The 57,671-nt window shown below is 58.9% G+C and carries 54 protein-coding genes (1 of these 54 running past the window's edge); 24 read left to right on the forward strand and 30 right to left on the reverse strand.

The genetic code is table 11. The features are described from left to right. Positions 1 to 77: 77 nt before the first annotated feature. From RSF91_RS09440 to RSF91_RS09450, 3 genes are all read left to right on the forward strand, one after another. The gene (locus tag RSF91_RS09440) at positions 78 to 566 is read left to right on the forward strand and encodes a peroxiredoxin (protein ID WP_099738190.1); all 489 of its coding nucleotides are present in this window, start codon (positions 78 to 80) and stop codon (positions 564 to 566) included. A gap of 239 nt (positions 567 to 805) precedes the next feature. Beyond that, positions 806 to 2,500, forward strand: a complete 1,695-nt coding sequence (locus RSF91_RS09445; protein ID WP_332568178.1) for a PhoH family protein — start codon at positions 806 to 808, stop codon at positions 2,498 to 2,500. Beyond that, positions 2,501 to 2,905 carry a hypothetical protein gene (locus tag RSF91_RS09450; protein WP_332568179.1) on the forward strand — a complete coding sequence of 135 codons (405 nt, stop codon included), beginning with the start codon at positions 2,501 to 2,503 and terminating at the stop codon, positions 2,903 to 2,905. A gap of 159 nt (positions 2,906 to 3,064) precedes the next feature. Here RSF91_RS09450 and dnaB read toward each other — a convergent pair whose 3' ends face one another. The 5 genes from dnaB to rpsF form a co-directional block, all read right to left on the reverse strand. Continuing rightward, positions 3,065 to 4,501, reverse strand: a complete 1,437-nt coding sequence (gene dnaB / locus RSF91_RS09455; RefSeq protein ID WP_332568180.1) for a replicative DNA helicase — start codon at positions 4,499 to 4,501, stop codon at positions 3,065 to 3,067. Positions 4,502 to 4,650: 149 nt separating this feature from the next. After that, entirely contained in the window at positions 4,651 to 5,103 is a 453-nt protein-coding gene (rplI, locus tag RSF91_RS09460) for a 50S ribosomal protein L9 (protein ID WP_169108300.1), read from the reverse strand. Positions 5,104 to 5,114: 11 nt separating this feature from the next. Then, complete coding sequence (rpsR, locus tag RSF91_RS09465; protein WP_099738195.1) at positions 5,115 to 5,396, reverse strand: 30S ribosomal protein S18; 282 nt, start codon at positions 5,394 to 5,396, stop codon at positions 5,115 to 5,117. An 18-nt stretch (positions 5,397 to 5,414) separates the two neighbouring features. Next, positions 5,415 to 5,705 carry a primosomal replication protein N gene (priB, locus tag RSF91_RS09470; protein ID WP_332568181.1) on the reverse strand — a complete coding sequence of 97 codons (291 nt, stop codon included), beginning with the start codon at positions 5,703 to 5,705 and terminating at the stop codon, positions 5,415 to 5,417. Positions 5,706 to 5,725: 20 nt separating this feature from the next. Then, the gene (gene rpsF, locus RSF91_RS09475; protein WP_332568182.1) at positions 5,726 to 6,088 is read right to left on the reverse strand and encodes a 30S ribosomal protein S6; all 363 of its coding nucleotides are present in this window, start codon (positions 6,086 to 6,088) and stop codon (positions 5,726 to 5,728) included. A 354-nt stretch (positions 6,089 to 6,442) separates the two neighbouring features. On the opposite strand from rpsF, the gene grpE reads away from it, so the two are divergent. The 3 genes from grpE to dnaJ all read left to right on the forward strand — a co-directional run bounded on the left by grpE (position 6,443) and on the right by dnaJ (position 10,278). After that, the gene (gene grpE, locus RSF91_RS09480; RefSeq protein WP_332568183.1) at positions 6,443 to 6,988 is read left to right on the forward strand and encodes a nucleotide exchange factor GrpE; all 546 of its coding nucleotides are present in this window, start codon (positions 6,443 to 6,445) and stop codon (positions 6,986 to 6,988) included. 113 nt (positions 6,989 to 7,101) lie between these two features. Next, positions 7,102 to 9,036 carry a molecular chaperone DnaK gene (dnaK, locus tag RSF91_RS09485; RefSeq protein ID WP_332568184.1) on the forward strand — a complete coding sequence of 645 codons (1,935 nt, stop codon included), beginning with the start codon at positions 7,102 to 7,104 and terminating at the stop codon, positions 9,034 to 9,036. A gap of 102 nt (positions 9,037 to 9,138) precedes the next feature. After that, positions 9,139 to 10,278 (forward strand): molecular chaperone DnaJ, encoded by a 1,140-nt coding sequence (dnaJ, locus tag RSF91_RS09490; protein WP_332568185.1) that lies wholly within the window; start codon positions 9,139 to 9,141, stop codon positions 10,276 to 10,278. A gap of 84 nt (positions 10,279 to 10,362) precedes the next feature. Here dnaJ and RSF91_RS09495 read toward each other — a convergent pair whose 3' ends face one another. Next, positions 10,363 to 11,703 carry an SEL1-like repeat protein gene (locus RSF91_RS09495; RefSeq protein ID WP_332568186.1) on the reverse strand — a complete coding sequence of 447 codons (1,341 nt, stop codon included), beginning with the start codon at positions 11,701 to 11,703 and terminating at the stop codon, positions 10,363 to 10,365. 350 nt (positions 11,704 to 12,053) lie between these two features. Between RSF91_RS09495 and RSF91_RS09500 the strand changes: the two genes are divergently transcribed. The 12 genes from RSF91_RS09500 (at position 12,054) to accD (ending at position 27,555) form a co-directional block, all read left to right on the forward strand. Further along, positions 12,054 to 13,022 carry a LysR family transcriptional regulator gene (locus RSF91_RS09500; protein ID WP_332568187.1) on the forward strand — a complete coding sequence of 323 codons (969 nt, stop codon included), beginning with the start codon at positions 12,054 to 12,056 and terminating at the stop codon, positions 13,020 to 13,022. 64 nt (positions 13,023 to 13,086) lie between these two features. Then, complete coding sequence (gene leuC, locus RSF91_RS09505; RefSeq protein ID WP_332568188.1) at positions 13,087 to 14,508, forward strand: 3-isopropylmalate dehydratase large subunit; 1,422 nt, start codon at positions 13,087 to 13,089, stop codon at positions 14,506 to 14,508. Positions 14,509 to 14,632: 124 nt separating this feature from the next. Beyond that, entirely contained in the window at positions 14,633 to 15,289 is a 657-nt protein-coding gene (gene leuD / locus RSF91_RS09510) for a 3-isopropylmalate dehydratase small subunit (protein ID WP_332568189.1), read from the forward strand. A gap of 270 nt (positions 15,290 to 15,559) precedes the next feature. After that, positions 15,560 to 16,633 (forward strand): 3-isopropylmalate dehydrogenase, encoded by a 1,074-nt coding sequence (gene leuB, locus RSF91_RS09515; RefSeq protein WP_332568190.1) that lies wholly within the window; start codon positions 15,560 to 15,562, stop codon positions 16,631 to 16,633. Between the two features lie 113 nt (positions 16,634 to 16,746). After that, a complete protein-coding gene (locus RSF91_RS09520) occupies positions 16,747 to 18,138 on the forward strand; it encodes a hypothetical protein (protein ID WP_332568191.1) in 1,392 nt (463 codons plus the stop codon). A gap of 340 nt (positions 18,139 to 18,478) precedes the next feature. Further along, on the forward strand, positions 18,479 to 19,591 hold the full coding sequence (gene asd / locus RSF91_RS09525) for an aspartate-semialdehyde dehydrogenase (protein WP_332568192.1): 1,113 nt from the start codon (positions 18,479 to 18,481) through the stop codon (positions 19,589 to 19,591). Between the two features lie 369 nt (positions 19,592 to 19,960). Next, the gene (locus RSF91_RS09530; protein WP_332568193.1) at positions 19,961 to 22,804 is read left to right on the forward strand and encodes a FimV/HubP family polar landmark protein; all 2,844 of its coding nucleotides are present in this window, start codon (positions 19,961 to 19,963) and stop codon (positions 22,802 to 22,804) included. A gap of 40 nt (positions 22,805 to 22,844) precedes the next feature. Next, positions 22,845 to 23,696: a tRNA pseudouridine(38-40) synthase TruA gene (gene truA, locus RSF91_RS09535; protein ID WP_332568194.1), complete on the forward strand. Its 852-nt coding sequence runs from the start codon at positions 22,845 to 22,847 to the stop codon at positions 23,694 to 23,696. Next, entirely contained in the window at positions 23,693 to 24,466 is a 774-nt protein-coding gene (locus tag RSF91_RS09540; RefSeq protein ID WP_332568195.1) for a phosphoribosylanthranilate isomerase, read from the forward strand. Before truA ends, RSF91_RS09540 begins: the two co-directional genes overlap by 4 nt. Further along, positions 24,391 to 25,686, forward strand: coding sequence for a tryptophan synthase subunit beta (trpB, locus tag RSF91_RS09545; protein ID WP_332568196.1), 1,296 nt, complete (start codon positions 24,391 to 24,393; stop codon positions 25,684 to 25,686). Before RSF91_RS09540 ends, trpB begins: the two co-directional genes overlap by 76 nt. Next, positions 25,683 to 26,492, forward strand: coding sequence for a tryptophan synthase subunit alpha (gene trpA / locus RSF91_RS09550; protein ID WP_332568197.1), 810 nt, complete (start codon positions 25,683 to 25,685; stop codon positions 26,490 to 26,492). Before trpB ends, trpA begins: the two co-directional genes overlap by 4 nt. Before the next feature lie 187 nt (positions 26,493 to 26,679). After that, positions 26,680 to 27,555: an acetyl-CoA carboxylase, carboxyltransferase subunit beta gene (gene accD, locus RSF91_RS09555; RefSeq protein ID WP_099738211.1), complete on the forward strand. Its 876-nt coding sequence runs from the start codon at positions 26,680 to 26,682 to the stop codon at positions 27,553 to 27,555. A gap of 108 nt (positions 27,556 to 27,663) precedes the next feature. On the opposite strand, the gene RSF91_RS09560 is transcribed toward accD, so the two are convergent. Further along, entirely contained in the window at positions 27,664 to 28,236 is a 573-nt protein-coding gene (locus RSF91_RS09560; protein ID WP_332568198.1) for a YggT family protein, read from the reverse strand. Positions 28,237 to 28,296: 60 nt separating this feature from the next. Here RSF91_RS09560 and RSF91_RS09565 point away from each other — a divergent pair, with 60 nt between their 5' ends. The 6 genes from RSF91_RS09565 (at position 28,297) to RSF91_RS09590 (ending at position 34,846) form a co-directional block, all read left to right on the forward strand. Next, positions 28,297 to 28,947: an LON peptidase substrate-binding domain-containing protein gene (locus RSF91_RS09565; RefSeq protein ID WP_332568199.1), complete on the forward strand. Its 651-nt coding sequence runs from the start codon at positions 28,297 to 28,299 to the stop codon at positions 28,945 to 28,947. Between the two features lie 249 nt (positions 28,948 to 29,196). Next, positions 29,197 to 30,741, forward strand: coding sequence for a lysine--tRNA ligase (lysS, locus tag RSF91_RS09570; protein WP_332568200.1), 1,545 nt, complete (start codon positions 29,197 to 29,199; stop codon positions 30,739 to 30,741). A 338-nt stretch (positions 30,742 to 31,079) separates the two neighbouring features. After that, positions 31,080 to 31,706 (forward strand): class I SAM-dependent methyltransferase, encoded by a 627-nt coding sequence (locus tag RSF91_RS09575; protein ID WP_332568201.1) that lies wholly within the window; start codon positions 31,080 to 31,082, stop codon positions 31,704 to 31,706. 116 nt (positions 31,707 to 31,822) lie between these two features. Then, a complete protein-coding gene (locus RSF91_RS09580) occupies positions 31,823 to 32,851 on the forward strand; it encodes a hypothetical protein (protein ID WP_332568202.1) in 1,029 nt (342 codons plus the stop codon). Positions 32,852 to 32,972: 121 nt separating this feature from the next. Next, on the forward strand, positions 32,973 to 34,025 hold the full coding sequence (locus tag RSF91_RS09585) for a GGDEF domain-containing response regulator (RefSeq protein ID WP_332568203.1): 1,053 nt from the start codon (positions 32,973 to 32,975) through the stop codon (positions 34,023 to 34,025). A 176-nt stretch (positions 34,026 to 34,201) separates the two neighbouring features. Then, entirely contained in the window at positions 34,202 to 34,846 is a 645-nt protein-coding gene (locus RSF91_RS09590; protein ID WP_332568204.1) for a mechanosensitive ion channel family protein, read from the forward strand. Positions 34,847 to 34,906: 60 nt separating this feature from the next. Here the strand turns inward: RSF91_RS09590 and purT are convergent, their stop codons facing one another. From purT to fabF, 23 genes are all read right to left on the reverse strand, one after another. Then, positions 34,907 to 36,124 carry a formate-dependent phosphoribosylglycinamide formyltransferase gene (purT, locus tag RSF91_RS09595; RefSeq protein ID WP_332568205.1) on the reverse strand — a complete coding sequence of 406 codons (1,218 nt, stop codon included), beginning with the start codon at positions 36,122 to 36,124 and terminating at the stop codon, positions 34,907 to 34,909. Positions 36,125 to 36,225: 101 nt separating this feature from the next. Then, positions 36,226 to 36,720 carry a DUF4440 domain-containing protein gene (locus RSF91_RS09600; protein WP_332568206.1) on the reverse strand — a complete coding sequence of 165 codons (495 nt, stop codon included), beginning with the start codon at positions 36,718 to 36,720 and terminating at the stop codon, positions 36,226 to 36,228. A 236-nt stretch (positions 36,721 to 36,956) separates the two neighbouring features. Beyond that, on the reverse strand, positions 36,957 to 37,319 hold the full coding sequence (locus RSF91_RS09605) for a hypothetical protein (protein WP_332568207.1): 363 nt from the start codon (positions 37,317 to 37,319) through the stop codon (positions 36,957 to 36,959). After that, positions 37,306 to 37,980, reverse strand: coding sequence for a TenA family protein (locus RSF91_RS09610; RefSeq protein ID WP_332568208.1), 675 nt, complete (start codon positions 37,978 to 37,980; stop codon positions 37,306 to 37,308). The genes RSF91_RS09605 and RSF91_RS09610 overlap by 14 nt, the downstream gene beginning before the upstream one ends. Positions 37,981 to 38,071: 91 nt before the next feature. Continuing rightward, complete coding sequence (locus tag RSF91_RS09615; protein ID WP_332568209.1) at positions 38,072 to 38,542, reverse strand: hypothetical protein; 471 nt, start codon at positions 38,540 to 38,542, stop codon at positions 38,072 to 38,074. A gap of 54 nt (positions 38,543 to 38,596) precedes the next feature. Then, entirely contained in the window at positions 38,597 to 39,652 is a 1,056-nt protein-coding gene (locus RSF91_RS09620; RefSeq protein WP_332568210.1) for a 6-phosphofructokinase, read from the reverse strand. 232 nt (positions 39,653 to 39,884) lie between these two features. Beyond that, positions 39,885 to 41,264, reverse strand: a complete 1,380-nt coding sequence (locus RSF91_RS09625; RefSeq protein ID WP_332568211.1) for a cytochrome c — start codon at positions 41,262 to 41,264, stop codon at positions 39,885 to 39,887. Positions 41,265 to 41,277: 13 nt separating this feature from the next. Next, a complete protein-coding gene (locus RSF91_RS09630; protein WP_332568212.1) occupies positions 41,278 to 43,047 on the reverse strand; it encodes a GMC family oxidoreductase in 1,770 nt (589 codons plus the stop codon). Positions 43,048 to 43,049: 2 nt separating this feature from the next. Continuing rightward, positions 43,050 to 43,754 carry a gluconate 2-dehydrogenase subunit 3 family protein gene (locus RSF91_RS09635; RefSeq protein ID WP_332568213.1) on the reverse strand — a complete coding sequence of 235 codons (705 nt, stop codon included), beginning with the start codon at positions 43,752 to 43,754 and terminating at the stop codon, positions 43,050 to 43,052. A gap of 401 nt (positions 43,755 to 44,155) precedes the next feature. After that, positions 44,156 to 45,247, reverse strand: coding sequence for a beta-N-acetylhexosaminidase (nagZ, locus tag RSF91_RS09640; protein ID WP_332568214.1), 1,092 nt, complete (start codon positions 45,245 to 45,247; stop codon positions 44,156 to 44,158). 115 nt (positions 45,248 to 45,362) lie between these two features. Beyond that, a complete protein-coding gene (acpS, locus tag RSF91_RS09645; protein WP_332568215.1) occupies positions 45,363 to 45,764 on the reverse strand; it encodes a holo-ACP synthase in 402 nt (133 codons plus the stop codon). A 71-nt stretch (positions 45,765 to 45,835) separates the two neighbouring features. Next, complete coding sequence (locus tag RSF91_RS09650; RefSeq protein WP_332568216.1) at positions 45,836 to 46,603, reverse strand: pyridoxine 5'-phosphate synthase; 768 nt, start codon at positions 46,601 to 46,603, stop codon at positions 45,836 to 45,838. Further along, positions 46,600 to 47,376 carry a DNA repair protein RecO gene (gene recO / locus RSF91_RS09655; RefSeq protein WP_332568217.1) on the reverse strand — a complete coding sequence of 259 codons (777 nt, stop codon included), beginning with the start codon at positions 47,374 to 47,376 and terminating at the stop codon, positions 46,600 to 46,602. Before recO ends, RSF91_RS09650 begins: the two co-directional genes overlap by 4 nt. A 91-nt stretch (positions 47,377 to 47,467) precedes the next feature. Beyond that, complete coding sequence (gene era / locus RSF91_RS09660; protein WP_233210282.1) at positions 47,468 to 48,409, reverse strand: GTPase Era; 942 nt, start codon at positions 48,407 to 48,409, stop codon at positions 47,468 to 47,470. Positions 48,410 to 48,567: 158 nt separating this feature from the next. Next, complete coding sequence (gene rnc / locus RSF91_RS09665; protein WP_332568218.1) at positions 48,568 to 49,251, reverse strand: ribonuclease III; 684 nt, start codon at positions 49,249 to 49,251, stop codon at positions 48,568 to 48,570. A 9-nt stretch (positions 49,252 to 49,260) separates the two neighbouring features. After that, complete coding sequence (locus tag RSF91_RS09670) at positions 49,261 to 49,611, reverse strand: DUF4845 domain-containing protein (RefSeq protein ID WP_099738233.1); 351 nt, start codon at positions 49,609 to 49,611, stop codon at positions 49,261 to 49,263. 83 nt (positions 49,612 to 49,694) lie between these two features. Then, entirely contained in the window at positions 49,695 to 50,672 is a 978-nt protein-coding gene (gene lepB, locus RSF91_RS09675) for a signal peptidase I (protein WP_332568219.1), read from the reverse strand. Further along, complete coding sequence (lepA, locus tag RSF91_RS09680) at positions 50,672 to 52,480, reverse strand: translation elongation factor 4 (RefSeq protein ID WP_332568220.1); 1,809 nt, start codon at positions 52,478 to 52,480, stop codon at positions 50,672 to 50,674. Before lepA ends, lepB begins: the two co-directional genes overlap by 1 nt. A 425-nt stretch (positions 52,481 to 52,905) precedes the next feature. Further along, complete coding sequence (locus RSF91_RS09685; protein WP_332568221.1) at positions 52,906 to 54,405, reverse strand: DegQ family serine endoprotease; 1,500 nt, start codon at positions 54,403 to 54,405, stop codon at positions 52,906 to 52,908. A gap of 258 nt (positions 54,406 to 54,663) precedes the next feature. Beyond that, positions 54,664 to 55,431 carry a sigma-E factor negative regulatory protein gene (locus RSF91_RS09690; RefSeq protein WP_332568222.1) on the reverse strand — a complete coding sequence of 256 codons (768 nt, stop codon included), beginning with the start codon at positions 55,429 to 55,431 and terminating at the stop codon, positions 54,664 to 54,666. Between the two features lie 27 nt (positions 55,432 to 55,458). Then, positions 55,459 to 56,088 carry an RNA polymerase sigma factor RpoE gene (rpoE, locus tag RSF91_RS09695; protein ID WP_099738236.1) on the reverse strand — a complete coding sequence of 210 codons (630 nt, stop codon included), beginning with the start codon at positions 56,086 to 56,088 and terminating at the stop codon, positions 55,459 to 55,461. A gap of 38 nt (positions 56,089 to 56,126) precedes the next feature. Then, the gene (locus RSF91_RS09700; RefSeq protein WP_332568223.1) at positions 56,127 to 56,618 is read right to left on the reverse strand and encodes a hypothetical protein; all 492 of its coding nucleotides are present in this window, start codon (positions 56,616 to 56,618) and stop codon (positions 56,127 to 56,129) included. A 150-nt stretch (positions 56,619 to 56,768) separates the two neighbouring features. Continuing rightward, on the reverse strand, positions 56,769 to 57,671 hold the 3' portion of the coding sequence (gene fabF / locus RSF91_RS09705; RefSeq protein WP_332568224.1) for a beta-ketoacyl-ACP synthase II. Its footprint extends 345 nt past the window's final position; only the last 903 of its 1,248 coding nucleotides appear in the window; the start codon falls outside the window, past its right edge — the gene reads right to left on this strand; it ends in the stop codon at positions 56,769 to 56,771.

Raw genomic sequence — 57,671 nt, forward strand, 5'->3', positions numbered from 1 at the left:
GGTAATTCGCAACAAAAATAACAATATCGACGAACACCCTCGGCATTTCAACGAACACACCCGAGAGATATAAGCGCATGGCGATCGTTGTCAACAAACCCCTTCCAGAATTCGAAGCCAACGCCACCGGCGGCATCAAGGTGTCCAACACCTCGCACAATGGCCAGGTTCTGATTCTGTATTTCTACCCTAAAGACAACACGCCCGGTTGTACCACGGAAGCGATGCAGTTCCGCGACAAGTACAAGGATTTTGTCAAGGCGGGAGCGACTGTGTTTGGCGTGTCGCGCGACAACATGAATTCGCACAACGACTTCAAGGAAAAGCTGGAACTGCCGTTCGAGCTGATCGCTGATACCGAAGAGAAGATGTGCCACATGTTCGGCGTGGTCAAAAACAAGATCATGTACGGCAAGAAGGTCAAGGGCATTGAGCGCTCGACCTTCCTGATTGGCGCCGATGGCCTGCTGGCCCAAGAATGGCGAGGTCTCAAGGTTCCGGGTCACGTGGACGAAGTGCTCAAGGCCGTCAAGAGCCTGAAGGCTCAAGACAAGAAAGTGGCCTGAGCCACCCAGGTACCGCCTTCGCCAGAGACCTGAAGCCCTGCCCGCGTCTACACGCAAAGCATTTCAAAGTCTTTAAACAAGGCAAAACAGGAAATACCGCTTCCAGCCCCGCATAGCCTATGCATAATGGGCCAATGCCTCAGCGCTACACAGTATTACCTGTTCACCCCACCAAAGCCGCCTCGGTTTCCAGGCGGCTTTGTGCTTTTTGAATCTTGTTGAGGAACGGTTCGTCCACTATGCCCCTGCCCCCCGCCCCCGGCCACCGCGCCGCAAAGCTCCCCGCAGAAGCCTTTTTGTCCAACCGCAAAACTGCCAAGCAGACTGCAGCACTTGACGAAGATCTGAATCCCTCCAGCGGGGCGACCACCATCGCCAGCGCTGTGTCTTCGGCCAGCAAGCCCCGCCGCAACACCGGCAAGGTCACAGCCGCGCCTGCAGCCCCAGCCCAGGCCAAAGCGACGCCTGCACCCGCGGCAGCTGCAACAGCCGCCAAGCCAGCACCCAAGTCCGTGCGCCGTGCCCGCAATAAGCGCACCGGCCCGACCACGCTGTTTGTGCTGGACACCAATGTTCTGCTGCATGACCCGAGCAGCCTGTTCCGCTTTGAAGAGCACGATATCTTCCTGCCCATGGTGGTGCTGGAAGAGCTGGACAACCACAAAAAGGGCATGACCGAAGTGGCGCGCAATGGCCGCCAGGTCAGCCGCACTCTGGATTCTCTGGTTGCCTCCCAGCCCGACGATGGCCTGGAAAAAGGCCTGCCGCTGAACGCCACAGGCCAGCGCACTGCCACTGGCACGCTCTACTTCCAGACCAATCCTCTGGATACCACCCTGCCTGACAGCCTGCCTCAGAGCAAGGCTGACAACCAGATTCTGGGCGTGGTCGCCGCGCTGCGCGAGCAGCACAAGGATCGCGAAGTGGTGCTGGTGTCCAAAGACATCAATATGCGCGTCAAGGCGCGCGCACTGGGCCTAGCCGCCGAGGATTACCAGAACGACAAGGTGCTGGAAGACGGCGACCTGCTGTACTCCGGCGCTCTGGCCCTGCCCCACGACTTCTGGACCAAGGCCGGCAAGAACGTGGAGAGCTGGCAGGAAGGTGCCATCACCTACTACCGCGTCAGCGGCGCCATCGTGGACTCGCTGATGATCAATCAGTTCGTCTATTACGAGGCACCGGGCGAGCCAAGCCTGTACATGCGCGTGACCGAAATCCGCGACAAAACAGCCATCATGAAGACGCTGCGCGACTTTGGCAACCCCAAGAATGCGGTCTGGGGCGTATCCACGCGCAACCGCGAGCAGAACTTTGCCATGAACCTGCTGGTCAACCCCGAGGTGGACTTTGTCACCCTCACGGGCACCGCAGGCACCGGCAAGACCTTGCTGGCACTGGCCGCCGGTCTGGCTCAAGTGCTGGACGAGCGCCGTTACACCGAAATCATCATGACCCGCGCCACCGTGAGCGTGGGCGAGGATATCGGCTTCCTGCCCGGCACCGAGGAAGAGAAGATGGGCCCGTGGATGGGCGCTCTGGACGACAACCTGGAGTTTCTGGCCAAGGGCGATGGCGGCAATGCTGGTGAATGGGGCCGCGCTGCGACGAATGAGCTAATCCGCAGCCGCATCAAGATCAAGAGCATGAACTTCATGCGTGGCCGTACTTTCCTGAACAAGTACGTCATCATCGACGAAGCCCAGAACCTGACTCCCAAGCAGATGAAAACCTTGATCACGCGTGCCGGCCCCGGCACCAAGATCATCTGCATGGGCAATCTGGCCCAGATCGACACACCGTACCTGACAGAAGGCAGCTCTGGCCTGACCTATGTGGTGGACCGCTTCAAGGGCTGGCCCCACAGCGGCCACATCACACTGGCACGCGGCGAGCGCTCGCGCCTGGCGGACTTCGCCAGCGAGGTTCTGTAAGTGGCGAGCTGGATCTCTGCGCTCAAGCTCGTGCCCTGGGGCGAGGTCATCAAGGCCACGCCTCAGGTCGTGAAGGCGGCGCAATCCCTGCTCAAGAAAAAAGAGGCGCAAGCCGAAGCCAATGAGTACAGTGCCAGCGCGCAGCAAGAGGCGCAGCACCTGTCGCCACCCACCTCGGCGGGCGAGCAAGCCTTGCTGCTGATTCAGCAACAGGAGCTGCGCATTGCCCAGCTGGAGCAATCCCAGCGCCAGTCGCTGGAGATCATCGAAAAGCTGGCGCAGCAAAATGCACAGATCGTCACAACCGTAGGCGCCCTGCGCACTGGCGCTCAGCGTCTGGCATGGGCCTGTGGCGTGCTGGGTCTGTGCGTGATTGGACTGGGAATTTACCTGCTCAGCCGCTAGAGAGATCGCAGCCAAAAAACAAAGCCCGCAGGCATCACGCTTGCGGGCTTTTCTATTGGGCGCTTTTAATTTAATAGCTTCTAGCGCTTGATATTCATAGACTTCAGATCGATAAAAGCCTGAAATCCTTATTTATCAAGCGCTAGCAGCTATTCTTTTTTAATATTCATCACCGCCGCCATAGCCCATGGCCAGGTTCTCAAAGCGGGTCTGGTTCTTCTGGAAGAAGACCTTCACCGTCCCCGTAGGACCATTACGCTGCTTGCCAATGATGATCTCAGCCACGTTCGGCTCTTTGCTTTCTTTGTTGTAGTAATCGTCGCGATAGATGAACATGATGATGTCGGCATCCTGCTCAATAGCACCGGATTCACGCAAGTCAGACATCATGGGGCGCTTGTCGGTACGCTGCTCCACCGATCGATTGAGCTGAGACAGCGCAATCACCGGGCATTGAAGCTCCTTGGCCAGCATCTTCAAGCCACGCGAAATTTCACCCAGCTCGGTCGCACGGTTATCCGAGCTGGCAGCCGAACCAGAGCCGCTCATCAGCTGCAAATAGTCGACCACAATCAAACCCAGCTTGCCGCATTGGCGCGCCAGACGGCGGGCGTTGGCGCGCAGCTCCGTAGGAGAAAGACCCGGTGTTTCATCGATGTGCAGCGACACGGTACGCAGCTTCTCGATGGCTTCCGTCAGGCGCGGCCATTCGTCGTCGCTGAGTTTGCCGGTACGCAGATTGCCCTGATTGACCCGCGCAATGGAGCCAACAATACGAACCGCCAGCTGGGCGGCCCCCATTTCCATGGAGAAGATGGCGACTGGCAGACCTTCATTGAGCGCCACATGCTCGGCAATATTCACGGCAAACGAGGTCTTACCCATGGAGGGACGAGCCGCCAGCACCACCATGTCACCCGCCTGCAGACCACTTGTCATGCGGTCCAGATCGACAAAACCGGTAGGCACACCGGTCACGTCCATGGGGTTGTCAGCCATCTCCTGAACACGGTCCAGCAAGTCGACCACCAGCGTATCGAGTGACTGGAAGCCCTGCTTGTTGCGAGCCCCTTCTTCGCCGATGGCCATGATCTTCTGCTCGGCCTCGTCGAGCACGCGCTCCACGGTCTTGCCCTGCGGGTTGAACGCATTGGTGGCAATCTCATCGCTGGCCGTGACCAGCTTGCGCAGAATGGCCCGATCACGCACGATTTCCGCATAGCGACGGATATTGCTGGCACTGGGCACATATTGCGCCAGCTGGTTCAGGTACATCAAGCCGCCGATTTCCTCGGCCTTGCCTATGCTCTGCAGCTGCTCATAAACCGTAATCACATCAGCCGGCTTGCTGGCATTGACCAGCTTGCCAATCGCGTCATAAATCAGCTTGTGCTCGTGTCGATAGAAGTCGCTCTCGCTGAGCAAATCTCCCACGCGCTCCCAGGCATTGTTGTCCAGCAGCAAACCGCCAAGCACCGACGACTCCGACTCCATGGAGTGCGGTGGCACGCGCAACTGCGCCACTTGCTGATCAGCAGGCGGGGCAGGCGCGAATGCATCATCGTGCAGATCAAGCGGGGGCATTACAGACGACATGAGACTCCTTGGGTCAAGCCCTCCATCGTAGCCGGAGGCAGCAAAAGCGTCAGCGTGGATGGCTATAAAAACACTGTTCCATCCAGGATCGCCAAAAAACAAAAAACCGCCCGAAGGCGGTTTCTTGCCAATTCAGACCAGAGTCTGGATTAGGAGTGGTCGCCGTACACGGAGACAGACACTTCTGCAGACACGTCGGTGTGCAGAGCCACCACAACAGTGGCGTCGCCAACTGTCTTGATGGGGCCGTTAGGCATGCGCACTTGCGACTTGTTCACTGCGAAACCGGCCTTGGTCAGTTCTTCAGCGATGTCGGCGTTAGTGATAGAACCGAACAGACGACCGTCAACGCCGGCCTTCTGAGTGATCTTCACGGTAGAGCCGTTCAGCTTTTCGCTCAGTTCTTGAGCAGCAGCCAGCTTTGCAGCAGCAGCCTTTTCCAGCTCAGCGCGCTTGGCTTCGAATTCGGCCTTGGCAGCAGCTGTCGCACGACGAGCAGCGCCCGTAGGGATCAGGAAGTTGCGAGCGTAGCCATCCTTAACCTTGACGATATCGCCCAGGTTGCCCAGATTAACAATCTTTTCGAGCAGAATAATTTGCATTGTCGTGCTCCTTAGATCTTGTGCTGGTCAGAGTAAGGCAACATAGCCAGGAAGCGAGCACGCTTGATGGCTGTGTTCAGCTGACGCTGGTAAATTGCGCGCGTGCCGGTCAGGCGTGCGGGAACAATCTTGCCGTTTTCAGCGATGAAGTCACGCAGGGTGTCCACATCCTTGTAGTCGATTTCTTCGACGTTGGCGACGGTGAAGCGGCAGAAGCGCTTGCGCTTGAACAGCAGCGACTGGGTGTTGCGCTTAGGACGCTTGTCCTTGTTGAATTTCTTGAACGTGGCCATTTCTGGACCTCTTGAAAATTAGTTTTGTTGGATATCCTGAATGTGCAAAACCAGCATCTTGCTGTTGCGCGGCGTTGCCAGAAAACCTTGAAAGGTCCATTGGCTACCGGGAGCTTGGCGGGCCAGCTTTTCAGCCAGGGCGCCAAAGGCAACAGCTTTGACAGATGCAGTGACGTTGCGTGCGTTACCTAGCTCTTGCTGCTGCGAACTGTGTTCAATTCGCAAGTCCAGTGCAGGTAATCCGGCGGGCGTGTAGCGCAAAGCAGCTTGCTCTGCGAGGGTGCCCGTCAACACAACGCGGTTTTCCACTCCTTCAGTGTCTGATGCTATTAAGCGTGCTCAGCCTGGTTGGCCTTGCGAGCTTCTTCGCGCTCAACGCTCTTCATCATGGCGGAAGCGGCTGTGTCAGCCTTCTTCTTTTGCACAGTCAGGTGGCGCAGCACAGCATCATTGAACTTGAAGGCGTGCTCCAGTTCAGCCATCACGGCTTGATCAGCTTCGATGTTCAGGCACATGTAGTGGGCCTTAGCGAGCTTGTTGATCATGTAAGCCAGTTGACGACGGCCCCAGTCTTCTTCGCGGTGCACCTTACCGCCACCAGCGGTAATCATGCCCTTGTAGCGCTCCAGCATTGCAGGAACTTGTTCGCTTTGATCCGGGTGGATCAACAAAATGATTTCGTAGTGACGCATAACCACTCCTTTTGGGTAAACGCCGCCCACTGCGTCTGTAGTGGTGCGGCAAGGCAAAACGTTAGATTCTAGCTAGTGCCTGAGTATCTGTACACTCTGGGGCACATAAACCTTCAAATGGCTTGGGGCTATGCAGACAAAAGCCTTGATAACACAATTACTTAGTCTTTGAAGCCCCGCCCGACATTGCTAACGCACTACAGCCATGACGCTTGCTGAGCAACTTTGGCAGCGCAGGTCTTGAAATAGATCGGCACGCGCGCATCTAGCCTGCAGAGCCTGCAGAGCCTGCAGAGCCTGCAGAGCCTGCAGAGCCTGCAGATTGTCTTAAGTTTTGAGAAACCTTCACCACCTATGACCGAGAACAACAACCCTAATCCTTTCAATGACGCCAGCCCCGAAGAGCTGGAAGCAGCCATGGCCGCCAATGCATCGGACGAACTGGGTCGCCTGAAGGCGGAACTGGAAGAACTCAAGGCCAAGAGCAGCGATCTGGCCGACCAGTATCTGCGCGCCAAGGCGGAAGCCGAGAACGTGCGCCGCCGCGCCGAAGAGGAAGTCTCCAAGGCCCGCAAGTTCGGCATCGAAAGCTTTGCCGAGAGCATGTTGCCCGTGATCGACAGCCTGGATGCCGCTCTGGCCATCCAGAACGCCACGCCCGAGCAACTGCGCGAAGGCTCTGACGCCACGCTGCGCCAGCTGACTTCAGCCCTTGAGCGCAACAAGGTTCTGGCCATCAACCCCGCTGCTGGTGAGAAGTTTGACCCTCACCACCACCAGGCTATCAGCATGGTTCCTGCAGACCAGCCATCGAACACGGTGGTGAGCGTGCTGCAAAAAGGCTATGTGATTGCAGACCGCGTGCTGCGCCCCGCTCTGGTGACCGTGGCCCAAGGCTGATTCGACACCGGTCACTGTCACGGCGAAATTTTGTGGCACAGGACTCTTGAAGCCTGCCGCAGCGCCCACAAGTGATAAATCAAGTAAACATTCAACAGATTACGGAGAGAAACATGGGAAAAATCATCGGTATTGACTTGGGCACCACCAACAGCTGCGTCGCGATCCTCGACGGGAACAACACCCGCGTGATCGAGAACAGCGAAGGTGCGCGCACGACGCCTTCTATCGTTGCTTACCAAGAAGACGGCGAAATTCTGGTAGGCGCCTCCGCCAAGCGCCAGGCCGTCACCAACCCAAAGAACACCATCTACGCTGCCAAGCGCCTGATCGGTCGCAAATTTGACGAAGCCGAAGTGCAAAAGGACATCGGCCTGATGCCCTTCCAGATCATCAAGGCTGACAACGGCGACGCATGGGTGCAAGTGCGCGACCAGAAGCTGGCTCCTCCTCAGATCAGCGCCGAAGTGCTGCGCAAAATGAAGAAGACCGCCGAGGACTTCCTGGGCGAGCCCGTGACCGAGGCCGTGATTACTGTGCCGGCGTACTTCAATGACGCACAGCGCCAGGCCACCAAGGACGCTGGCCGCATCGCCGGCCTGGAAGTCAAGCGCATCATCAACGAACCTACTGCTGCTGCTCTGGCCTTCGGCCTGGACAAGCATGACAAGGCTGACCGCAAGGTTGCCGTGTATGACCTGGGTGGCGGTACGTTCGACGTGTCCATCATCGAAATCGCTGACGTGGACGGCGAAAAGCAGTTCGAAGTGCTGTCGACCAACGGCGACACCTTCCTGGGCGGCGAAGACTTTGACCAGCGCATCATTGGCTACATCATCGACGAGTTCAAGAAGGACCAGGCCGTTGATCTGTCCAAGGACGTTCTGGCTCTGCAACGCCTGAAGGAAGCTGCTGAAAAGGCCAAGATCGAGCTGTCGACCTCCGCACAGACCGACATCAACCTGCCCTACATCACGGCTGATGCCACAGGCCCCAAGCACCTGAACATCAAGCTGACCCGCGCCAAGCTGGAATCGCTGGTGGACGACCTGATCGAGCGCACCATCGCTCCTTGCCGCACGGCTATCAAGGATGCAGGCATCTCCGTGTCCGACATCGACGACATCATCCTGGTCGGCGGTATGAGCCGCATGCCCAAGGTGCAGGAAAAGGTCAAGGAATTCTTCGGCAAGGAACCCCGCAAGGACGTGAACCCCGACGAAGCCGTGGCCGTGGGCGCTGCCGTGCAAGGCCAGGTGCTGGGTGGCGAGCGTTCCGACGTGCTGCTGCTGGACGTGACTCCTCTGTCTCTGGGTATCGAAACCCTGGGCGGTGTCATGACCAAGATGATCACCAAGAACACGACCATCCCGACGAAGTTCGCACAGACCTTCTCGACGGCCGAGGACAACCAGCCTGCCGTGACCATCAAGGTGTTCCAGGGCGAGCGTGAGATTGCCAGCGCCAACAAGATGCTGGGCGAATTCAACCTGGAAGGCATTCCACCAGCATCGCGTGGCACGCCCCAGATTGAAGTGACCTTCGACATCGACGCCAACGGTATCCTGAACGTGTCGGCCAAGGACAAGGCTTCCGGCAAGGAAAACAAGATCACCATCAAGGCGAACTCGGGCCTGTCGGAAGAAGAAATCCAGAACATGGTCAAGGATGCGGAACTGAACGCAGCCGACGACAAGAAGAAGCTGGAACTGGTGACCGCTAAGAACCAAGGCGAAGCCGCTGTTCACAGCGTCAAAAAGAGCCTGACCGAGCATGGCGACAAGCTCGATGACGCTGAAAAGTCTGCCATTGAAGCCGCTTCCAAGGATCTGGAAGAAGCGCTGAAGGGCGAAGACAAGGACGCCATCGAAGCCAAGACCACGGCACTCATGGCTGCCGCTCAGAAGCTGGGCGAGAAGATGTACGCTGAAGCTCAGGCCGCTGCTGGCACTGAAGCAGCTGGTGCATCGGCCAGCGCCAGCGCCTCGGCAGCAGCCGCTGACGACAATGTCGTCGACGCCGAAGTCAAGGAAGTCAAGAAGGACTAAGCGCAAGCAGGTCCTGGCCTTAAACCATTGACCGCTTGCCGCCGCGCTGGCTCTGAAAAGAGTTAGCGCGGCGTTCTTGTTCTATCCGACCGGAATCCCCACATGTCGAAACGTGACTACTACGAAGTTCTGTGCGTTGTCAAAAGCGCCACGGACGAAGAAATCAAAAAATCCTATCGCAAACTGGCGATGAAGTTCCACCCTGACCGCAATCAAGGTGAAAAGGCCAAGGAAGCTGAGGAAAAGTTCAAGGAGGTCAAAGAGGCCTACGAGATGCTTTCCGACAGCCAGAAGCGCGCAGCCTATGACCAGTACGGTCACGCTGGCGTGGACCCCAACCGCGGCATGGGCGGCGGCGAAGGCTTTGGCGGCGGTTTTGCCGAAGCCTTTGGCGACATCTTTGGTGACATGTTCAACGGCGGCGGCGGTGGCCGTGGTGGTCGCGGTGGCCGTCAGGTCTATCGCGGCAATGACCTCAGCTATTCCATGGAAGTCACCTTGGAAGAAGCGGCCAAGGGCAAGGATGCCCAGATCCGCATCCCCAGCTGTGACAGCTGCGACACCTGCCACGGCAACGGCGCCAAGCCCGGCACCAGCACCAAGACCTGCACCACCTGTAACGGCATGGGCACGGTTCAGATGCGCCAAGGCTTCTTCAGCGTGCAGCAATCCTGCCCGCACTGCCGCGGCACAGGCAAGATCATTCCCGAGCCTTGCACATCCTGCGGCGGCCAAGGCAAGGTCAAGCGCCAGAAGACGCTGGAAGTCAAGATCCCCGCTGGTATCGACGACGGCATGCGCATTCGCTCGGCAGGCAACGGCGAGCCCGGCACGAATGGCGGCCCGGCAGGTGACCTATATATCGAGATTCGCGTCAAAGACCACGACATCTTCGAGCGTGACGGTGACGACCTGCACTGCAATGTGCCTGTGAGCTTCATCACCGCTGCACTGGGTGGCGAGATTGAAGTGCCTACGCTGCAAGGCAAGGCGGCCATAGATATTCCTGAAGGCACTCAGGCCGGCAAGCAGTTCCGCCTGCGCGGCAAGGGCATCAAGGGCATTCGCTCCAGCTACCCCGGCGACCTGTACTGCCACATCGTGGTGGAAACCCCCGTCAAGCTCACCGAGCACCAGCGCAAGTTGCTTAAGGAGCTGGACGAGTCCTTGAAAAAGGGCGGCTCCAAGCACTCGCCCAGCGGCGAAAGCTGGACAGATCGCCTGAAAAGCTTCTTCAGCTAAGCACTGAAGCCACAAAAAAGCCCACCAGCCTTCGTCGGTGGGCTTTTTTCATGGCGCTTGAGAGCTGCGCCGCCTGAAAGCTTCTTAGCTCTGCGGCTTCCAGTTACGCACCTCGCGCTGCACACGCACCTTGTCTGCCGGAGTCAGCTCCTGCTCCAGCGTTTCCACACGGCTTTGCACAGAAGCATCTTTGGCCTGAGCCAGCAGCAGCCAGTAATAAGCCTTGCTCACATCTTTGCGGACGCCTTGCCCACTGATATACATGGCAGCCAGATTAGTCTGCGCCAGCGTATAGCCTTGCTTGGCTGCCTGCTCGAACCAGCGCGCGGCTGTCGATGCATCCTTGCTCACGCCTTGCCCGTTGGCATACAAAAACCCCAGCGACGACTGCGCTGCGGCATTGCCTTGCGCGGCTGACTTTTCCAGCCACTGCGCGGCGCGCGGCAGGTCTTGCGGCACCAGAGCGCCCACGGCATAAATCATGCCGGCGTTGTACTGCGCATCCGCATGTCCTTTGCCTGCAGCCTGCTCAAACCAGCGCAGCGCAGCCACGCCATCTTCCTTGGTGCCCCGGCCGCTGGCCAGCATCACACCCAGACTGTATTGACCAGCAGCGTCACCGCTTTGCGCCGAGCGCTCAAACCATCGCAGGGCCTGCGCCTCATCCTTGGTCACGCCGCGGCCTTCGGCATACATCAGGCCCAGATTATTCTGGGCAATGCCATCGCCCAGATCGGAAGCCTTGCGGTACCAGTACACGGCCTGCGCTTCGTCCTGCACCACACCCCGGCCATTGGCATAGAGCACCCCCAGATCGGACTGGGCAGGGGCGTAGCCCTGATCGGCCGACTTGCGATACCACTGCACGGCCAGCGGCAAATCCTGCTTCACGCCCTTGGCAAAACGATAGCGCGAACCCAGTTCGTACTGAGCCTTGGCATCGCCCGACTCGGCTTCAGCACGCAGGGTGGCCAGTTCTCTGGCGTTTTCACCCTGATTGCTAGAACCCGGAGTCGGCGCCCAGTGCTCAAGCCCCATGGGCGCAGCTGCTGCAGCGCCGGCGGCAACAGCACCCACAGCGGCAGCACGGCCGGCCTTACCTGATTTTTTGCTGCCAGCCTTGCCGGTTGAATGGGCTGCAGACTTGCCAGCCACGCCTTTACCCGACTTGGCCGCCGCCGCACCCTTGCCACCCTTGGCAGGCGCTGGCGGACTGGATTTGCTGCTTGCTTTGCTTTGCGTCTTGCCCTTAGCCATGGCCGGCACAGCAGCGCCGCCCGCAAAAGCCAGAGCGACGGCCAGCAGACAGGCCTGACTCCAGCCAGCGGCTTTGCGGGACACAGAAGTGCGTAACGATGGGCTTAAAGCAGCGGCAGGAAATTCGGGATGCTCACCCTCGGGCATCGGATTGCTTGGAACTCTCATGCCTCTCATTTTTGCAGCAAATAGCCAGGCGTTGAACGGGTTTGCTGACTATTCGCCACTGGGCTCCGGCAAACATCATGCGGCTTGACGGTTGTCACTGAATTTATACAAAAAACGGCCTCCAGCCCATATCAATAAAGCGTTAGCAGCTATCAAAACAAAAGTCATTTCCTGCAAACGATGACGCCCGCTGCATCCGCCTTCATCCAGCCATCGCAAACCAGCAATTGAGGCATCGCCATAATTTACCCATCGCGAAACAAGACATCTCGGCTAAAGATGGATAAAGCGAAATTTATCGGTAAAAATGCTGAAAACTTCTCGAAACGAGAAGACTAAAGTTAGCCCACATGAAGAATTCAGAGCGCAGTTTTGCGCGCCGCATCGATCTCACCTCGCTTCAACTGTTCGTCGCCGTGTGCGAACTGGGAAGCATTGGCCGCGCTGCCGAGCGCGAGTTCATTGCAGCCTCCGCCGTCAGCAAGCGCCTGTCCGACCTGGAAGCCACGGTAGACACCGCTCTGCTCTACCGCCACAGCCGCGGCGTGACGCTGACCCCTGCCGGTGAAAGCCTGCTGCACCATGCCCGCAACGTGCTGTACGGACTGGAGCGCATGCAGGGCGAGCTGAGCGAGTACGCCGACGGCGTGCGCGGACATGTGCGCATGCACGCCAATATGTCGGCCATCGTGCAATTTCTGCCCGAGGACCTGGGAGCTTTTGCCCGCGAGCACAGCCAGATCAAGATTGACCTGCAAGAGCACCTGAGCCCCGATGTGCTGAGCGCCGTGGCCGAGGGCACGGCCGACATTGGCATCTGCACGCTGGGCATCGGCAAAAGCAGCGAAAGCAACCGCGCCATCGTTCAGATCACGCAGGGCAATGTGCCGCTGCAGTACCGCACCTATAAAGAAGACCGCCTGGTCGTTGTCGTGCCCGAGCGCCATGCGCTGGCGGAACGCGAGAGTGTGGCTTTCACCGAAGTGCTGGAATGGGACATCGTCAGTCTGCACGCGGGCTCTTCCATCAGCCTGGCCATGCGCGCTGCAGCGGCGCAGGCGGGCCACCCGCTGCACCAGCGCATTCAGGTCACTAGCCTGGACGCCATGTGCCGCATGATCGACAACGGCCTGGGCATTGGCCTGCTACCTGACCGCGCCTTTGAGCTGATGCACGGCGTGGGCCACCTGCGCGCCGTGCAACTGACCGACGAATGGGCGCACCGCGAGCTGTGCGTCGTCGCCCGCGACTTTGAAGCACTGCCTGTGACAACCCGCCTGCTGGTCGATCACCTCTGTCCGGCCAGTGCCAAGGCTTGAAGTCCGCTTCCAGCCTGACCAGAATAAACCACCCAACAAACTCAACTCACGAGAGCAAAGCACCATGGGACGCACCCTCTACGACAAGATTTTTGACGAGCACGTCGTTCACACCGAAGAAGACGGCACCTCCATCCTCTATATCGACCGTCATCTGGTGCACGAAGTGACCAGCCCACAGGCGTTTGAAGGCCTGCGCGAAGCCGGTCGCAAGCTGTGGCGCGTCAGCTCCGTGGTGGCCACCGCCGACCACAACACTCCCACCGACGGCTGGGAGCGCGGCTATGACGGCATTGCTGACCCCATCAGCAAAGAGCAGATCGTCACGCTGAACAGCAATATTGCCGAGTTCGGATCGGCCGCCTTCTTCCCCTTCATGGACAAGGGCCAGGGCATTGTTCACGTGATGGGCCCAGAGCAAGGCGCTACCCTGCCCGGCATGACCGTGGTCTGCGGCGACAGCCACACATCCACCCACGGCGCTTTCGGCGCGCTGGCTCACGGCATCGGCACATCTGAAGTCGAGCATGTGATGGCCACGCAGACGCTGCTGGCAAAAAAGGCCAAGAACATGCTGGTGCAGGTCAACGGCAAGGTGGCGCCCGGCGTGACCGCCAAAGACATCGTGCTGGCCATCATCGGCAAGATCGGCACCGCCGGTGGCACGGGCTACACCATCGAATTTGCGGGTGAAGCCATTCGCGACCTGTCCATCGAAGGCCGCATGACGGTGTGCAACATGGCCATCGAAGGCGGCGCACGCGCAGGCCTGGTGGCCGTGGACGACAAGACCATCGCCTACGTCAAGGGTCGCCCGCTGGCACCCGTGGGCGCCGAATGGGATGCCGCAGTGACTTACTGGAAGACACTGCACTCCGACGCCGACGCCAAGTTCGACAGCGTGGTCGAGCTGAATGCTGCCGACATCGTGCCGCAAGTGACCTGGGGCACCAGCCCCGAAATGGTGCTGGGCGTGGATGCATCCGTGCCCGATCCTGACAAGGAAAAAGACGCCAACAAGCGTGGTGCCATTGAGCGCGCGCTGACCTATATGGCGCTGGAGCCCGGCAAGCCCCTGAACGACATTTTCGTAGACAAGGTTTTCATTGGCTCCTGCACCAACAGCCGTATCGAAGACATGCGCGAAGCCGCTGCCGTGGTGAAGAAGCTGGGCCAGAAAGTTGCCAAGAACATCAAGCAGGCGCTGGTCGTACCCGGCTCCGGCCTGGTCAAGGAACAGGCCGAGCGCGAAGGTCTGGATGTGATCTTCAAGGCCGCAGGCTTTGAATGGCGCGAACCCGGCTGCTCCATGTGCCTGGCCATGAACGCCGACCGCCTGGAGCCCGGCGAGCGCTGCGCATCGACCAGCAACCGCAACTTTGAAGGCCGTCAGGGTGCCGGTGGCCGCACCCACCTGGTCAGCCCGGCCATGGCTGCAGCTGCGGCTATTCACGGCCACTTCGTGGACATCCGTAAATTTGCGTAACCCCCTGAGTCGCTGCGCGCCTTCCCCCAAGGGGGACGACAGCCTTTGCTGCGGAGCGGCCCTTGCTGGCCATCTCGCAGCAAAACGCGAACGTCGCCAAGACTAAAGATTCTGGAATCACACCATGCAGAAATTCACCGTGCACAAGGGCCTTGTTGCCCCCATGGACCGCGAGAACGTTGACACCGACGCCATCATTCCCAAGCAGTTCCTGAAGTCGATCAAGAAGACCGGTTTCGGCCCCAATCTGTTTGACGAGTGGCGCTATCTGGACCAGCCCGGCCAACCCGGCCAGCCCGAGTCCTCGCGCAAGCCCAACCCCGACTTTGTGCTGAACCAGCCGCGCTACAAGGGTGCCAGCGTGCTGATCGCCCGCCAGAACTTCGGCTGCGGCTCCAGCCGCGAGCACGCGCCTTGGGCACTGGACCAGTACGGCTTCCGCGCCATTCTGGCCCCCAGCTTTGCCGACATCTTCTTCAACAACAGCTTCAAAAACGGCCTGCTGCCCATCGTGCTGCCCGAGTCCGTGATTGAGCAACTGTTCAATGAAGTGGCGGCCTTCCCCGGCTACGAGCTGACCATTGATCTGGAGCGCCAGGTCATCGTTCGCCCACAAGGCGAAGAGATCCCCTTCGACGTCATCGCCTTCCGCAAGTACTGCTTGCTGAACGGTTTTGACGACATCGGCCTGACCATGCGCCATGCCGACCAGATCAAGACTTTTGAAGCCGAGCGTTTGGCGCAAAAGCCCTGGCTGGCCCACACCCTGATCCAGAAATAAGCCCGCTGAGCCGCATTGCGGCTTCCCCAAGGGGGACGACGACCTTTGACGCAAGCCGCCCCCTCTCCTAGGAAGTGTTTGGGTCGAGGCAATTTCCACACTGGCTTGGCCGGCCTCACTCAGTTGAGGGATGTTGAAGAGTTCAGCTTGGCGTACAACTATCAATAAATGAGCTGCTAGCGCCTTTTATCCAATGATTTCAAAGCAAATTCAATATGAAATCCTTGAATATCAAGCGCAAGCAGCTATCAAATTAATCAAAGGAACATCATGAAGATTGCAGTTTTGCCCGGTGATGGCATTGGCCCCGAAATCATTGCAGAAGCCGTCAAGGTGCTCGAAGTCCTGAATCTGGGTCTGGAGATGGAAACCGCTCCTGTGGGCGGCGCTGGCTACGAAGCCGCTGGTCACCCCCTGCCTCCCGCCACGCTGAAGCTGGCGCAGGAAGCCGACGCCATTCTGTTCGGCGCCGTGGGCGACTGGAAGTACGACACGCTGGACCGCCCTCTGCGCCCCGAGCAAGCCATTCTGGGCCTGCGCAAGGCTCTGGGCCTGTTCGCCAACTTCCGCCCCGCCATCTGCTACAAGGAACTGACCCACGCTTCCAGCCTCAAGCCCGAGCTGGTTGCAGGCCTGGACATCCTCATCATCCGCGAGCTGACCGGCGACATCTATTTCGGCGCACCTCGCGGTCGTCGCGTGTCGCCCGATGGTCACTTCCCCGGCAGCGAAGAAGCCTTCGACACCATGCGCTACTCGCGCCCCGAGATCGAACGTATTGCCCACGTCGCCTTCCAGGCCGCCCAGAAGCGCGACAAGCGTGTGACCAGCGTGGACAAGTCCAACGTACTGGAAACCTTCCAGCTGTGGAAGGACGTTGTGACTGAAGTCGCCAAGCAGTACCCCGACGTGGCTCTGGACCACATGTATGTGGACAACGCCGCCATGCAACTGGTCAAGGAACCCAAGCGCTTTGACGTGGTGGTCACCGGCAATATGTTCGGCGACATCCTGTCCGACGAAGCCTCCATGCTGACCGGCTCCATCGGCATGCTGCCTTCGGCCAGCCTGAACGACAAAAAGCAAGGCCTGTACGAACCCAGCCACGGCTCGGCCCCCGACATCGCTGGCAAGGGCATCGCCAACCCGCTGGCCACCATCCTGAGCGCCGCCATGATGCTGCGCTTTAGCCTGGGTATGGAAGAAGCCGCCCAGAAGATCGAAGCCGCCGTGCAAAAGGTACTGGCCGACGGCCTGCGCACCGCAGACATTTACAGCGAAGGCACCACCAAGGTCAGCACCAGCCAGATGGGCGACGCTGTGGTCAAGGCGCTGCAAGCCTGAACCACCTGCTTTCTGTCACCTGCTGCTACCATGCAGCAGACCTGACCCGCTAGCAACACAAGCCGGATCGATGGCCATCGACCCGGCTTTTTTCTTGTGAGTGACCCGTATCGATGACCGTAGTCCTGAGCCTGCTGCCCACACGCCCCGTCCCCGGTCTCATCGAGAACCATGAACGCTATGCACAGATGCATGGCTACCAGCACATCGTGGTGGACGGCACGCATATCTACGGGGAACGCCAGCAAGCGCTGCATCGCTATCACTGCATTTACCAGCAACTGCAGGCACTAAAAGATGGCGAGTTGCTACTGGTGCTGGATGTGTTTTCGCTGATCTATGCCACACACCCGTTGGACGCGGTAGCGCAAGGCTACGACAGCATTGTCTCGCTCACCAACCCAGACCCAACCCAGAACCCGGGGCTAGCCAATAGCAGCGGCATGATTTTTCGCAATACGTCAGACATTCGCGAAAAAATGTATGCACTGCTGCAAGAGTTTGGACGCTGGGCCATGTACATGGCAGAGCAGGGTCAGAAAATTGAAGCGCAGATACTAGGCAACGCCTTCCCGCCCGTAACCTTCATCGCCCGGCTCAGCAGTGGCCATTACCCTTGCATTCAGGCGCTATGGCAAGTCAGCGTTACTCAACTCAACACCGTCATTGATACCTTGCGTCAGGCTCAGCCGCTGCTGGTCAGCCACTCCCCCGAATGGCGACAACATCACGGGCTGTGGCACCCACAGTTTGATTACGACTTTCGTTTTGTGCAGGCCATGCTGCACGAAGCCCAGGTTCAAAGCACGACTGCGCATAATTTTCAGACTGCATTTTCACTGGCTGCCCAGACCTCTCTTGAGCCAGAAGTCCACCTCAACCCTGAAGCCGAGATTGCTTTTGTCTCGCTCTATACCCATAATATCGCTGGCTACGGCCTGCTGCATGAGCGCAGCATGCTCCGCTATTGCGAGCGCCATGGCTATGGCTACCATGTCTACCGCGGCTCGCCGGACTTCATCCCCGATTCCGTCAGCGCCAACTGGGCCAAGGCGCACCTGATTCGCCACCACCTTGCACAGCATCAGTTTGTGCTGTGGATTGATGCAGACATTCTGGCCATTCAGCAGGCCTCGGGCGTCGAGCCTCTTCTATCATGCAGGGATTTCATCGTAGGCATGGATCACACTGCCTGGGCTATCAATTCTTGCGTGTTCGGAGCCCGCAATACTCCTGAGATGCGTGCTTTTATAGACAGACTCTGCCAGCGCATTGAAGCCGTGGAGAACAAATCCAGCGTCTACGCCAGCGGCGGCGACCAGCAAGTGCTGAATGAAATACTGATCGACGAGGGCATGCTCAACGCCAAGCATGTCGTTGATGCGATCAGCCTTGGCACATCCCCCATCTACGCGACGACACAGCACCGGTTTGTGCACTTTCCATCACAAATCAACCATTACCGGGCCGCCACCATGCGCATCTGGGATGAGAAAAGCACCTGAACAACTTCCTTAATCTCAAACTGCCTCAATTAAAGAGTGACAAAACATCAAATCGTCAAAAATTACTTTTTATTTATGACGATTTGACCATTTAATCGGTCACTTTTATAAAGCATGCCCTTTGAGCATTCGATAGAATCCCCTCTGTCATGTTTGTCGCACGCACCTTCCCCCCTGAAATCTTCACACCTGCAATGCTTGCCGGCGTGAGCGCGCGCGCAATCACCATTAAGACGATTACAGGCTGACCCAGCCCGGTTCGTCGTGCGCCCTTTCCGGCCAGACGAGCCGGACGAAGCAGTCTCAAGCTACTGTTTTCAATACTGAAAGGGCGTTTCAAATGAGCAAGCAACTAGTGGGTTTAGTGGGCTGGCGCGGCATGGTCGGTTCCGTGCTGATGGACCGCATGCAAGCCGAAGGCGACTTCGAGCTGATCGAGCCTGTGTTCTTCTCCACCTCCAATGCCGGCGGCAAGGCTCCGGCCATGGCTACCGTCCACACCCAGCTCAAGGATGCCAACGACATCGCCGAGCTGTCCAAGTGCGACGTCATCATCACCTGCCAGGGCGGCGACTACACCAAGGAAGTGTTTCCCCAGATTCGCGCTGCGGGCTGGAACGGCCACTGGATTGACGCCGCTTCTTCGCTGCGCATGGAAGACAACGCTGTCATCGTGCTGGACCCCGTCAACGACGACCTGATCAAGGCCAAGCTGGCTGCGGGCGGCAAGAACTGGATCGGCGGCAACTGCACCAACTCCATCTTGCTGATGGGTCTGGGTGGTCTGTTCAAGGCGGGTCTGGTGGAATGGGTTTCCTCCATGACTTACCAGGCGGCTTCGGGCGGCGGCGCAAACCACATGCGCGAACTGCTCAAGGGCATGGGCGTGGTCCACGCTTCGGTGGCCACAGAGCTGGCAACGCCTGCTTCCGCCATTCTGGAAATCGACCGCAAGGTGGCCATCACCATCCGTGAAGAGGTGTCCACCGAATTCTTCGGCGCACCTCTGGCCGGCGGCCTGATCCCCTGGATCGACGTGCAACTGCCTAACGGCCAGTCCAAGGAAGAGTGGAAGGGTCAGGCCGAGGTCAACAAGATTCTGGGCACCGAAGCCACCATCCCCGTGGATGGCCTGTGCGTGCGCATTGGCGCCATGCGCTGCCACTCGCTGGCTTTGACATTGAAGCTCAAGAAGGATCTGCCGCTTGAAGAGATCGAAGCGCTGATCAAGGGCGGCAACCCCTGGGTCAAGTTCGTGGCCAACGACCGCGCAGAAACCGTCAAGGAATTGACGCCTGCCGCCACCACCGGCGGTCTGGAAGTCGCAGTGGGCCGCGTGCGCAAGCTGAACATGGGCCCCGAGTACCTGTCGGCTTTCGTGATTGGCGACCAACTGCTGTGGGGCGCTGCCGAGCCTCTGCGCCGCATGCTGCGCATCTTGCTGGCTGATTAATCTCAACCGCCATCAAGCCGCAGAACGGCTTGATTCCGTGAAAAAGCGCCACGCCATCCTTGTGATGTCTGGCGCTTTTTTATGTCCAAGTCTTGGGTTAGCTCAGGTTTGCCGGCTTATTCCGCCGAACAAAGACTGTGAATGACCCTATATTAATTTGCATCTCGTTGCCAATCGACAACAATTGCGCGCCTTGCTAGGCACGCTTTTGCTCACAATGCAATAGCGTCGTTGACAATGCAAGCAGTGTCCCCATGTCAGTGAGTCGCTCATTGACAGCTGGATTTTTCAATTTACATGTGCACCGCAGCCACAAACCCGGCTAATAACAAAAGGGCTGTTGGCTGCACAAATCAAGTTTGATGCCATATGCAACGCTGGAAACTCTCTGCGCTCGCCGCAGCCACCCTCGCTCTGTCTAGCCTGTCGGCCACCGATGCATGGGCATTGGCACTGGGTCGTATCACGGTCCAGTCGGCTCTGGGCGAGCCTTTGCGTGCAGAGGTCGAGGTTCCTCAGCTCAGCGCGGCGGAAGCCGACAGCCTGCAAGCCGCTGTGGCATCGCCTGCGGCTTTCCGCGCACAGGGCATGGAGTACTCGGGTACCGCCAATACTGTTCGTGTCAAGGTACAAAAGCGCTCCAATGGCTCGACTGTGTTGCAGCTGAGCAGCTTCCAGCCTGTCAACGATCCCTTTGTGGATCTGGTGATTGATGCCAACTGGGCCTCGGGCAAGCTGCAGCGCAACTACACCTTGCTGCTGGATCCCCCCACATCGCGCCGCCCTGCACCTGCCCCCACAACGGTGGCCCAGGCTGCACCGGCAGAGATGCCTGTCCGCCCTGCGGTGGTAGCCCGCCCTACATCAGCCCCTGTGGCAGCAGCAGGCCGCGACCTGCGCAATGACCGCGATCTGGAAAGTACACCAGCCAAGCCTCAACGCAAGCGCCAGGAAAAGACCAGCACCGTGGAAGCAACGCCTGCCAGCGCCAAGGGTGAGGTTCGCGTCAAGGCCGGCGATACCGCTGGCCGCATTGCTGCCGCATACAAGCCTGCTGGCGTTTCGCTGGATCAGATGCTGGTCGCCATGCTGCGCAGCAACCCACAAGCCTTCATCAACGGCAATATCAACCGCATGCGCAGTGGCGCCGTGGTTCAGTTGCCCGACGAAGCAACGACTCAGTCCACTTCCGTCAAGGAAGCGCGCCAGATCATGGCAGCCCAGTCTCAGGACTTCAACCAGTTCCGCCGCCAACTGGCTGGCGTAGCACCTGTGGCCACGGTCGAGGCCGCGTCGCGCAGCGCATCCGGTCAGGTTCAGGCGCATGTCGAAGATGCCAAGCCCACCACGGCCGCTCCAGACAAGCTGACCCTGTCCAAGGGCACAGTCAAGGGCGCTGCCGCAGACGAACAACTGGCGCAGCAAAAGCAGTCTGCCGATCAGGCAGCTCGCGCTGATGAGCTCAAACGCAATATGGCCGAACTGAGCCAGATTGCCGCCGCCACCAAGCCTGCAGGCAGCCCTGCAGCCACAGGAGCTGCAGCAGCGCCGCAAGCCCCCGGCCTGAGCGTGCCCTCCGCCACAGCAGCCAACAATACGGCAGCAACTGCACCGATCCCTGCAGCACCCGTTCCTGCAGCTACGGCACCAGCAGAAGGCGGAGAGAAAACCCCAGAAGCTGCACCCGCAGAAGCAGCGGCACAGCCAGCACCGGTTGTGCCTCCTAAACCAGCGCCAGCCCCCGTTGCAGCGCCTGAAGAACCCAGCTTTATCGATGGTTTGATGGACGACCCCACCATTCCTCTGGCAGGTGCAGCTCTGCTCGCATTGCTGCTGGGCTACGGCGGCTACCGAGTCATGCAACGCCGCAAGGCAGCAGCCGCTGGCGCAGACAGCACGCTGGGTGACAGCCAGCTTTCCGCAGACTCCTTCTTTGGTGCCAGCGGTGGCCAGCGCGTAGACACCACAACCAACAGCAGCCAGCTGTCCGCTCAGTCCATGCAGTACTCACCAAGCCAGCTGGATGCTGGTGACGTGGACCCATTGGCCGAGGCTGATGTGTACCTGGCCTATGGCCGCGACCTGCAGGCCGAAGAAATCCTCAAAGAAGCACTGCGTACGGACCCCAACCGTCTGGTTCTGCACCAGAAGCTGGCCGAGATTTATGCCAAGCGCCATGACCGCATGGCCTATGCATCGGTCGCCAACAATCTGTACGGACTGACTCAGGGCAAGGGCCCTGAATGGCAACGCTTGGCAGATCAGGGCCGAATCCTCGACCCTGACAACGCGCTGTACCAGCCCGGTGGCTCGCCTCAGGCCCGCCACGCCGATGCAACTGCAAGCATGGCAAGTGCATTCAGCCCTACCGATCCAGCCTCAGCCCTGACAGCTGGTGCGGCTGCAGTAGCCTTTGGCTCGGCACTGGCTGCCGCCAAGGAAGCTGACCGCGAAGGCCCTCCCACCCAGCCCACAGGCCTAGACTTCGACATGGACCTGGATCTGGATCTGCCAGGCGGCCTGTCGCCTGCCGCAGCACCCGTTGCTGCAACGCCAGCATCACAGCAGCCCAGCGAACAGGACTTCGCCTCGCTGGCGCAATGGGAAGCGCCTGCTGCAACCCCAGCAAGTCCTGCACACGCAGCAGACAATGGCCTAAGCCTTGATCTGGATGACCTGGCCTCGTTCAGCCTGCCCGCCACCGCATCGCAAGCCCCAGCTCCTGCTGCGGCACCTGTCGCTGCACCTATCGAGCAAGGCTCGCTGAATGCTCTGGAGTTTGACCTCGACAGCTTCACTCTGCCGCTTCAGTCAACCGCTGAAAGCACTGAAGAAAAAGACACCTCCCCCGCTGAACTGACCGTTCACCACGCTGCAGCAGTGGAAGAAGGTCACAGCACCGAAGCTATGACCTTGCAGCTGCCGATTGATACTGACAGCAGCCCCGCCATCAGCGCCCAAAAAGCCGAAGTCGCTTTTGACCTGGGTGGCCTATCACTGGACCTGGGTACGCCCAGCCATGAAGTGAGTCTTGCCGCCGTCGCTTCGCCTGCTGAACCCGAAGACCCGCTGGCAACCAAGCTCGCTCTGGCCGAAGAGTTCAACGCCATTGGCGATAGTGACGGAGCGCGTACACTGATAGAGGAAGTGATCGCCGAAGCCCATGGCGATCTCAAAGCCAAGGCACTAAGCCTGCTCTCTCAGATTGGTTAATTGATTTGATGCGTTTATCCCCCGCGCCGGGAGCCATGCCATGCGCATAGCTCTTGGCGTAAGCTACAACGGTCAGGCCTACCAGGGCTGGCAAAGCCAGTCCTCCGGCAACACCGTACAAGACAAACTCGAAGCGGCCCTGGGCCGCTTTGCTGCTGAAAAAGTGTCCACAATTTGCGCAGGCCGCACCGATGCCGGTGTTCACGGCCTGATGCAAGTCGTGCACTTTGATACTGAACTGGACCGAGCCCCCTACTCCTGGGTACGCGGCACCAATACCTTTTTGCCCGCCGACATTGCCGTGCAATGGGCGCAGCCCGTGTCTGAAGAATTTCACTCACGCTATTGCGCCACGGGCCGCCGTTATGCCTATGTGCTGATGCAGTCGCCCGTGCGCCCCAGCGTAGAAGCGGGCCGCGTGGGCTGGATGTTCTACCCGCTCGACGGCGAGGCCATGCAAAAAGCCGCACAGTATCTGGTTGGCGAGCATGACTTCTCGTCTTTCCGCGCCTCAGGCTGTCAGGCCAAGACACCGGTCAAGACCCTGTATGACATACGCGTCACCCGTCGCATGACCAGCGGAGGTTCTCGCGAAGCGGCAGCCAGCTCCATGCGCCCCGGTGATACCGAGCCCATGGAATGCTGCTACTGGCGCTTCGAGTTTGATGGCAGCGCCTTTTTGCACCACATGGTGCGCAACATCATGGGCTGCCTGATTGCCATTGGTCAGGGCCAATATCCGCCTGAATGGATGAAAACCGTGCTTGCAGCCCGCTCGCGTGATGCCGCTGCCCCCACTTTTTCACCAGATGGTCTCTATTTCCTCGGCCCCATTTACGATGAAAAATGGGGTCTGCCCACCCGTACGGTGGGCTTTGACTGGTTGCCATGAACCGAACCCGGATCAAGATCTGCGGCCTGACCCGCGAGCAAGATGTAGACGCAGCAGTCGCGGCAGGTGCTGACGCTATCGGCTTTGTGCTCTACGCCAAAAGCCCCCGCGCAGTCACGCTGCAACGCGCGGCGGAGCTGGCCAGACGCCTGCCGCCGTTTGTCACACCTGTTTTGCTTTTTGTGAATGAAGTTGCTAGCAATGTCATAGCTGCTTGCGCAGAAATACCAAACGCTTGCGTGCAATTTCATGGTGATGAATCCCCCGAAGACTGCGAAGTCGCAACCCGGGGCGTGCAACCCTGGCTGCGGGCAGCCCGCATACCCCTAGGGGATGATGCGGCGCATTTTGACCTCGTAGAATACGCACAACGTTATTCAAAAGCCCAGGCCATATTGCTCGACGCCCATGTCGACGGTTATGGCGGCGGCGGAAAAGCATTCAATTGGTCACTTCTGCCAACAAGCGTCGACTCTCACCTCGTTTTGTCTGGTGGACTCACGCCTGCAAACGTGACCGATGGCATCTTGCAAGTACGCCCTCGCGGGCTGTCGCTTGCCATTGATGTGAGCTCGGGCGTCGAGGCCGATGGCCCCGATGGCAAGCCCCTCAAAGGCATCAAGGATGCCCACAAGATTCACCGCTTCATTGCTGCCGTACGCGCAGCTGATGCACAAATTTTGCAGACTGACACATGTTTGAATACCAATTCCCCGACGTCCACGGCCACTTCGGCCGCTACGGCGGCAGCTTCGCCAGCGAAACCCTGACGCACGCTCTTGTCGAGCTGCGCGAGGCCTACGCCAAATACCAGAACGACCCTGAGTTCATCGCTGAATTCCAGTCCGAACTGGCTCACTACGTGGGTCGCCCTTCGCCCGTTTATCACGCAGACCGCATGTCGCGCGAAATGGGTGGCGCTCAGATCTATCTGAAGCGTGAAGACCTGAACCACACTGGCGCGCACAAGATCAACAACGTAATCGGCCAGGCCATGCTCGCCAAGCGCATGGGCAAGCCACGCATCATTGCCGAGACTGGCGCGGGCCAGCATGGCGTGGCTACGGCCACCATCTGCGCGCGCTACGGTCTGGAATGTATCGTCTACATGGGCGCCGAAGACGTGAAGCGCCAGAGCCCTAACGTCTACCGCATGAAGCTGCTGGGCGCCACCGTGGTGCCCGTGGAATCCGGCAGCAAGACCTTGAAGGATGCACTCAACGAGGCCATGCGCGACTGGGTGGCCAATGTGGACAACACCTTCTACATCATCGGTACGGTAGCGGGCCCACACCCCTACCCCATGATGGTGCGCGACTTCCAGAAGGTGATTGGTGAAGAGTGCCTGACGCAGATGCCCGAGTTTCTGGGCCCTGACCACCAGCCCGACGCGGTGGTAGCCTGTGTGGGCGGCGGCAGCAATGCCATGGGCATCTTCTACCCCTACATCCCCTTTGAAAACACCCAACTGATCGGCGTGGAAGCCGCTGGCGAAGGCCTGGAAACCGGCAAGCACTCGGCATCGCTGCAAAAAGGCAGCTCGGGCGTGCTGCACGGCAACCGCACCTTCATCATGCAAGACGACAACGGCCAGATTCTGGAGACCCACTCCATCAGCGCCGGTCTGGACTACCCCGGTGTTGGCCCTGAGCACGCCTGGCTGCAGGAAATCGGTCGCGCCCAGTACGTGGGCATTACCGACACCGAAGCGCTGGACGCCTTCCACTACCTGTGCCGCGCCGAAGGCATCATCCCCGCGCTGGAATCCAGCCATGCCGTGGCCTACGCCATGAAGCTGGCCAAGACCATGCGCACCGACCAATCCATTCTGGTCAGCCTATCTGGCCGCGGCGACAAGGACATTGGTACCGTTGCCGACTTGTCGGGTGCCGAATATTTTGACCGTCCATCCATGCGCGGCCTTACCGTCAAGGGTGCACCCGGCCACGATACGGCCAAGCCAGCCGTAGGTGGGAGCAACAAGTTATGAGCCGAATTTCCGACACATTCAGCAAACTCAAGGAAGAAGGCCGCAAGGCGCTGATTCCTTATGTGACCGCTGGTTTCCCCTTTGCCGCCATCACCCCTTCCCTCATGCACGGCATGGTGGAAGCCGGTGCCGACGTGATCGAGCTGGGCGTTCCCTTCTCCGACCCCATGGCCGACGGCCCCACCATTCAGCGTGCGGGTGACAAAGCCATCGCCAACGGCGTGGGCCTGGCCCAGGTGCTGGCCTATGTGGCCGAGTTCCGTAAAAAGGACCAAGCCACACCCGTGGTGCTCATGGGTTATGCCAACCCGGTGGAGCGTTACGACCAGATTCACGGTAAAGACGCCTTCGTCAATCACGCCAGCGAGTCTGGCGTGGACGGCATTCTCATCGTGGACTACCCACCTGAAGAGTGCGAAGAGTTTGCCGCCAAGCTCAAAGCCCGCGACATGGACCTCATCTTCCTGCTGGCCCCCACCAGCACAGACGAGCGCATGCAGCAAGTGGCCCGCGTGGCTACCGGCTATGTCTACTATGTCTCGCTCAAGGGTGTGACTGGCTCCGGCGCACTCGACACTGCTGCGGTGGAAGCCATGCTGCCCCGCATCCGCAAGTATGTGAACGTCCCCGTGGGCGTGGGCTTTGGCATTCGCGATGCCCAGACCGCCCAGACCGTAGGCCAGGTGGCCGATGCCGTCATCATTGGCAGCCGCATCATTGATCTGCTCGACAACCAGCCGCATGAAAAAATCGTGCCCTTGGCAATAGACTTTCTGCGCGGCGTGCGTAAGGCACTCGACGCATAATGCTCCCCTGAAATCAGCCACCCCCTGAGCGGCTTTGCCGCTTCCCCCTAGACGGGGGACGACAGCCTCGCAGCGGGGCGGCCCTTGCTCGCTGTCCCTGACCGGGATTGCGCCAGTGCCTGCGCCGCGCCGCTCTCATGGGTTGCGGGTGGCGCGCAGTGCAGTGGAAACTGAAAAGGAAACAACCATGTCCTGGCTTGAAAAACTTCTGCCTGCAAAAATCCAGCAGACGAACCCGACGGAACGCCACCAGCAGATTCCCGAAGGTCTGTGGATCAAATGCCCCAGCTGCGAATCCGTTCTGTACAAGACCGATCTGGAAAAGAACCAGAACGTCTGCCCCACCTGCGGTCATCACCACCGCATCGGTGCGCGTGCGCGCCTGAACCATTTCCTCGATGCTGAAGGTCGCTACGAAATCGGCCAGGAAGTCATTCCTGTCGACCCCTTGAAGTTCAAGGACAGCCGCAAGTACCCCGAGCGCCTGAAAGAAGCGCTGGAGAACACCGGCGAGACCGATGCCCTGATCGTCATGGGCGGCTCCGTCAAGAGCATCAACATGGTCGTGGCCTGCTTCGAGTTCGACTTCATGGGCGGCTCCATGGGCTCCGTGGTCGGCGAGCGCTTTGTGCGCGGCGTCGAAACCGCTATTGAGCAAAAAGTCCCCTTCGTCTGCTTCACGGCCACCGGTGGTGCCCGTATGCAGGAAGGCCTGCTCTCGCTGATGCAAATGGCCAAGACCAATGCGGCGCTGACCCGCTTGGCCAAGAAGGGCCTGCCCTATATCTCCGTGCTGACCGATCCCACCATGGGCGGCGTGTCTGCCGGCTTCGCCTTTGTGGGCGATATCGTGATTGCCGAACCCAAGGCCCTGATCGGCTTTGCCGGCCCCCGCGTGATCGAGACCACGGTGCGCGTGAAGCTGCCCGAAGGTTTCCAGCGTGCCGAGTTCCTGCAGGAAAAGGGCGCCGTGGACATGATTGTCGACCGCCGCGAACTGCGCGACCGCATCTCCAGCTCGCTGGCCATGCTGCAACGCTTGCCTGCTGACGCGGTGGAATAAGCCACTTCGCTATCAAAAGAAAAGCGGCTAACGCAGATTCCGTCTGCGTTAGCCGCTTTTTTCATATCTGTTTTTAAGGACGAAACCTCGCCCAATGCGCCCTCGGCTTCAGTGACTCACAAGGCCTGCAATCGTCACCAGCCCACCCGCCTGCACGTAGTTCAGCACCATCAGCAGCACCTGCAGAATAATCAAGGCGATCAGCGACGAGAAGTCCACATTGCCGATCAGGGGCACCACCTTGCGAATGGGCGCGACCAACGGGTCAGACAGGCGCTGCAGCACGCCATAAATGGGCGAGTAAGGCTGCACCCAGGAAAGAATCACGAAGACCAGCAAAATACCCACCATCCCCGACAGGATGACTTTGAGCAGCCCGCAAAAGGCCAGCCAGGGCAGCGCCAGCGCCGTGCTTTTGGCTCCAAGCAGCAGCCAGATCAGCAACACCTGCGCAAATTGCAGCAGCAAGGCAGCCAGCAGGCTTGATTTGTCCCAGCGACCTTTGGCGGGAACGATCTTGCGCAGCGGCATCACAATCCAGTCGCTCAAGGCAAACACCAGCTGCCCCACGGGATTACCGAAGGGCACACGCTGTGCCTGCATATACATGCGCAGCAGGCAAGCGCCGCTGATCAATCCGACGACAACGTCCAGCAGGAACAAAACAATTTCAAACAGCATGTGACTCAATTCAGGAAGCAGCGAACGCGTCGCCTATTCGTGGGATGATAGCCGCGCACCATGACTGATACACAAAGTCTGCACTCCCTGCCCCTGTTCCCTCTGAACACGGTGCTGTTTCCTGAAGGCCTGCTGAGCCTGCAGGTCTTTGAAGTGCGCTATCTGGACATGGTCCGCAAATGCCAACATGCAGGCGCACCTTTCGGGGTGGTGGCGCTGCAACTGGGCCATGAAGTGCGCAAGGCGGGCTCAAAAGTAGAGCAGCTCCACGCCGAAGGGGTGCTGGCCCACATCACCCAGCTTGATTCACCACAGTCTGGCCTGCTGCATCTGCAATGCAAGGGCACGCAGCGCTTTCATATTGAGCACTGCTGGCAACTGCCGCACGGCCTGTGGGTGGCCGATGTAAACATGCTGCCAGCCGACCCCAAAGTCGCCGTGCCCCCGCATTTACGCAGCACTGCTTACGCCCTGGCACAGGCTCTGCTCAATCTGCATGGTCACGACCCTGACCACGCCCAGCTCCCCACACCCGAACAGATGCATGACTGCGCCTGGGTGGCCAATCGCTGGGCGGAGATGCTGCCGCTGCCGGTACGCGTAAAGCAGCAACTCATGACACTGGACGCCCCACTGCTGCGGCTGGAGCTGATTGCAGACGTACTCGACCAAAGCGGCATTGCAGGCATGCCATCTGCGCCAGATTCATAAAATCAGGCTGTACCTCAATAAATACAAGCGCTTGCAGCTCTTATTTTGAGAGTAATCGACATAATTTCTTGATGACTCGATGCTGCCGATAAACCGCATACCGCAGTTCCAGCCAGCGCTTTGCCCGGCTGTTCGCCGCTGCCTCGGCAAAAAACTTAAAATCTCCGCTTTCGGGCTGCGCAATCCTTGCCGCCTCCCATCATTCCCTTGTGGACTCAAACCGGCGCTTGTCGCTGGCGCTCTCTTTTCATGACTGAACAAAACACCTCTTCTGCGGCAGAAAACACCGCCCCTCAGGACGAAAACAAACTCATCGCTGAGCGCCGCGAAAAACTCAAAGCCTTGCGCGAACACGCCAAGGCCCAGGGCATCGCCGCCTTCCCCAATGACTTCAAGCCTGAGCACCGCGCCGAAGCGCTGATTGCCGAGCATGGCGACAAGGAAGCGGAAGCACTGGACGCCGCAGCCGTCACCGTCAGCGTGGCAGGCCGCATGATGCTCAAGCGCGTGATGGGCAAGGCCAGCTTTGCCACCGTGCAAGACGCCACCGGTCGCATCCAGGCCTATGTCACCCGCGACGCCGTGGGTGAAGAGGTGTACGCCGACTTCAAGAAGTGGGACCTGGGCGACATCATCGCCGTCGAAGGCCAGTTGATGAAGACCAAGACCGGCGAGCTGTCGATCAAGGCCACCAAGATCCGCATGCTCACCAAGAGCCTGCGCCCCATGCCCGACAAGTTCCACGGCATGGCCGACCAGGAACAAAAGTACCGCCAGCGTTACGTCGACCTGATGATGGACGAAGATGCCCGCAAGCGCTTTGTGGCCCGCAGCAAGGCCGTGTCTGGCCTGCGCGACTTCATGGTGCAAAACGGCTTCCTCGAAGTCGAAACGCCCATGCTGCACCCCATCCCCGGTGGCGCCAATGCCAAGCCGTTTGTGACGCATCACAACGCGCTGGATCAGGAAATGTACCTGCGCATTGCGCCCGAGCTGTACCTCAAGCGTCTGGTGGTTGGTGGTTTCGAGCGCGTGTTCGAAATCAACCGCAACTTCCGCAACGAAGGTATCTCGGTACGTCACAACCCCGAGTTCACCATGATGGAGTTCTACGCGGCCTACTGGAACTACCAGGACCTGATGGACTACACCGAAGCGCTGATCCGCGACGCTGCCATGAAGGCCGTGGGCACACTGCAGCTGACTTACGGCGGCAAGCCCGTGGATCTGGAAGCGCCGTTTGAGCGCCTGACCATCGTGGAAGCCATCGTCAAGTACACCGAAGCCGGCGAGAACGTCACCAACCGCGAATGGCTGACCAACGCCCTGCAGAAGCTGGGCATGAAGGAAGAGAAGAACAAGCTCTCGACCCGCACACTGGCCAGCCTGCAAGTGCTGTACTTCGAAGAAGTGGTGGAAGAGAAGCTGTGGAACCCCACCTTCATCATGGAACACCCCACCGAAATCTCGCCTCTGGCCCGCGCCAATGACGAGCGCCCTGAAGTGACCGAGCGCTTTGAGCTCTACATCACCGGCCGCGAATTCGGCAACGGCTTCTCGGAGCTGAACGATGCGGAAGACCAGGCAGCGCGTTTCAACGCCCAGGTCGATGCCAAGGACAGCGGCGATGACGAAGCCATGTACTTCGACCAGGACTTTGTGCGCGCGCTGGAATACGGCATGCCCCCCACAGGTGGTTGTGGCATCGGCATTGACCGCTTTATGATGCTGCTGACCGACAGCGCAAGCATCCGCGACGTGATTCTGTTCCCCGCTTTGCGCCGCGAAAGCTGATCCAGCATTCGCACCACCATGCCCAGCGCCTGCCGCACCCTGGGCATGGCAACCGGCATCGAATATCTGCCCGAGGGTCGCCCCCTTATTGAATTCATAGACTGAGGGGGTAGCCGCCTGCCCCACAGCTCACCCCAGGTGATCAACCATCATCGCGTCCGCCCACCACTCGCGCGCTTGGGCGTTGCGTTTTAAGCGCTGCGCTGGTTGCATGCCTAGCACTGAAGGCCTGATACTGCTTCACCGTCAAGCCCCGTGCTTGATGAGTGCATGCGATCCAACCATGATCGCAAGACCCCTCTGTCTTCCCCTTTTCTGACTACAGATCTGAAAGCAGCATGTCTCATATTCAGCAGCGAATTTTTGTCGACGGCGTCAAGCAATTCCTCCCCCGGCATTTCGAGGGCTGCAAAGTTCTTGAAGTAGGCAGCCTGAATATCAACGGATCGGTACGGGATTTTTTCAGCGGCTGCCAATACACAGGACTGGATGTGGGGCCCGGCCCCGGTGTAGATGAGGTCGGTTACGGAGAAAATTACGGCAGCCCCGCCAATCACTTCGACATGGTGATCTCATGCGAAGCCATGGAACACAACCCGGGCTGGCGTAAAACCTGGTTGAACATGCTGCGCATGCTCAAGGGCGATGGGCTGATGCTGATGACCTGCGCCACTTTGGGTAGACGTCAACACGGCACGGATAACTTCCAGCCCAATGATTCCCCGCTGACCATTGGCCTGGGCCAAAGTTATTACCGAAATCTCAGCGATGCGGATTTTCTGAGCCTGCTCAACCCGCAGGCTTGGTTTTCCGTATGGGGCTTTTTTGTCGATAACAGCAGCCACGACCTGTACTTTTTTGGTCTGGGGCTCGAAGCCGATGAAACCACCCGCGCACAGGCACTGCAATTGAGTAATGCCTTGACCGCGCACTATCACCAAGTCAATGTGATGGGCGTCTACTGACGCAGCCATTGCTCTCAGCGCCATACTAAAAGAGACAAAGCACGCCCACTCCCAGTGACGTGCACCACCAGCAGCCCTCTGATTTCAGAGAGGGGGCTCTGGCTATACTGCCTGGCATGCAGATTCCCCAGTACTGGGCGCAAGTACGACTGCGCCATCAAACCGGTATTCGCCATGGTGTCACTGTCCAGCGCTGGGGCTGGTCTGACCGCAGCGAGCACGATGCACACACCCATGCACAGCAGCGCGCGCAGCAAGCGATGGATGCGGCACTCAACGCTCCCGTAGAACGCAACCTGCCCTCAGACTTCGAGCGCATGGAATGGATGGGCGAATATGGGCTGGACGGCAGCACGCCCATTCGCGAGGAAGTGCTGGAGCGGCGCGGCCCCACCGTGATGACACGCAACAGCTATGGCGCACAATGCCTCAATACAGAGCATGTGGCCATTGCAGATCTGGACTTTCCGCCCCAAAAAAAGCCTCCCCACTTTCCTGTCATCTCCACCATCTTGCTGGCCATGGCCTTGCCTTGGCTGTGGGTCACACCGATGGTCTGGAGTCTGGGTCTAGCGGTGTTGATGCTGATCATTGCCAGCATCGGCCTGATCTTCTGGTCAGGCATACGCAAGTGGTTTCATGCCCGCCAGCAACTGCGCGCGGATGCCAGCCAAAAATCGCCCGCGCAGGCCGCTCTGGCAAAGGTGCAGGCCTTTTCAGCAGCACACCCTGACTGGGGACTGCGTGTGTACGAGACGCCCAAGGGGCTGCGAGTCATCGTGACCCACACTGCACTCACTCCCAGCTCACCCGAAACACAAACCCTTTTCAACCAGCTAGAAGTGGACCCCCTGTATGCCTTACTCTGCGCCAAGCAGCAATGCTTTCGCGCTCGCGTCAGCGGCAAGCCCTGGCGAATGGGTTTGAATGGTTTGTCCACTCAAGAGCGCCGCTGGCCCTTGCCCACAGCCCATCAAGCCGCACGCCAGCAGTGGGTTGATGCTTATGAGGCACAGTCTGCACAATTCGCCGCTTGCCGCTATCTCGCTCAACTGGGCGCTGCAACTCAGTGCGCTGAAGCACAGGCTTTTGTGGCCTGGCATGACGAGGCCTCCAAGGCCCATTCCTCTCTCACATTAGCTTGAGCCAACTCAGTAGCACTGCAGAAGATTCTTTTTTGAAACTAGCGTATAAAGTAACAAGATATTTCACTTGCTTGCTGCCTGATTGACAGATTTGGCCTGACCTCGTTTTATCTTCTGCCACATGACAGCTTTGCCATCTTCCGTTTCACCTGCTATCGAATCCAGTGGCGCGCGCTTTTCCTCTCCGGAATCTGCGACGCCGTTTTCCGTCCTCGTGGTGGAAGATCAGGCCGCCATGCGTGCTGCGCTGGTCACCGAACTGCATCAGGCCGGTGTCACCCAGGTTCTGGAAGCCGAAAACGGCCGCTCGGCTCTGGCACTGTTCCGCAGCGAACGGCCCGACCTGGTGCTGCTGGACATTCGCCTGCCCGGTGAAGACGGCTACTGGGTCGCCCGCCAGCTGCGCGAAGCAGAACCCGGCGAATGGACGCCCATTATTTTCCTCTCCGGTCTGGACAACGATCTGGACGTCTGGCGGGGCATTGAAGCAGGTGGTGACGACTATCTGGTCAAGCCCGTCAAACCGATTGTGCTGGTCGCCAAGCTGCGCGCCATGCGCCGCCTGCTGGACATGCGCCGCCGTCTGGTCACCGTATCCGCAGAGCTGCACCTGGCCAACCAGAAGCTCAATGAAATGGTGGAGCTGGATGCGCTGACCGGCCTCGTCAACCGACGCGGGCTGGACCGCATGCTGCATGCCGAAATTTCAGCTGCCCGCCGCGAAGGAAGGCCGCTGACGCTGATGCTCTGCGACCTGGATCACTTCAAGCGCTTTAACGACACCTACGGCCACATTCAAGGCGATGAGTGCCTGCGGCAAGTAGGCCGCCTGCTGCGTGAGGTCTGCGTGCGCCCACGCGATATTGCAGCGCGCTATGGCGGTGAAGAGTTTGCCCTCGTCCTGCCCAATACACCTCGCTCAGGCTCCATGACGTTTGCCCGTGCGCTGGGGCAAATGCTCAAGTTCCTCAAGATTCGCCCGACAGGCTCGGACGAAGAAATTCTGCTGACTCTCTCTGGCGGCATCACCACCTGCATTCCCGATGAAAACACCAGTGCTGAATCCATGCTGATGCGGGCTGACGAAGCGCTGTACGCAGCCAAATCTCAAGGGCGCAACCGCTTCTTCAGCTTTGAGATGCAGATGGATACCATCGAGCAAAGGCAGATTTAGCCTCCCCTTGAGCCGCATTGCCGCTTCCCCCGAGGGGAGCGAACCTTGCTGGGTGCCCCTCACTTGGGTCGTGCTTGATTGGCGCTCACCCGCTCTGCTTTGAAGAAACGCTAGGATCGACGCATTCCTTCGTCAGTCCTGCTGGACTGCCCCTCCCGTTTTTTGAGTGACTGGTTATGCGTCGTCTTCAAATGCACCTGCCCGAATGGATGCAGGACTGGCTTGAAATCCTGATCCCCGGGGTTCAGATTTTTCTCATCATCTTCGTGGCCTGGCTGATCAACTGGCTGATCAAGCGCATCATCTTGCGCGCTGGCAAGGCCTACGATCTGCCACACGAGCTGCTGCTGCCGCTGCGCGGAGTGTTCCGCTGGATCATTATTGCTGCGGCCATTCTGGCGATTCTGGAGCGTCTTGGCATGTCAGCCACCGTGTTGTGGACTGCCTTTACCAGTTTTGCTACGGTCGGTGCCGTCGCCTTTTTTGCAGCCTGGAGCGTACTCTCCAACCTCTTTTGCGCCCTACTCATTGTCACCATCAGCCCGTTCCGGCTAGGTGACTATATCGAGGTGCTGGACAGCGCTGAAAAGCCCGGAGCCAAGGGCCGCGTGATTGATCTCAACATGCTCTACATCACCCTGCAAGATGACAGTGCGCCCGAAGGCCTGCCCAACCTGCTGCAGATTCCCAACTCGCTGATCTTCCAGCGCGTCATTCGTCGCTGGAAAGGCGGCATGCCTGTCGTCACCGAGAGCACACCAGCGACTCACGATGAAGAAGCCTGTGCGATGGAGATTGCAACGCCCAGCAAACCGGCCTGAACGCTTGTTTCATTCATGAAAAAGGGCTTCTGATGAAGCCCTTTTTGCTGCCCAAGCGGTTTAAGGCAGTCGCGGCTTGATCTTGCTGGCGGACAGCTTGGCGTTCACACGCGCCTGCTCCACATCCGCAGCGCGGGCCAGTGCTACGCCCATGCGGCGCTTCACAAAGCTCTCGGGTTTGCCAAACAGGCGAATGTCCGTACCGGGAATGGCCAGCGCTTCATCCACACCATCAAACACCAGACCTTCAGCATCCTGACCACCATAGATCACAGCGCTGGCACCGGGGTTGCGCAGGCTGGCATCCACTGGCAGACCCAGAATGGCGCGGGCGTGCAGCTCAAACTCGCTTTGCCATTGGGTGGCCAGCGTGACCAGGCCCGTATCGTGCGGGCGGGGCGAGACTTCGCTGAACCACACCTGCTCGCCCTTCACAAACAGCTCGACACCGAACAGGCCCAGACCACCCAAGTTATCGGTGACGGCCTTGGAGATCTGGCGTGACTTTTCCAGCGCAGCGGGGTGCATGGGGTGGGGCTGCCAGCTTTCCACATAGTCACCGGCCTGCTGGATGTGACCCACAGGGTCGCAGAAATGGGTTTCGATCTGGCCATTGGCGCCCTTGGCACGCACGGTCAGCTGGGTAATTTCATAGTCAAAGTCGATAAAGCCTTCAACGATGACGCGGCCTTTGGCCACGCGGCCACCGGCCATGGCGTAGTCCCATGCGGCAGACACATCGGCCGCACCGTCGATCTTGCTTTGCCCCTTGCCAGAGCTACTCATCACGGGCTTGACCACACAGGGGTAGCCAATGGCAGCCTGTCCATCGCTGCCGTCAATGGCGGCTTGCAGCTCTTGAAGCGAGTCGCAAAAACGGTAGGGGCTGGTGGGCAGGCGCAGTGTCTCAGCCGCCAAACGGCGAATGCCTTCGCGGTCCATGGTCAGTCGCGTGGCACGGGCAGTAGGGATGCAGGTGATGACGCCTGCGGCCTCCAGCTCTTCGAGCATGGGCGTGGCAATGGCTTCAATCTCGGGTACGACCAGATCGGGCTTTTCCGCCTCAATCAGTGCTTTGAGCTGAGCCGGGTCGCTCATGGTGATAGTGCGCGCATGGTGGGCCACCTGCTGGCCGGGAGCGTTCTCGTATCGATCCACCGCAATGGTTTCCACACCCAGGCGCTGGAGGGCAATCAGCACTTCCTTGCCCAGCTCGCCGCTGCCCAGCAGCATAACTTTGGTGGCATTGGGGGAGAGAGGCGTTCCTAAGGTGGTCATCAGGTGTTCCAGCGGGCACAAAGCCTTGAATGGCGGTCAAAAACATGCCGGGAGCAGAGCCCCAGCGTGCGGCAAGCCCGCCATCATAAAGGCGCTGGGCTTCAATCCTTCTCGGGCATGGCCGAGGAGTGATGGCTGGTGATCAACCATTGCTGACCATCCCAGCCATAGGTAAAGCTGTAGCGTCCGCTGACTTTGGTGCCTGTCTTGGCAAAGCTGAAGGTGTAGAGGCCCGCATCCAGCACCGTGTTGCAGCCAATGTCGACAAAGCGCATGTCAATGCGTCCCTGGGGCTTGTTTTCCAGAAAGTGAACAAAGTAGTCTTCCTTCTCGGCAGCGCTCAAGCGCGCCTTGTTGGAGACCGTGGGCAGCAGGATGGAGCGGGCCGCATAGTTCTTCACCACCTCTGTTGCGCTGAGGCTCTTCAGCGACTGGTTCCAGCGCTCGAACAGGGCGGCGACCTCCGGCTCTGTGATCGCCTTGCACGTGGTTTGCACCGGTGGCGAGGAGCTGGCCTGTGGCTGAGAGCCGGTGCTGGCACAACCCGTCAATACGGCGCAAGCCAGCGCCAACGTGGTCAAAGCAATTTTTGGCATGGAGAGTCTCCTGATTTCAGTCATCAAAAAAGCGCCCGGTGGGCGCTTGCGAGGCTTATGGCCCGTCCCCCTGAGGGGTCTGATGACTATAGATTTTGGCACTCCCAAAAACTTGATCTACCTCAAGGCCACGAGCACTAGATGGTCACAACACTTTTCCGTCAACATCCCCATTCATTGCTACTCAACTCATAGCATTAACCCATTGATACAAAGCGCTAAGACAAGATCAGGGATTAATTCAACACCGGCGAATAGTGCTGGATACGGCAAGCCCCCCGGTCCTTGCAGAGGCCATCCAGATAGCGGTAGCGCACCTTCACCGTAGTACCAGGCTTGGGCCATTGGCGGCGCGGCAGCTCGCTTTGATAGTCGACGGTCTCGGGCCTGAAGCTCAATGCCGTCCCCGCCTGCGGACATTCGGCCTGACCCTTGGCCTGGCTTTCAAGCACGCGAGCCTGCAGCGCGTGGCGGACGGTTTGCTTGTCACGCACCTCGACCTTGAGCTCGCAAATCTCCCAGTTGGCCGCCATGGCTGGTGCACTGATGGCACACAGCATGGCGGCGGCCAGCCAGACTTTGCGTTTATTCGTAGACATGGTCGAAGAACTGTCGCTCCAGCTTCACGGCACGCTGAAAGTAGTGGGTGGCTTCGGCCTTTTGCGTTTCATCCAGCGTAGGGCCGATGCGGTCCAGCTCGCTGCGCAGCCAGCCCACAAAGCCGCGGAAGAAGTCATTGGCATGCAGCACGATCCATTCCGAGTGCTCAAAGCGCTCGGGCATGGGCAGGTGCTTTTTGGCAGGCTGATCGGCCCAGTCCAGATAAATGCCTTCGGCCACGGCCAGCACGGCCATGCAGTTGGCGTAGTTCAGGCTTTGCGCGGCTTCATGCATGAGCTGCTGAAAAGCCTTGGTGGGCGCAGTCAGCTCAGGCGTCAGGCGCTGGTCTTCGGGCACACCCAGCATGTCAAAGCTGCGCAGAAAATATGTGTTCTCGTCGCTGGTGACCATGCCTGCAAATTGCGACAACACCACGCGAGGCGCAAACACATCGGCGCTGGCAATGGCTGCGCCCAGCAGGGCCACAAAACGGTTGATGAACTGATAGTCCTGCACCAGATAGTGGCGCAGCACGGCATCATCCAGCGAGCCATCAAAAATCTCATGGACAAAGCGATGCTGCACGCAGGCATTCCAGTCGGTAATGCAGGACTGACGCAGTTGCTCGGCAAAGCCTTGGGATGGGTTCAAATCACTCACAGCCGTCTCCAGTTTCTATGAAATCAATAGCTGAATGCGCTTGATGTAAGCGCGCTACAGGCCATTTTCATTAAAAAGAAGGCGGTAAACGTCAATGCGTGAGAGCGGCTGTTTTAACGCCGCGTTGCGGAATACCGCCGTTGTCGAATGCCATGTCTGAAGTCCAGACCGCATCGTCCCAGCCCCAGGGGCTGCTGGCTTGCTCCAGACTCAGCACATGCACGCCGCTAATGTCCTTGACGCGCTCTTTAAGCCAGTCCACCTGATCGCTGCGCACAAACACCAAGCAGGCAATTTCCCAATCCGGCTGCGTGATGTTCAGGCCGTGCAGCTGCGTCAGCAGTGGCGCATACCATTTCTCAATGCGTTCATTGAGCCGGTTGACCAGCGCCAGCGGGTAGCCCGAGGCCGAGACTTCCACCACATAGACCTGACGGCGCGCAGGCCGCAGCGCCACAAAGGCTGGGCACTGCCAGCCTTCGGTCAGCTCGTATTTAGGGGCCACAAAAGTTTCGCCGTTGGCCGTGAGCAACTGCATCACGGCTTCTTCATGTCGGTCCATACTGTATCTCTCCGGCGCGCTGAAAGTGCGCGCAGGCTCACACCTTAGCGCAGCCTAAGCCTCGCCGAAGCAAATACCGATATCGCGCGCCATGCTCAGCAGCGGGCTGTCCAGCGGCACGGTGCGCTGGTTGTTGGCCACATCGGCAATCGCAACGCTGCCAATGCGCCCGTTTTGCAGCGTGACCATATAGCCCAGCTGGCCGCCCAGCACCAGTTGCGCTGCGTGGTGGCCGAATTGCGTGGCCAGTACGCGGTCAAAAGGAGTTGGGTCACCACCGCGCTGCACATGGCCCAGCACCGTGGTGCGCACCTCGCTCTTGAGGTGGGGCTGCAGACGCTCGCGCAGCACATGGCCTACGCCGCCAAGGCGCACCGGGTCGGGGCTGTGCGCAATGCGCTCGCGCACCGTCAGGCTCTGGCCGCTTTCCTTGGCACCTTCGCCAATGCAGATGATGGTGTAGCGCTGACGCTCTTCGCGCTCCTGGCAGACCTTGATGATGGCCTGCAGGCCATAGTCAATTTCAGGCAGCAAGATGATGTCGGCGGCCCCTGCAATGCCCGACTCCAGCGCCAGCCAACCCGCATGGCGACCCATGGTCTCCACAATCATCACGCGGTGGTGACTCATGGCGGTGCTCTCGATGCGGCGCAGGCTTTCCGTCACCGTGGCCACGGCCGTGTCAAAGCCAAAGCTGCGCTCGCAGCTGGCAATGTCGTTATCAATGGTTTTTGGCACGCCCACACATTGCAGACCCACCTGCTCCAGACCATGGGCCAGGCTCATGGTGCCGTCGCCGCCAATGGCAACCACCACATCCAGCGCCAGCGCCTTGATATTGAGACCGACCTGAGCCAGCGTCTGCGCATCGCGCAGCGGGTTGGCACTGTTGCTGGTGCCCAGAATAGTGCCGCCGATATGCAAAATGCCCGAGACCTCATCCCAGCCCAGAGCGCGCACGCGTGGCTGCTCGCCCATCAGCCCTTCAAAGCCATCAGCAATGCCCAGCACCTCGCACTGGCCATGGTTGATCAGGGACTTTGTGACCGAGCGGATCACTGCATTCAGGCCGGGGCAATCGCCGCCACCAGTCAGCACACCAACGCGCATGAGAATCTCCTAGTTCTGCCAAACCTGGCCTTTAGCTCTGTTGAGCCCAGCCAAAACAGAATCATCCCACGCCCCATGTGGCGGTTTACGTAGCGTCCATAAAAAACAGGCCGGACTTGCATCCGGCCTGTTTTGCAGTGCTGATTTTTTACGTGCTCAGTGGCAACGCGTTTATTGCGCAGCCATCTCAATCAGGCAGCGCCTTTCGCCGCCTGATCGATACACACTGCGCTTAATTTGCGCGTTCAGGGGTCGCAGCAGCTTGCACATGCTTGCGCACCTTGCTCACCTGACTTTCGCTGACGTCAGAAGCCTGGTTGCCCCAGCCCTTGCGCAGGAAGGTTGCCAGTGCAGCCACTTCGCTGTCGGTCAGGCGGTCGGCGTAGCCTTGCATCACCAGATTCAATGGGCGACGATCCGTCATCAGCGAAGCCGTGCCATTCAGAATCACCGCCACCAGGGGACTGGCATCTTTGCCCTGCACCATGGAGTTGGCTTGCAGTTCAGGGAATATCTCTGGCGAGCCCTTACCGCTCACAAAGTGGCAGGCAGCGCAGTTATCAAGATACAGGCGAGCGCCCAGAGGCATGTCCGGCGATGCAGACTTCAGCAGCGCAGCGGTTGCTTGACCGGCTGCGTCAGCAGGCAGTGGAGCCATGCTGCGAGGGCCGGGAGTCGCAATCTTGGCAGGAGTCGCTTCTACCGCCTGACCGTCCATGCTCTTTAAGAAGACCGCCATGGCGTTCAGGTCCGAATCACTCATGTGCTGCAGCGAATGCTCAACGACCGAGGCCATCTCACCATTCGCCACGGCATGCGCATTACGGCCGGTAGCCATGTAGGCAGCGACTTCTTCCGTGCTCCACTTCTGAATGCGTGCATCCTTGCCGCGCAATGCAGGGGCAGTCCAGTCATCCACCATGCCGCCGCTCAAGAAGCTCTTGTCGGAAAGACGCGTGCCGTCCTGTGCCATATAGCTGGTACGGGGGCTGTGGCAAGCGGCGCAGTGACCGGCACCTTCCGTCAGATACTGACCGCGAATCTGCTGCTCATCACCAGCCATGGGGCTGAACTGAGACTCACCCGACAGGGCCAGCCAGTTCCAGGCACGGATGCCGAAACGCATATTGAACGGGAAGCTCAGGCTGGTCGCCGCGACTTCGTTCTTGACGGGCTTTACTTCCGTCTGCAGGTAGTCATAAAGGGCGCGCAGATCGCTTTCCGTCATGTAGCGATAGTTCTCGTACGGCATGGCGGGATACAGCTGCTGACCGTGGCCCCCAATGCCATCCACCATGGCGGCGCGGAACTGGTCCATGGTCCAGTTGCCAATACCGGTTTCCTTATCAGGAGTGATATTGGACGCCCAGATGGTGCCCATGGGGCTTTCAATGCCGCGGCTACCGGCCATGGGCTCGCCGCCCTTGGCGGTGTGGCAGGCCATGCAGTCACCAGCGCGCATCACCGCTTCACCGCGGCCGGGCTCGGCCTTCCAGTCGGCGGCCAAGGCTTCGTTTGCGGGTGTGGGTTTGAAAGGCACGTAGATCAGCGCCAGCGCCGCGAGGATGCCGAGAACGATCAATGCAATCAGGATGCTGAGGTATTTTTTCATCGTGTGCTACTCCTCAGACCAGCGGACGGGGGTTCTTCAGGTACATCGTGCGGATGGCGTGCAGCGTCCAGTACGCCAGACCGCCAACCATGCCGGTGGGGTTGTACTGGGTGTTCTGCACGAAATTACCGGCACCAAAGACGAACACGTTGTGCTTGTCCCAGGCTTGGCAATAACGGTTCACAGGACCCTCATGGGGGTTGGCGGACATGATGTGACCACCCGTGTTGTGCGTGGTCTGGTAAGGACGCACGTCAAACTTGGCACCAATGTTCTTGAAGCCCGACTGCAGCAGATCTGGCTTCAAAGCGTTGCCCACTTCCTCGGCCTTGATCTTCTGGTACTGGGTCATCTTGATGTCGTTGTCCTGCCAGTTAAAGGTCATGCGCATCAACGGACGTCCATGCGGATCCTTGTAAGTGGGGTCCAGATCCAGGTGGTTGTTGCGGTAGGACATGTGCGAGCCGTGGGTGCCGATCGACATGGAGTGGCCGTACCACTCGCCGATGCCCTTCTTCCAGCCAGCACCCCAGCCGGGAGTGCCCTTGGGCAGCGGCATGGAGCGAATGGGCTGGCCATTCATGGAGCCGACGCGCCAGTAAGCGCCACCGATAAAGCCTAGCTTGCCGAAGTCGTTCTGGTTGATGCCGTAGTCATCGATGCACATGCCGTTGGAGCCGTGACCAATGAAGGGGTTGAAGTTCTCCTCCTTGAAGAACAAGGTCACGCCACCATTCATCTGGTAGGCGTAGTTCTTGCCCGTCACACCCTTGTTGGTCTTGGGATCGTAGGCCTCGCCAATGCCGGACACGAGCATCAGGTGCACGTTGTTAAGCTGGTAAGACGAAAGGATCACCAGGTCTGCAGGCTGGAATACTTCTTCTTGCTTGATGGCGTCGAAATAGGTCACGCCTGTGGCTGTCTTGCCGTCGGCTGCAGTTTCCACGCGCAGCACTTCGGAGTGCGTGCGGTAGCTGAAGTTCTTCTTGCGTTTGAGTGCATCAAGCACTGCCGTCTGTGGCGATGACTTGGAATACTGATAGCAACCAAAGCGCTCGCAGAAGCCGCAGAAGTTGCAAGGCGCCATCTGCATGCCATAGGGGTTCACGTAGGACGTGGACGCAATACCGGCAGGCGCGGGAAACGGGTGCAGGCCCATGCTCTTGGCGCAGGCCTCGAACTTACTGGAATCATAGGTCGTACCCAGCGCAGGCATGGGGTACTCCTTCGAGCGCCAGCCTTCAAACGGATTGCCGCCTGCCTGGATCTGGCCCTTGAGGTTGCCAGCCTTACCGGACACACCGGCCACTTCATCAAACTGGGTGAAGAAGGGCTCCAGCTCGTCATAGCTGACGGGGTAATCCATCAGGTTCATGCCTTCCGGAATGATGGACTCGCCCCATTTTTCCTTCACATAGCTACGCAGCTTGATTTCTTCGGGCTGTGGACGCCACAGCAAACCATTCCAGTGCGTGCCGGCACCGCCCACGCCATTGGCGGGCAGGAAGGAGCCCATGGAACGGTAAGGCAGCGCGATTTCGTTGTCGTCACGACGCACCGTCACCGTGGCTTGGCGAGGGTGCTGCATGTTCTTCAAACGCACACCATAGGTGAGTTCGTCGATCTGATTGGGGTACTTGAACTCAGGCACCGTGTTCTGGTCGCCGCCGCGCTCCAGCGCCACGATTTCCAGGCCTTCAGCGGCCAGTTCCATACCTGCGATAGAGCCAGTCCAGCCCAGGCCGACGATCACGACGTCTTTTTTCTTTTCAATGCGTGCCATGGTTATGCTCTCTCGCCTTTGATGGATACAGGGCCCAGGGGGTACTTCACGTTGTGCTGATCCACCCATTCGGCGTAGCTGGCACGTGCGCCCGGGAAGCCGATGTACTTCCAGGACTGCATGCCGTGGTTGCCGCCGTGCACAGGGTCGGCAAAGTAGCCTTCCTTGGTGTTGGCCAGCAGCGTTGTGAAGAAAAAGCTCAGTTCAGGGTCCAGCTTGATCTCGCCCTTTTGCAGTGCGGTCAAGGCTTCGTCTTGCTGCTTGGGGTCCAGAGCCTTGAACTCCTTGCCAAAGCGCTCTTTGCACACGGCGTTGAACGCAGGAATCGCCTTGCGGTAGAGCTGCGCAGGGTTCAGCGGCGACTGCCAGCCGCGATCGGGCGTGGCGGCAGGGTCGTGCGGGCCTTCCATGTACCAGATCTCGGCATTGCCGTAGTAGCCCTGCAACTGGCGGTCGATGAACACGGGCACATGGGCTTCGATAGCGCCAGGGCCATCACCCTCCGAAGGGATCAGGCGGGCCGTGGCTGCCATCACAAAAGTCCATTCCTCGGGGTTGAGGTACTCAGGCTTGTACTTGTCCAGCTGAACAGGCACTTCCTTGGAGTTGGCATGAAACGTCATGGCAACACCGGTCAGCGCCACGCCGGCGCCAGCACCGGAGGCCATCAGAAACGATCTGCGACTGGGTGGGGAAGAGTTAGACATTGTTGATTCCTACATCGTGTAAACAGCGAGATCGACATGCCAGCCATTCACTGGAATGCGCTCGCTCAGGACTTGTGGTCCTGTGAAATGCGATGAGGCGTGCATGCAAAAAAAGGGGCAAAGCCCCAGTAAAAAAGTGTGCACACACACCCAGAAAAGCCTCAACAATGAAGCTTTCTCATACGTTCTTAATGCTTCAATAATAGTTACCTATGCAATTAGGTGTTTCTTGCGATTAGCACAACTGCCTGCCAGTCGTGGTCTTTTATCTCAGCAAAAACGTGGGGTTTACCATTAGATATAAGACATAAGACTCACCCACCCAACATGCGTAGGCATAAAAAAATCCGCTGCAAACCTAAGCTTGCAGCGGATGTGGGGGCGGGCCTGTTGATCGTGAATCAGGGCAGCTGATTCAGCGCATCCAGATAAGCAGGCTGACGCATCAAGTCGCCCCATGCCTGAGGTTCGGTATCGGGCAACAGCGACAGGCGGCGCGATTCGCTGTCTTCGTCGGGCAGCCAGCGGCCATCACGCAGCGCAGCACCCATGCCGTCCAGCAATTCATCCACATGCTCGCCAAAGCCCAGGCTCTGATTGCACAGCAGCACCATGTCGCAGCCCGCGTTCAGCGCGGCCAGCGCGGCATCGGTAAAGCTGATCAGCTCGCCATTGATACGGCGCGCGCCTTCCATGCTCAGGTCATCGCTGAAGATGGCTCCGTCATAGCGCAGGCGGCTGCGCAAAATATCTTTGAGCCATTTCTCGCTAAAGCCTGCGGGGCGCTTGTCCACCTTGGGGTAGATGACATGGGCGGGCATCACCGCGGTGAGCACGCTGCTCAGCCACGGGTATGGGGCAGCATCTTCATCAAGAATGGCGCTCAGGCTGCGCTTGTCGACAGGGATATCGACATGCGAATCGGCCTTCACAAAGCCGTGGCCGGGGAAATGCTTGCCGCAATTGCCCATGCCCGCTTGCAGCAGGCCGTGCATCAGGCTCTTGGCCAGGGCTGCCACCACGCGCGGGTCGCGGTGAAAGCTGCGGTCGCCGATGACCGAGGATTCGCCATAGTCCAGGTCCAGCACGGGCGTGAAGCTGAAATCCACGCCGCAGGCGCGCAACTCCGTTCCCAGCACATAGCCCGCCGCCGTGGCGGCGTTCATGGCGCGCATGGCGCCGCTGCCTTCGCGGTGCTTTTTGCCCTTGCCGTCATCCATCCACATCTCGCCAAAGGCGCGCATGGGCGGAATGTGGGTAAAGCCATCGGTACGGAAGCGCTGCACGCGGCCGCCTTCGTGGTCGACGCTGATCAGCAAGTCAGGCTTGACGGCCTTGATGTCAGCGCACAGCTGGACCAGCGCGCTGCGGTCTTCCCAGTTGCGCTTGAAGAGGATGATGCCGCCCACCAGTGGGTGGGCCAGACGGGCGCGGTCGACATCGGTGAGGGACGTACCTGCAATATCGATGATGAGAGGGGCGTGCATGCTCATGAATACTTCTAACAAAGTGAACTTAAAGGCTTCCCTGATCAAAACCAGAGGCCACCAGCAAGGGCCGCCCCGCAGCAAAGGTGGCTGTCCCCTTGAGGGGAAGCCGCAAAGCGGCTCAGGGGGGAGACATTTTTTCAACAACGCAGAAACTGGCTGCGTAGTCGCTTTCATCCGTGACCGACAGGTGCACGGTCAGATTGTTTTTTTCAAACCACTCTTTGAGTGCGCCATGCAGGCGAATGGCCGGCTGGCCGCTGGGCAGTTTGATGACCTCGCAATGCCGCCAGGTCATGGGCATGACAATGCCCATGCCAATCGCCTTGCTAAATGCCTCTTTGGCCGAAAAGCGCGTGGCCATATAGCGAATGCCGCGCTCGGGCCAGCGCTCGCTGCGGGCCTTCCAGGTCGCCAGCTCCCCATCGGCCAGAATCTTTTTGGCAAAGCGCTCGCCATGCTTTTCCAGACTCGCGCGAATGCGGCGCACGTCGCAGATATCCGTACCTATGCCGTAGATCATGCTTTACTCCTTATGAGCCAAAAATGGCTCAAGCGCTTATTCATCAAGCGCTGGCAGCTATGGTTTCAGGATTACTTGGTCGCCATACCCGCGTCGATGCAGGCCTGATAGGCCTTTACGGTTTCGGCATAACCCAGCTCCAGCGCATCGGCAATCAGGGCGTGACCAATCGACACTTCGGCTAGGCCCGGCACGCGCGCCACAAAGGCAGCCAGGTTGTCGCGATTCAGATCGTGACCAGCGTTGATTCCCAGCCCCACATCCAGCGCAGCCTGCGCGGCCTTGGCGTAGGTTTGCAGTTGCAGCTCTTGGTCAGCCTTGCCCCAGTTGGCAGCAAAGGGCTCGGTATACAGCTCCACGCGGTCAGCACCCACGGCTTTGGCGGCAGCCATTTGTTCAGGGACAGGATCCATGAACAGGCTGACGCGCACACCCAGCGCCTTGCATTCGGCGATCAGAGGCTTCAAACGCTCGGCATCCTGCGGGAAGGCCCAGCCATGGTCGCTGGTGAACTGCTCTTCGCTGTCAGGCACAAAAGTGGCCTGATGCGGACGCGTCTGACGGATGAAATCCATCAGGTTCTGCGTGGGGTTGCCCTCAATATTGAACTCGGCCTGGGGCCAGCTCTTGAGCAGTTCCTGCAGATCAAACACGTCTTGCGCGCGGATATGGCGCTCGTCAGGACGGGGGTGGATGGTAATGCCCTGCGCCCCGGCTTCCAGACAGATTTGCGCCGCGCGTGTGACCGACGGAATACCCAGATGGCGGGTATTGCGCAGCAGCGCCACCTTGTTGACATTGACTGAAAGCGCGGTGCGCGGAGAGGCAGAGTGGTTCATAGCGATTGCAAATCCATCATCAGCTGGCGGGTGCGCAGCATTGTCGAGCCGCAATGGTATTGCAGAAGATTGCGCAATTGCGGCTTCAGGGCCTGAGCCACTTCGGGCTCAGCCAGCGCCTTGAGGGTGCGGGGAAAGGGCTGATCGGTCTGCAGCGCCAGCTCTATGCTCTGCCACTGTATGCCGGTAAGCGCCGCGCGCTCGAATTCAGAGGCCTGGCGCAGCCCGCCATCAGCCACCAGTGTGTAGCGCAAAGCAGTATTGACTTGGCTGAGCGTGGCGCTTTCCTGCGTCAGATCAGGCAAATGGCCCAGCTCGCGCAGCAGTACCAGTTCAAAGGCACGCAGCACCGGCTCTATGGCATCGGTAGTACCGCCGTGCTGGCCGGCCAGCACGCGCACCACACCAGCGTAAATATCAAACAGCGCCGCATATGGGTCGTCGCGCGCCAGCAGGCGCAGCAGCAGCTCGTTGAGATACATGCCAGACCACAGCGCATCGCCCTGCGGCATGACATGGCCGCCTACCCACTCCGCACCTTTGAGCGAGTGAATTTCGGCATTGCCCTCCGCGCCCAGCGTGTAGTTGAGCTTCAGCGGCTGCAACGGCAGCAGCACGGGGCGAAAGTTGGAGGTATGGCGCTTGACGCCCTTGGCCGCCAGCGCCACGCGCCCGCGATGGCGCGTGAACACCTCCAGAATCAGGCTGGATTCGCTCCAGTCGTACTGGTGCAGGATGTATGCGGGTTCGTCGCTGACGCGTTTGGCTGCCACGGAGTGCTTGAGAAAAAAGAAAAGGCCTCAGCAGAGGCCTTGGTTCGGAAATGATAGCTTGCAGCGCAGTCTTCACTGAGCCGCAAGGCAATCACTCATAGCCGAAGGATTTGACACGGGCCTCATCATCCGCCCAGCCAGACTTGACCTTGACCCAGACTTCCAGGAACACCTTCGCGTCCAGAATCTTTTCCAGATCTTGGCGAGTTTCGGTAGAGATGCGCTTGAGGCGCTCGCCACCCTGACCAATCACCATGGCCTTGTGGCCGTCGCGCTCAACCACGATGGTGGCGGCGATGCGCATAAAGCGACCAAACTTGGGGCTGGGCTCTTCCTCGAACTTGTCGATGACGACCGTGGAGGTGTAAGGCAGCTCATCGCCGGTAAAGCGGAAGAGCTTCTCGCGCAGGGTTTCAGAAGCCAGGAACTTCTCGCTGCGGTCGGTCAGCTCGTCTTCACCGTAGAACCATTCCTGCTGTGGCAAGTACTTGGAGCAGATACCGAACATGCGTTCGACATCTTTTTTGTTCTTGGCCGACATGGGCACGAACTCAGCAAAAGGATGACGCTCCTGCATGTCCTTGAGCCAAGGCGCCACCTCATGGCGACGGCCCACGGTGTCCAGCTTGTTGGCAATCAGCAGCGTGGGAATGCCAGGCTTGAACAGGCTCAGTACCTTGGCATCCGCCGGGGTGAAGCTGCCTGCTTCGACCACGAACAAGATCAGGTCCACATCACCAATCGCGCCTAGCACCGTCTTGTTCAGCGACTTGTTGAGAGCGGTGGAGTGCTTGGTCTGAAAACCGGGCGTATCCACAAAAACGAACTGCGTATCGTCCTTGGTACGGATACCGGTAATGCGGTGACGCGTGGTCTGTGCCTTGCGCGAGGTAATCGAGACCTTCTGGCCGACCAGCGCGTTCATCAGTGTGGACTTGCCCACGTTGGGCTTGCCCACAATGGCGATCAGGCCGCAGCGCTGCTCTTCAGGCGCGTAAACGCGAGCAGGCTCAGCCGACTCTTCCTCGCGCATCACAGTAGGAGCGCTGCCAGGCTTGGCTGCCGCCAGCATTTCGCTGATGTAGTCAAGGCTAGGGTCGCTGATATCGGTAGAAACAGCCTTAGGCCCTTTCAAGGGCTTAGCGTTTGATGCACCTACGGTGCCTGCTATCTTTTTCTTAGCAGCATCGGTCATGGATTTTTGGCTTTCAATTGGTCCAGCACGGCAGCAGCTGCTGCCTGCTCGCCCATACGGCGGGATACTCCCGTCCCCTGGGCTTTAATATTCCATTCGGCAATGGTGCACGCGACCGTAAAGATCTGCTTGTGCGCCGCGCCACTGATTTCCACCACATCGTATTGCGGCAGCTTCATGCGCTTGCCTTGCAACAACTCTTGCAGTGCGGTCTTAGGGTCTTTTTCAGCCGCACGCATGTGGGGGTTGATGTCCACGCCCTCAAAGAGGTGGTGGACGACTTTCTCGCCTGCGGAAAATCCAGCATCCAGATAGACAGCGCCAATCAGCGCTTCTACAGCATCTGCCAGGATGGAGGGGCGCTGCTTGCCGCCCGACTTGGATTCGCCCTCACCCAGACGCAAAAGCCCGGGCAATTGCAGCTGCAGCGCAATCTTGTGCAGCGTGCCTTCTTTGACGAGATTAGCCCGAACGCGCGAGAGATCGCCTTCGGGCATAGATGCCAGCTTGGCATACAGCAAGCTGGAGATAGCGAGGCTGAGCACCGAGTCGCCCAGAAACTCCAGGCGTTCGTTGTTGTCAGCCGAAAAGCTGCGGTGCGTTACCGCACGCTGCAGCAGGGCCAGATTGGAAAATTGGTGTTGCAGCCTTTGCTGCAGTGCGACTAGAGCAGGTTCCACCTGAAAGGACTATTTCTTGAAACGGTAAACAAGGAAGGCAGGGCCTGCCAGAGGAATTTCACGGGAATATTCAAAGCCCACCACGATCTTGTCGTTGACCTTGGTCACATTCAAATCGTTGCCCGTAACTGACTTGAAATCATCAATGGCTGCTGAGCGATCAAATGCGGCTTTGACTTCCGCCACGGTATTGCCTTCAGCGGCGGCCTTGTTGGCTGCCTTGGTGATGGCTTGATACTCGAGGAAGACGGGCACCGATTGTGCGCCAATTGCCACCACCGAGACGATGATGGCCACGAGAAACACCAGACCGATGAAGGACAGGCCACGCTGACGCGAACGCAATGCAAGATTCTTCATACTTTTCTCCTCTTTAGGCGGGAATGTATCGACCCGCTCATCCCAGAAAATTGTCGAAACGAATACCAGAGCTTAGCTAGCGCTTAGTGAAAGCGGCCAATACGGCCCAGATCACCAAAGTTCATCCAGACAAAGAAAGCCTTGCCCACGATGTTCTTGTCCGGCACAAAGCCCCAGTAACGAGAATCCAGCGAGTTATCGCGGTTGTCGCCCATCATGAAGTAATGGCCTTCGGGTACTTTGCAGGTCACGCCTTCCACGCTGTAGCGGCAGTTTTCCTTAAAGGCGAAATCGCTTGTACCTTGAATGAAACCGGGCACATCGTTGTTGACGATGACGTTGTGCGGCTTCTCACCCAGGGTTTCTTCAAACTGTTTGAAGTAACGCATCACGTCACGATCCAGAAAATCTGGCAGCTCGCGGGTGGGCAGTTCCTTGCCATTGATGCTCAGGCGCTTGTTGATATAAGCCACTTCATCACCGGGCACACCCACCACACGCTTGATGTAATCGAGCGTAGGCTGGGGTGGGTAACGGAACACCATCACATCGCCACGCTGGGGCTTGTTGCCTTCGGTGATCTTCTTGTTGATGACGGGCAGACGGACGCCGTAGGTGAACTTGTTCACCAGGATCAGGTCACCCACCATCAGCGTCGGGATCATGGAGCCCGAAGGGATCTTGAAGGGCTCAAACAAGAACGAGCGCAGCACGAAGACGATGGCAATCACCGGGAACAGGCCTGCTGTCCAGTCCAGCCACCAGGGCTGCATCAAGATGCGGCCCTTGGCCTCTTCCGAGACTTCAATATCCGTCTTGGCGATGCCCATGCGATCCAGCTCGGCACGGCGCTCAATCACCGCCTGCTCCAGCGCAACCGCAGCAGCGCGACGCTTGGGCCAGAAGTAAAAGCGTTCCGCCAACCAGTACACACCGGTCACCACCGTTGCCAGAAACAGCAGTAGCGCGAAGTTGCCTTCGATGGAACCCGTGTACCAGGCAGCGATGTAGCCTACAAACGCCGCCAGGATGGCAGCCGTGATCCACTGAATGACTTGCATCAATCCTCCACTTGCAAAATGGCCAGGAAGGCTTCTTGCGGGACTTCGACCGAGCCAATTTGCTTCATGCGCTTCTTACCGGCCTTCTGCTTTTCCAGCAGCTTGCGCTTACGCGAGACGTCGCCGCCGTAGCACTTGGCCAGCACGTTCTTGCGCATGGCCTTGACGGTTTCACGCGCAATGATGTTGGCGCCAATGGCAGCCTGAATGGCCACGTCAAACATCTGGCGGCTGATAATTTCGCGCATCTTGGCCACCACCGCACGACCACGGAAAGTAGCCTGCGAGCGGTGAACGATGATGGACAGAGCATCGACTTTTTCGCTGTTGAGCAAGATGTCGACCTTGACCACATCAGAGGTGCGGTACTCCAGGAACTCATAGTCCATGGAGGCATAACCGCGCGAGACCGATTTGAGCTTGTCAAAGAAGTCCAGCACGATTTCACCCAGAGGCATTTCATAGGTCAGCATGACCTGACGACCGTGATAAGCCATGTTCTTCTGGATGCCACGCTTCTGGTTGGCCAGCGTCATTACCGGGCCCACATAGTCTTGCGGCATGTACAGATGCACGGTCACGATGGGCTCGCGGATTTCCTCCATGCGGCCTTGGTCGGGCATCTTGGATGGGTTCTCCACCTGAATGACTTCACCATCGGCCTTGACCACTTCGTACACAACGCTGGGGGCGGTGGTGATAAGGTCCTGATCGAACTCGCGCTCCAGACGTTCCTGCACGATTTCCATGTGCAGCAGGCCCAAGAAGCCGCAGCGGAAGCCAAAGCCCAGCGCTTGCGAGACTTCGGGCTCGTATTGCAGCGCAGCATCATTGAGCTGCAGCTTTTCCAGTGCGTCACGCAACTGGTCATATTCAGAGGCTTCGGTGGGGTACAGACCCGCGAACACCTGAGGCTTGACTTCCTTGAAGCCCGGCAGGGCCTTCTCGGCTGGACCCAGGTTGTTCGGCAGCTTCTTTTCCAGAGTGACGGTATCGCCCACCTTGGCGGCCTTCAGCTCCTTGATGCCTGCAATGATGTAGCCTACTTCACCAGCCTTGAGCGCATCGCGCGGCTGGGTGGCTGGGGTGAACACGCCGATGTTGTTGGCTTCATAGGCTGCGCCTGTGGCCATCATCTTGAAGCGCTCGCCCTTCTTGAGCTGACCGTCGACCACGCGCACCAGCATCACGACGCCCACATAGGGGTCAAACCAGCTGTCCACGATCATGGCGCGCAGCGGAGCATCAGGGTTGCCCTTGGGGGCAGGCACCTTGGCCACAATGGCTTCCAGAATCTCGTCGATGCCCATGCCGGTCTTAGCCGAGCAAGGAATGGCATCCGTCGCATCAATGCCGATCACGTCTTCGATCTCGGCCTTGGCGTTGTCTGGATCGGCGTTGGGCAGATCCATCTTGTTCAGCACGGCAAACACTTCCACACCCAGATCAAGCGCGGTGTAGCAATTGGCCACGGTCTGGGCTTCCACACCTTGCGAGGCATCGACTACCAGCAGACCACCTTCACAGGCGGACAGCGAACGCGACACTTCATACGAGAAGTCCACGTGACCGGGGGTATCGATCAGGTTCAGGTTGTAGACGTTGCCGTCCTTGGCCTTGTACTGCAGAGCTGCGGTCTGCGCCTTGATGGTAATGCCGCGCTCTTTCTCGATGTCCATCGAGTCCAGCACTTGGGCTTCCATATCGCGGTCGGCGAGACCGCCGCAGCGCTGGATCAGGCGGTCCGCCAGCGTGGACTTGCCATGGTCAATGTGCGCAATGATGGAGAAATTACGGATGTGATTCATCAACGAGAAAGACAGCTTGAATTGAAAAAAGGTGGTTGGCAGACGCAAGAAAAAAGGGCGCGTCCCTCAGCGGCGCGCCCTTAACCAACAATCTCTGGCAACTGCGATAGTTGGGACTTCATTGTAGGCAAAACTGGCCGCAAACCAAGACCCAGCAAGGCTTGACAATTTTCGGTTTGTGATTTTCAACTTCATTTACTAACAGTTTATTCACAATTCAGAAAACGCCGATCACCTTTTAGCAGCCGGAGATTGCAAGGGCTTTTGCACCGCTTGAAAACCGCTTATCAGCGCAGTTTTTTGCGTCCAACCACCATGCATTTGGCATGGATTCTACCCAATGGCATAGGGGCACTTGCAGGTGCAGGTCTTGCGGCCATTCCAGATCATGAAATGACAGCCAGACCTGCTGCTTTTGGGTGACCTTACTTAGAGGGACGAATCAGCACGTACTGCGCCCAGTCGCCTCGGCGCACCAGCACATTCACGGGCTTGGACTTGTCCGCCTTGGCCCAGGCCGCCTCAAAGCTCTTGAGGTCAGACACTTCGGCATTGGCCAGTTGCAGGATTACATCGCCTTCGCGCAGGCCTGCACGCGCAGCAGCATCGACCGCAGCCGTCACGCGCACACCGCCCTTGACGGAGAGTTCCTTCTTCTGTGCCGACGTCAGCTCGCTCAAGGTCAGGCCCAGAGATTTATTTTCCAGCACGCCTTGGGGAGTCTTGCTGTTGCCGCCACTGCCCGCCTTGGTCTTGACCGCTTCGTCAGAGGGCACTTCGGCAATCACCATGCTCAACTCCTTGAGCTTGCCACGGCGCAGCACGGTAATCGTGCTCTTGGTGCCGGGCTTGGTATTGCCCACCATGCGCGGCAGGTCGGACACCTTTTCGATGGCCTTGCCGTCGAACTTGGTAATCACGTCACCGGGCTCGACCCCTGCCTTGGCAGATGGCGAGTCAGGCTCAACCGCCGACACCAGTGCGCCTTCGGGCTTGCCAAGGCCAATGGACTCGGCCACCTCCTTGGTCACAGGGCCAATCTGCACGCCAATACGGCCACGCGTCACTTTGCCGGCGGTACGCAACTGCTCGCTGACACGAATGGCCTCATCCACGGGAATCGCAAAGCTGATGCCCATAAAACCGCCAGAGCGCGAGTAAATCTGGCTATTGATGCCCACCACCTCACCACGCATATTGATCAGCGGACCGCCCGAGTTACCGGGATTGATGGCCACGTCAGTCTGGATAAAGGGCAAGTAGTCGCCCGTGTCGCGCTGCTTGGCCGAGACAATGCCAGCCGTAACCGAGTTCTCCAGCCCAAAGGGTGAGCCGATGGCCATGACCCATTCGCCCACGCGCAGCTTGCTCACATCGCCAATCTTCACGGCGGGCAGGTTTTTGGCATCGATCTTGACCACGGCCACATCGGTGCGCTTGTCTGAGCCCACGATTTTTGCCTTGAACTCGCGCTTATCGGTCAGCGTGACGATTACGTCGTCAGCGCCTTCAACCACGTGGGCGTTGGTCATCACATAGCCATCGGACGTGAGCACAAAGCCCGAGCCTACGCCGCGAGGCTGCTCTTCTTCAGTCTGTCCCCCCTTAGGAGCGCGTCCACCCGGCACTTTGGGCACAGGGAGGCCAAAGCGGCGGAAGAACTCCAGCATGTCTTCATCCATGCCCAGCGCTTCGCCAGCGTTGTTGGAGACTTTCTCCAGCGTACGAATGTTGACGACCGATGGGCCGACCTGATCGACCAGATCCGTAAAGTCCGGCAGGCCTCGCACCGCTCCAGCGCTTTGCGCATGCGCTGCAGTGACGGGAAAAACGGCCACGCCTGCAGCAGCGGCCACTGTCAGGGCGCTGGCCAGTGCGGTGGCCGAAACACGGGATTTGAGCGTCATCCAGGCTGGTGTGCGCATCGTTGTTATCCTTGTTCAAGTCGTCTGACAAACCGGGCCTGAAACCAAAGACTCAGACCCATGAAAAAAGCCAAAGAGTGCTATTCAAACACTCTTTGTAGCAAAAGCCATCAGCCGCAGCAAACGTCTGGCTGCATGAAGGTCGCTGTGGAATATTCCATCGTTACAGGCAAGCCGCACAAAATCAATAGCTGCTTACGCATATCCTGCTTGAGCTTGAAGCCAAAAAGGCTTTAAATCAAGCTCACTTATTCCACATCAATGGCGTGTTGCCGTCGCAAAGCTGGCGTTGCGCAAAAAACTGGCCGGCATCTGCAAATTGGGGGCACTGCTGTATTGGGGGTGGGCGGCCAGCAACTCATCCAGCCGCGAATCGCGCAGCATCACGGTCTGGCCATTGGGGCCAGCAACCGCGACTGCCGTCGAAGACTGAGCTTCAGCATCCAGAGCAGTGGCCACGCCCTGCTCTGCGGAAGTGGCCGACATCAAGCCATTTGGAACCATGGGGACTGCGGATGCGAGCACCACATTCGGGTTAGCTGCCGCCAGTTGCGCACCGCTTTGACCGTCGTTCAAGCCACCAGAGCCTGCCAGCATCACACCCCAGCCCACAGCAGCAACGGCAGCGACGGAAGCAAAGCCCGCTGCCATCTTCCAGCGAAAGACCGAAGCATTGGCCGCCTGGCGCGCAGGCAGGTTGGCCACCTTGGCCTGCGCCTGGCCCTGCTGCTCGGCGGCGGTGACTTGCTCCAGACCATCAGAGGTCACACCTGACAGGTGAATGCCCTGAATCACTCTCATCGGCTCGCTCGCCATATGGGCTCGCACGCTGCTCAAAATGTCATGCTGACTGTGGTGGGCCAGCTCCGGGGAGCGCAGAACATCGCCAATCAGGTGGTACATGCCCCAGGATTGCTGGCCTTCGTCGCTTTCCGCAAAAGAAAGCACAACCTGCATATGGGACGAAGAGGCTTCGCCATCCACCAGGGCCGAGAGCTGCTCGCGCTTGATCAGATCGTCATTCATGAAGTTCACCTGCTCATCTTGCATGTACTACCAACGCTTTCCACCTTGGCGCTCCAGCAGGGGCTTGACCCTTGCCGAAATCGCCTCACGAGCCCGAAATATGCGCGAGCGCACCGTACCAATGGGGCAATCCATCGCCTGGGCGATTTCCTCGTAGCTTAGCCCTTCAATCTCGCGCAGCGTAACCGCCTGGCGTAAATCCTCGGGCAAAGCATCCATGGCGGCATTGACGGCTTGTGCAATTTCTTGCGCCGCCAACACGGTTTCCGGGGTTTCCTGAGTGATTAGTTCCTGTCTGTGAACAGAAGTTTCATCATCGTCACTACCAGTGTGTAACGCGCTCTCAGAGATCACTGGCGAGCGGCGCATTTCCATCAAGGACTTCTTGGCGGTATTGACGGCAATGCGGTACAGCCAGGTGTAGAACTGCGCCTCGCCCCGAAATTGGTGCAAGGCCTTGTAGGCACGGATAAAGGTTTCCTGCGCAATATCAGGCACCAGGTCCACATCCCGGACCATACGACCCACCAGTCGCTCGATGCGGCGCTGGTATTTGATGACCAGCAGTTCAAATGCCCTCGTGTCGCCAGCATTGGCTCGTTCAACGAGAGCCAGATCACTGTCTGCAGAAGGTGTGGGGAAATCGGGAGGTGTCATGAAGTGCCAAGCGGCGTGCTGCCATAACCGGCAAGGGCCTAACCCTGCTCTGCCAGCGGCACGACTGATGAATATACCGCACGCCGCAAGTCTCCCCATTGCACAGGGCTGTGCTGCTGGCTCATAAAAATCCATAGCACTTTGCGCTTGCTGCTCATAGGCTTGAGCACCAAAACATCTGAAACGTACATCCACAGCCAGCTGCCGCCATCCAGTCCTATGCGAAGCTGCACGGGCTGTGACTCCGCCACTGACAGCGTCTCGGACTCGATGGACCAATGCTCGCCATTCCACAGCAGCTTCCCTTGCGGCCAGCGTTGCCACTGGCTGCGCAGCAACCCAGCGGCCAGTAGCAGTGCAAGCAAAGCCACCAATGCTGTCAGCTCCCTGCCCCACCCTGCCTGCGGCTGAAAGCACCAGACCAGCATGGCCACCAGCAATGCCAGCCAGACCAGCAGTAGCGCCCTCCCTGCCCAAGCCGGGCGGGCAAAGTCATAGGCAACGGCAGGGGCGTGGTAGCGGGCACTCATACCCAGCAGTGTGCAAAACCTCTGCAGCTGCCTGGCCTAGGGAAAGCACGGCCAAAGTTCCGGGCAGAAACAACAAAGCCCGCAAGGCATGAGCTGTGCGGGCTTGTGCAATCGAGCAGTCGTCAGAACGACTCCACGATATTGAATCGCTTAGATGCGCTTGAAGACCAGCGTACCGTTGGTGCCACCAAAGCCGAAGTTGTTCTTCACAGCCACTTCCAGCTTGGCGTCCCGCGCTGTATTGGCGCAGTAGTCCAGGTCGCAATCAGGGTCCTGATTGTCCAGATTGATGGTCGGCGGGATCTTCTGATCGTACAGAGCCATCACGGTGAACACGCTCTCAATACCACCAGCACCACCCAGCAGGTGACCTGTCATGGACTTGGTCGAGCTGACCACCAGACCCTTCTTAGCGTACTCGCCCATGGCCGCCTTGATGGCGTTGGACTCATTCGTATCGCCCAGAGGGGTCGATGTGCCGTGCGCATTCAGGTAGTTGACCTGATCCTGGTTCACACCAGCATTGCGCAAAGCGTTGAGCATGGCGCGGCGGGGGCCGTCCATGCTGGGAGCTGTCATGTGACCAGCATCGGCACTCATGCCAAAGCCAGACAGCTCCGCGTAAATCTTGGCACCACGGGCCTTGGCGTGTTCGTACTCTTCGAGCACCAGCACACCGGCACCTTCGCCGAGAACAAAGCCATCGCGGTCCTTGTCCCAGGGACGTGAGGCAGCCTTGGGGTCGTCGTTGCGCGTAGACAGCGCACGCATGGCCGCAAAGCCACCGACGCCCAGAGGCGACACAGTCGCTTCCGTGCCACCAGCCACGACGATGTCAGCATCGCCGTATTCAATCATGCGTCCGCCTTCGCCGATGCAGTGCAGACCTGTTGTGCAGGCTGTCACGATCGACAGATTCGGCCCCTTGAAGCCAAATCGCATGGACACATGCCCTGCCACCATATTGATAATGGAAGCAGGCACGAAGAACGGCGTAACGCGGCGAGGGCCACGCGCAGCCAGTTCTGCGTGAGTGTTCTCGATCAGCGGCAG

Source organism: Comamonas sp., from assembly GCF_036643215.1.
Classification (GTDB): domain Bacteria; phylum Pseudomonadota; class Gammaproteobacteria; order Burkholderiales; family Burkholderiaceae_C; genus Comamonas.

Coding starts and splice junctions, on each gene's coding strand:
- RSF91_RS09440 (WP_099738190.1), top strand. CDS start 78: ATGGCGATCGTTGTCAACAAACCCCTTCCAGAATTCGAAGCCAACGCC.
- RSF91_RS09445 (WP_332568178.1), top strand. CDS start 806: ATGCCCCTGCCCCCCGCCCCCGGCCACCGCGCCGCAAAGCTCCCCGCA.
- dnaB (WP_332568180.1), bottom strand. CDS start 4,501: ATGTCGTCTGTAATGCCCCCGCTTGATCTGCACGATGATGCATTCGCG.
- rplI (WP_169108300.1), bottom strand. CDS start 5,103: ATGCAAATTATTCTGCTCGAAAAGATTGTTAATCTGGGCAACCTGGGC.
- rpsR (WP_099738195.1), bottom strand. CDS start 5,396: ATGGCCACGTTCAAGAAATTCAACAAGGACAAGCGTCCTAAGCGCAAC.
- rpsF (WP_332568182.1), bottom strand. CDS start 6,088: ATGCGTCACTACGAAATCATTTTGTTGATCCACCCGGATCAAAGCGAA.
- grpE (WP_332568183.1), top strand. CDS start 6,443: ATGACCGAGAACAACAACCCTAATCCTTTCAATGACGCCAGCCCCGAA.
- dnaK (WP_332568184.1), top strand. CDS start 7,102: ATGGGAAAAATCATCGGTATTGACTTGGGCACCACCAACAGCTGCGTC.
- dnaJ (WP_332568185.1), top strand. CDS start 9,139: ATGTCGAAACGTGACTACTACGAAGTTCTGTGCGTTGTCAAAAGCGCC.
- RSF91_RS09495 (WP_332568186.1), bottom strand. CDS start 11,703: ATGAGAGTTCCAAGCAATCCGATGCCCGAGGGTGAGCATCCCGAATTT.
- RSF91_RS09500 (WP_332568187.1), top strand. CDS start 12,054: ATGAAGAATTCAGAGCGCAGTTTTGCGCGCCGCATCGATCTCACCTCG.
- leuC (WP_332568188.1), top strand. CDS start 13,087: ATGGGACGCACCCTCTACGACAAGATTTTTGACGAGCACGTCGTTCAC.
- leuD (WP_332568189.1), top strand. CDS start 14,633: ATGCAGAAATTCACCGTGCACAAGGGCCTTGTTGCCCCCATGGACCGC.
- leuB (WP_332568190.1), top strand. CDS start 15,560: ATGAAGATTGCAGTTTTGCCCGGTGATGGCATTGGCCCCGAAATCATT.
- RSF91_RS09520 (WP_332568191.1), top strand. CDS start 16,747: ATGACCGTAGTCCTGAGCCTGCTGCCCACACGCCCCGTCCCCGGTCTC.
- asd (WP_332568192.1), top strand. CDS start 18,479: ATGAGCAAGCAACTAGTGGGTTTAGTGGGCTGGCGCGGCATGGTCGGT.
- RSF91_RS09530 (WP_332568193.1), top strand. CDS start 19,961: ATGCAACGCTGGAAACTCTCTGCGCTCGCCGCAGCCACCCTCGCTCTG.
- truA (WP_332568194.1), top strand. CDS start 22,845: ATGCGCATAGCTCTTGGCGTAAGCTACAACGGTCAGGCCTACCAGGGC.
- RSF91_RS09540 (WP_332568195.1), top strand. CDS start 23,693: ATGAACCGAACCCGGATCAAGATCTGCGGCCTGACCCGCGAGCAAGAT.
- trpB (WP_332568196.1), top strand. CDS start 24,391: ATGTTTGAATACCAATTCCCCGACGTCCACGGCCACTTCGGCCGCTAC.
- trpA (WP_332568197.1), top strand. CDS start 25,683: ATGAGCCGAATTTCCGACACATTCAGCAAACTCAAGGAAGAAGGCCGC.
- accD (WP_099738211.1), top strand. CDS start 26,680: ATGTCCTGGCTTGAAAAACTTCTGCCTGCAAAAATCCAGCAGACGAAC.
- RSF91_RS09560 (WP_332568198.1), bottom strand. CDS start 28,236: ATGCTGTTTGAAATTGTTTTGTTCCTGCTGGACGTTGTCGTCGGATTG.
- RSF91_RS09565 (WP_332568199.1), top strand. CDS start 28,297: ATGACTGATACACAAAGTCTGCACTCCCTGCCCCTGTTCCCTCTGAAC.
- lysS (WP_332568200.1), top strand. CDS start 29,197: ATGACTGAACAAAACACCTCTTCTGCGGCAGAAAACACCGCCCCTCAG.
- RSF91_RS09575 (WP_332568201.1), top strand. CDS start 31,080: ATGTCTCATATTCAGCAGCGAATTTTTGTCGACGGCGTCAAGCAATTC.
- RSF91_RS09580 (WP_332568202.1), top strand. CDS start 31,823: ATGCAGATTCCCCAGTACTGGGCGCAAGTACGACTGCGCCATCAAACC.
- RSF91_RS09585 (WP_332568203.1), top strand. CDS start 32,973: ATGACAGCTTTGCCATCTTCCGTTTCACCTGCTATCGAATCCAGTGGC.
- RSF91_RS09590 (WP_332568204.1), top strand. CDS start 34,202: ATGCGTCGTCTTCAAATGCACCTGCCCGAATGGATGCAGGACTGGCTT.
- purT (WP_332568205.1), bottom strand. CDS start 36,124: ATGACCACCTTAGGAACGCCTCTCTCCCCCAATGCCACCAAAGTTATG.
- RSF91_RS09600 (WP_332568206.1), bottom strand. CDS start 36,720: ATGCCAAAAATTGCTTTGACCACGTTGGCGCTGGCTTGCGCCGTATTG.
- RSF91_RS09605 (WP_332568207.1), bottom strand. CDS start 37,319: ATGTCTACGAATAAACGCAAAGTCTGGCTGGCCGCCGCCATGCTGTGT.
- RSF91_RS09615 (WP_332568209.1), bottom strand. CDS start 38,542: ATGGACCGACATGAAGAAGCCGTGATGCAGTTGCTCACGGCCAACGGC.
- RSF91_RS09620 (WP_332568210.1), bottom strand. CDS start 39,652: ATGCGCGTTGGTGTGCTGACTGGTGGCGGCGATTGCCCCGGCCTGAAT.
- RSF91_RS09625 (WP_332568211.1), bottom strand. CDS start 41,264: ATGAAAAAATACCTCAGCATCCTGATTGCATTGATCGTTCTCGGCATC.
- RSF91_RS09630 (WP_332568212.1), bottom strand. CDS start 43,047: ATGGCACGCATTGAAAAGAAAAAAGACGTCGTGATCGTCGGCCTGGGC.
- RSF91_RS09635 (WP_332568213.1), bottom strand. CDS start 43,754: ATGTCTAACTCTTCCCCACCCAGTCGCAGATCGTTTCTGATGGCCTCC.
- nagZ (WP_332568214.1), bottom strand. CDS start 45,247: ATGAGCATGCACGCCCCTCTCATCATCGATATTGCAGGTACGTCCCTC.
- acpS (WP_332568215.1), bottom strand. CDS start 45,764: ATGATCTACGGCATAGGTACGGATATCTGCGACGTGCGCCGCATTCGC.
- RSF91_RS09650 (WP_332568216.1), bottom strand. CDS start 46,603: ATGAACCACTCTGCCTCTCCGCGCACCGCGCTTTCAGTCAATGTCAAC.
- era (WP_233210282.1), bottom strand. CDS start 48,409: ATGCGCGAGGAAGAGTCGGCTGAGCCTGCTCGCGTTTACGCGCCTGAA.
- RSF91_RS09670 (WP_099738233.1), bottom strand. CDS start 49,611: ATGAAGAATCTTGCATTGCGTTCGCGTCAGCGTGGCCTGTCCTTCATC.
- lepB (WP_332568219.1), bottom strand. CDS start 50,672: ATGCAAGTCATTCAGTGGATCACGGCTGCCATCCTGGCGGCGTTTGTA.
- lepA (WP_332568220.1), bottom strand. CDS start 52,480: ATGAATCACATCCGTAATTTCTCCATCATTGCGCACATTGACCATGGC.
- RSF91_RS09685 (WP_332568221.1), bottom strand. CDS start 54,405: ATGCGCACACCAGCCTGGATGACGCTCAAATCCCGTGTTTCGGCCACC.
- RSF91_RS09690 (WP_332568222.1), bottom strand. CDS start 55,431: ATGAATGACGATCTGATCAAGCGCGAGCAGCTCTCGGCCCTGGTGGAT.
- rpoE (WP_099738236.1), bottom strand. CDS start 56,088: ATGACACCTCCCGATTTCCCCACACCTTCTGCAGACAGTGATCTGGCT.
- RSF91_RS09700 (WP_332568223.1), bottom strand. CDS start 56,618: ATGAGTGCCCGCTACCACGCCCCTGCCGTTGCCTATGACTTTGCCCGC.